The sequence below is a fragment of the Streptomyces sp. NPDC046215 genome (assembly GCF_040646215.1).
GTDB lineage: Bacteria > Actinomycetota > Actinomycetes > Streptomycetales > Streptomycetaceae > Streptomyces > Streptomyces stramineus.
In genome coordinates this window covers 1-52,829 of the sequence record NZ_JBEYZW010000049.1, presented here as the reverse complement: position 1 = coordinate 52,829, position 52,829 = coordinate 1, and the positions used below count along the sequence as shown (strand labels likewise).

Sequence of the window (52,829 nt, the reverse complement as noted above, 5' to 3'; positions counted from 1 at the left end):
CCCGAGTACGCCCAGTACGCGGGAGATGCTCCGCCTTGCGAGCTACCGCACCGGACGCCGCGGCCTGATCCGGGCTGATCCGTAAGACACGCCCCGGACATCCACGGCCGGGCCCCCGCGCCCGCCGTCACCCGGAACCGTCCCGATCTGTTCGAGGAGTACCGCACGTGTCCTCTGCATTCTTCATCCCGGACCCGGAGGGTCTGATCCCGAGCCCCGAGGGCTACTTCGGCGCCTTCGGCGGCAAGTTCATCCCCGAGGCCCTCGTCGCCGCCGTCGACGAGGTGGCCGCGGAGTACGAGAAGGCTAAGGCGGACCCCGCCTTCGCCGCCGAGCTCAACGACCTCATGGTCAACTACACCGGCCGCCCCAGCGCCCTGACCGAGGTGCCCCGCTTCGCCGAACACGCGGGCGGCGCCCGCGTGTTCCTCAAGCGCGAGGACCTCAACCACACCGGCTCGCACAAGATCAACAACGTGCTGGGTCAGGCGCTCCTCACCAAGCGCATGGGCAAGACCCGCGTCATCGCCGAGACCGGCGCCGGCCAGCACGGCGTCGCCACCTCCACCGCCTGCGCCCTCTTCGGCCTGGAGTGCACCATCTACATGGGCGAGGTCGACACCGAGCGCCAGGCGCTCAACGTCGCCCGCATGCGGATGCTCGGCGCCGAGGTCATCGCCGTGAAGTCCGGCAGCCGCACCCTGAAGGACGCCATCAACGAGGCGTTCCGCGACTGGGTCGCCAACGTCGACCGCACCCACTACCTCTTCGGCACGGTCGCCGGCCCCCACCCCTTCCCGGCCCTGGTCCGCGACTTCCACCGCGTCATCGGCGTCGAGGCCCGCCGGCAGATCCTGGAGCGCGCGGGCCGCCTCCCGGACGCCGCCGTGGCCTGCGTCGGCGGCGGCTCCAACGCCATCGGCCTCTTCCACGCCTTCCTCCCGGACGAGGGCGTCCGGCTGATCGGCTGCGAGCCGGGCGGCCACGGCGTCGCCACCGGCGAACACGCCGCCACCCTCACCGCGGGCACCCCCGGCATCCTGCACGGCTCCCGCAGCTACGTCCTCCAGGACGAGGACGGCCAGATCACCGAGCCCTACTCGATCTCCGCCGGCCTCGACTACCCGGGCATCGGCCCCGAGCACTCCTACCTCAAGGACGCCGGCCGCGCCGAGTACCGGGCCGTCACCGACGACGACGCCATGCAGGCCCTGCTGCTCCTCTCCCGCACCGAAGGCATCATCCCGGCCATCGAGAGCGCCCACGCGCTCGCGGGCGCGCTCGAGCTCGGCAGGGAACTCGGCCCGGAGGGCCTGATCCTGGTCAATCTCTCCGGCCGCGGCGACAAGGACATGGACACCGCCGCCCGCTACTTCGGGCTCTACGACGGTGACAAGAATGAGGGGGCGAAGTGATGGCAGGCAACGTCGAACTGCTCGGCACCGTACTGGCGGCGGCCAGGACGGAGAACCGCGCCGCCCTCGTCGGCTACCTCCCCGCCGGCTTCCCGACCGTCGACGGCGGCGTCCGCGCCGCCACCGCGATGCTCGAAGGCGGCTGCGACATCGTCGAGATCGGGCTGCCGCACAGCGACCCGGTCCTGGACGGCCCCGTCATCCAGACCGCCGACGACATCGCCCTGCGCGGCGGCGTCAAGATCGTCGACGTGATCCGCACGGTCCGCGAGACCCACGCCGCCACCGGCGCCCCGGTGCTGTGCATGACGTACTGGAACCCCGTCGACGCCTACGGCGTCGAGCGGTTCGCCGCCGACCTCGCCGAGGCCGGCGGAGCGGGCTGCATCCTCCCCGACCTGCCGGTCGAGGAGTCCGAGGTGTGGCGCAAGGCCGCCGAACTGCACGGCCTGGCCACGGTGTTCGTGGTCGCACCCAGCAGCCGCGACGAACGCCTCGCCAAGATCACGGCAGCGGGCAGCGGCTTCGTGTACGCCGCGTCCCTGATGGGCGTCACCGGCACCCGGGAATCCGTGGGCAACGAGGCACAGGAACTGGTGCGCCGCACCCGGGCCGTCACCGACCTGCCGGTCTGCGTCGGGCTCGGCGTCTCCGACGCCCGCCAGGCCGAGGAGGTCGCCCAGTTCGCTGACGGCGTCATCGTCGGCTCGGCCTTCGTCAAGCGGCTCCTGGACGCCCCCGACGAGGAGGCCGGCCTGACCGCGCTGCGCACCCTCGCGGGTGAACTCGCCGAGGGCGTACGCAAGCGCGCGTAACTCTTTTGAAGGAACCGACGGCCGGGGACGCGCAGGGCGCGCCCCCGGTTCGTTGTACCGGGACGTGAGCCAGAAGAACTCTGATGGAAAGCGCAGCGCCCGCGAGCGGCTGCAGGAACAGCGGCTGAGGGAAGAGTCCCGGACCAGACGCAAGCGCACCCTGATCGCGGCGGCCGTCGTCGTGGCGGTCCTCGGGGTCGGAGCCGGGATCGGAGCTCTGGTCGCCCACTCCGGCAAGGACGAGAAAAAGGAGGCGGGCCCGCCGGTCGACCCGCAGGGCGCCACCGGCAAGGACAGCGCCACCATCCCGGTGGGCAAGCCCGCCGCCAAGGCCACCCTGACGGTCTACGAGGACTTCCGCTGCCCCGGCTGCGCCCAGTTCGAGAACGCCTTCCGCGACACCGTCCACGACCTGGAGGCCAAGGGCCTCCTCAAGACCGAGTACCACCTGGTCACGCTCATCGACAACAACCTCGGCGGCACCGGCTCGCTCAACGCGGCCAACGCGGCGGCCTGCGCCCAGGACGCCGGGAAGTTCGCCGCCTACCACGACGTGCTCTACAAGAACCAGCCGCCGGAGCCGGACGACGCCTTCGGCAAGAAGCCGCGCCTGATCGAGCTGGCAGGCCAGGTCAAGGGCCTGGACACCCCGGCGTTCCGGAAGTGCGTGAACGACGGCACGCACGACAGCTGGGTGAAGAAGTCCCACGAGGCGTTCGGCAAGTCCTCCTTCCGCGCCACCCCGACCGTCCTCCTCGACGGCAAGAACGTCTACGGGGACCAGAGCAACCCGCTCACCCCGCAGAAGCTGCGGAAGATGGTCACGGACGCGCAGAAGTAGCGGCGGGGGAGCCGGGGCGTTACGCAGCCGTTGCGCCGGGCGGGTTGCCCCCGCCGGGCTCCGGCAGGGTAGCGTCAGTGGTGCCATGGACATCGCTTACATTCCCAGCCCGTCGACCGGTGTGATCCATCTCGGACCGGTTCCGCTGCGCGGCTATGCCTTCTGCATCATCATCGGCGTGTTCGTCGCCGTCTGGCTCGGCAACCGACGCTGGATCGCGCGGGGCGGGCGGGCGGGGACGGTCGCGGACATCGCCGTGTGGGCCGTGCCCTTCGGCCTCGTCGGCGGGCGCCTCTACCACGTGATCACCGATTACCAGATGTACTTCGGCGAGGGGCGCGACTGGGTCGACTCCTTCAAGATCTGGGAGGGCGGGCTCGGCATCTGGGGCGCGGTCGCGCTCGGTGCCGTCGGCGCGTGGATCGGCTGCCGGCGGCGCGGGATCCCGCTCCCGGCCTGGGCGGACGCCCTCGCGCCCGGCCTCGCCGTGGCGCAGGCCATCGGCCGCTGGGGCAACTGGTTCAACCAGGAGCTGTACGGCAAGGCCACGGACCTGCCCTGGGCGCTGAAGATCGACGGCGACCCGGCGATCGGGCGGGTCGCCGGCACGTACCACCCGACGTTCCTGTACGAGTCCCTGTGGTGCCTGGCCATCGCGGCCCTGGTCATCTGGGCGGACCGCCGCTTCACCCTCGGCCACGGCCGGGTCTTCGCCCTCTACGTGGCCGCCTACACCGTGGGCCGCTTCTGGTTCGAGTACCTGCGCGTCGACGACGCCCACCACGTCCTCGGCCTGCGGCTCAACGGCTGGACGTCGATCGTCGTGTTCATCGGCGCGGTCGTCTACATGGTCGTCTCGGCCAAGCGGGCCCCCGGGCGGGAGACCGTGGTGGAACCCGCGGCGGTCGCCGAAGCGGGGGAGGGCGATGCCGGGGCCGACCGGAGCGGCGGGGAGCCCCGGCCGGACGGCAAGGCCGGCAAGCCGGTCAAGCAACTGACCAAGAAAGCGGCGGAGAAGCCGGCGGAGAAGCCGGCCGAGGAGTCCGCCGGGAAGCCGGCGAAGAAGATCTGACGCAGCAGGCCGTTTCCAGGGCCGCCGGACGCTCCCGTCCGGCGGCCCTGGTGCGTCCGACCCCATTTTTCCCAGCCGTTTTACAAAGCCCCAGGTCAGAGAGGTAAGTTCGGCCTTCCTTGCTAGCGGATCACTGCGATTCGTGCGTACCTTCGACTTGTTGGGGGTGGGCGCCAGGCCCGTCCCCGTGGGCAAGGGAGCACCCGGAGCAATGTCTGTCCTCGATGCGGTGGAGGCGCCGCATGTGGCGCACCGTGACAATCACACGCACCGCGATGTCAACGGCGGCTGGCTGCGGCCCGCGGTCTTCGGTGCCATGGACGGACTGGTCTCCAACGTCGCGCTGATGACGGGCGTGGCGGGCGGCTCCGCCTCCTCGCAGACCATCGTGATCACCGGGCTGGCCGGGCTTGCGGCCGGCGCCTTCTCCATGGCCGCCGGCGAGTACACCTCCGTCGCCTCCCAGCGCGAGCTGGTGCTCGCCGAGCTGGACGTGGAGCGCCGCGAGCTGCGCAAGCACCCGGCCGACGAACTGGCGGAGCTGGCCGCGCTCTACGAGTCGCGGGGCGTCGAGCCCGAGCTCGCCCTCGAAGTGGCCATGCAGCTCTCCCGCGACCCCGAGCAGGCACTGGAGATCCACGCCCGCGAAGAGCTCGGCATAGACCCCTCCGACCTGCCGTCGCCGGCGGTCGCCGCCGTGTCCTCCTTCGGCTCCTTCGCGCTGGGCGCGCTGCTGCCCGTCCTGCCGTACCTGCTGGGCGCCACCCAGCTGTGGCCCGCGGTGCTGCTGGCGCTGCTCGGCCTCTTCGGATGCGGGGCCGTCGTGGCGCGCGTGACGGCCCGGACGTGGTGGTTCAGCGGACTGCGGCAGCTGCTCCTCGGCGGTGCCGCCGCGGGTGTGACATACGCCCTCGGTATTGCCTTCGGCGCCACCCTGGGGTGATGCTTTATGCGGGCCACCGCATAACGCATTCGTTTCCTCGCGGTTTCAGGCCCTCGACGATCGGGCACAATCCGGAAGCGCAGCGGGCAACGCCGCCCGCCTTGCGCTGTGTCCGGCGCGGCCGGGCCGGGTGATCCCACGGCTTCCGGAGCTCGCCACCTCGTCTGCAGCGTCCCACATGCTGGACCAAAGCATCCGCTTTCCGAGAAGCGGGCCATCATGTAACCTGCACAAAATTTTCTTTCGCAGAGGGCCAACGTCGTCCCTCGGCACATGCATACGCCATGACTGCCATGACGACGACGGGAGAGCCGATGCGTCCTCTGTTTGCCGCATCCCACCCCGCCCAGCAGGGGATGTACGACCCGCGGAACGAGCACGACGCCTGTGGCGTGGGCTTTGTCGCGACCCTGACCGGCGAGGCGAGCCACGCGCTCGTGGAGCAGGCCCTCACCGTCCTGCGGAACCTGGAACACCGCGGCGCCACCGGTTCCGAGCCCGACTCGGGGGACGGCGCCGGCATCCTCCTCCAGGTCCCCGACGCCTTCCTCCGCGAGAGCGTCACCTTCGACCTCCCCGCCCCCGGCGGCTACGCCGTCGGCATCGCCTTCCTCCCCGCCGAGGACGCCGCCGCGGACATCGCCGTCTCACAGATCGAGACGATCGCCGCCGAGGAGAACCTCACCGTCCTCGGCTGGCGCGAGGTCCCCGTCGCCCCCGAGCTGCTCGGCAACGGCGCCCGCACCACGATGCCCGCCTTCCGGCAGCTGTTCGTTTCGGACCAGCACAGCGTTTCGGACCAGCACAGCGTGGCCGGCGGGGGCAGCGAGGGCCTCGCCCTCGACCGCAAGGCGTTCCTGCTGCGCAAGCGTGCCGAGCGCGAGGCCGGCGTCTACTTCCCCTCGCTGTCCGCGCGGACCATCGTCTACAAGGGCATGCTCACCACCGGCCAGCTGGAGCCGTTCTTCCCGGACCTCTCCGACCGGCGCTGCGCCACCGCCATCGCCCTCGTCCACTCCCGCTTCTCCACCAACACCTTCCCCAGCTGGCCGCTCGCCCACCCCTACCGGTTCGTCGCCCACAACGGAGAGATCAACACCGTCAAGGGCAACCGCAACTGGATGCGGGCCCGCGAATCCCAGCTGGCCAGCGAGCTGTTCGGCGACACGGAGCTGGAGCGGATCTTCCCCGTCTGCACCCCCGACGCCTCCGACTCAGCCTCCTTCGACGAGGTCCTGGAGCTCCTCCACCTCGGCGGGCGCTCCCTCCCGCACAGCGTGCTGATGATGATCCCCGAGGCGTGGGAGAACCACGCCTCCATGGACCCGGCCCGCCGCGCGTTCTACCAGTACCACTCCACCCTCATGGAGCCCTGGGACGGCCCCGCCTGCGTCACCTTCACCGACGGCACCCTCGTCGGCGCCGTCCTCGACCGCAACGGCCTGCGCCCCGGCCGCTACTGGGTCACCGACGACGGCCTCGTCGTCCTCTCCTCCGAGGTCGGCGTCCTCGACATCGACCCCGCGAAGGTCGTCCGCAAGGGCCGCCTCCAGCCCGGCCGGATGTTCCTGGTCGACACCGCCCAGCACCGCATCATCGAGGACGACGAGGTCAAGGCCCAGCTCGCCGCCGAGCAGCCCTACGGCGACTGGCTGGACTCCGGCCTGATCGACCTCGCCGACCTCCCCGAGCGCGAGCACATCGTGCACACCCACGCCTCGGTCACCCGCCGCCAGCAGACCTTCGGCTACACCGAGGAGGAGCTGCGCGTCATCCTCGCGCCGATGGCCAAGGCCGGTGCCGAGCCCATCGGTTCCATGGGCACCGACTCGCCCATCGCCGCCCTCTCCGAGCGCCCCCGGCTGCTCTTCGACTACTTCACCCAGCTCTTCGCGCAGGTGACCAACCCGCCGCTGGACGCCATCCGCGAAGAACTCGTCACCTCGCTGATCTCCTCCCTCGGTCCCCAGGGCAACCTCCTGGACCCCACCGCCGCCTCCTGTCGCAGCGTCACCCTGACGTTCCCCGTCATCGACAACGACGAGCTCGCCAAGCTCATACACATCAACGCCGACGGGGACCTCCCGGGCCTGAAGGCCGCCACCCTCTCCGGCCTCTACCGCGTCGGCGGCGGGGGAGAGGCCCTCGCCGCCCGCCTGGCGGAGATCCGCTCCGAGGTCGACGCCGCCATCGCGGACGGCGCCCGGCTGATCGTCCTCTCCGACCGCCACTCGGACGCCGAACACGCCCCGATCCCCTCCCTCCTGCTGACCTCGGCCGTCCACCACCACCTCATCCGCACCAAGCAGCGCACCCAGGTGGGCCTGCTGGTCGAGGCCGGCGACGTCCGCGAGGTCCACCACGTCGCGTTGCTCATCGGCTACGGGGCCGCCGCCGTCAACCCCTACCTGGCGATGGAGTCCGTGGAGGACCTCGTCCGCGCCGGGACGTTCCTGACGGACATCACCGCCGAGGACGCCATCCGCAACCTCATCAAGGCCCTCGGCAAGGGCGTGCTGAAGGTGATGTCGAAGATGGGCATCTCCACCGTCGCCTCCTACCGCGGGGCCCAGGTCTTCGAGGCCGTCGGCCTGGACGAGACGTTCGTCGAGACCTACTTCCAGGGCACCGCCACCAAGATCGGCGGCGCCGGCCTGGACGTCGTTGCCCGCGAGGTCGCGGCCCGGCACGCCAAGGCGTACCCGGCCACCGGCATCGCCGCCACCCACCGCCGCCTGGACATCGGCGGCGAGTACCAGTGGCGCCGCGAGGGCGAGCCGCACCTCTTCGACCCCGACACCGTCTTCCGCCTCCAGCACTCCACCCGCGCCCGCCGCTACGACATCTTCAAGCAGTACACCGAGCGCGTGAACGAGCAGTCCGAGCGGCTGATGACCCTGCGCGGCCTCTTCGGCCTCAAGAGCGACCGCCCCGCGGTCCCCCTCGACGAGGTCGAGCCGGTCAGCGAGATCGTCAAGCGGTTCTCCACCGGCGCCATGTCCTACGGGTCGATCTCCCGCGAGGCCCACGAGACCCTCGCCATCGCCATGAACCAGCTGGGCGCCAAGTCCAACACCGGGGAGGGCGGCGAGGACCCCGACCGCCTCTACGACCCCGCGCGCCGCTCCAGCATCAAGCAGGTCGCCTCCGGCCGCTTCGGCGTCACCAGCGAATACCTGGTCAACTCCGACGACATCCAGATCAAGATGGCCCAGGGCGCCAAGCCCGGCGAGGGCGGTCAGCTGCCCGGCCACAAGGTTTACCCCTGGGTCGCCAAGACCCGGCACTCCACCCCCGGCGTCGGCCTCATCTCCCCGCCCCCGCACCACGACATCTACTCCATCGAGGACCTCGCCCAGCTCATCCACGACCTGAAGAACGCCAACCCCGCGGCCCGCATCCACGTGAAGCTGGTCTCCGAGGTCGGCGTCGGCACGGTCGCCGCGGGCGTCTCCAAGGCCCACGCCGACGTCGTCCTGATCTCCGGCCACGACGGCGGCACCGGCGCCTCGCCGCTCACCAGCCTCAAGCACGCGGGCGGCCCCTGGGAGCTCGGCCTCGCCGAGACCCAGCAGACCCTGCTCCTCAACGGCCTGCGCGACCGCATCGTCGTGCAGACCGACGGCCAGCTCAAGACCGGCCGCGACGTGATCATCGCCGCCCTCCTGGGCGCCGAGGAGTTCGGCTTCGCGACCGCGCCCCTGGTCGTCTCCGGCTGCGTCATGATGCGCGTCTGCCACCTGGACACCTGCCCCGTCGGCATCGCCACCCAGAACCCGGTGCTGCGCGAGCGGTTCTCCGGCAAGGCCGAATTCGTCGTCAACTTCTTCGAGTTCATCGCCGAAGAAGTCCGCGAGCTCCTCGCCGAGCTGGGCTTCCGCACCCTGGAAGAGGCCGTCGGCCACGCCGAGCTCCTCGACACCAGCCAGGCCGTCACCCACTGGAAGGCCCAGGGCCTCGACCTCGCCCCCCTGCTGCACGTGCCGGACCTGCCCGCCGGGGCCGTCCGCCACCGCGTCACCGAGCAGGACCACGGCCTGGCCAAGGCGCTCGACAACGAGCTGATCAAGCTCGCCGCCGACGCCCTCGCCGCGCCCACCGCCGAGGACGCGCAGCCCGTGCGGGCCCAGGTCGCCATCCGCAACATCAACCGCACCGTCGGCACCATGCTCGGCCACGAGGTGACGAAGAAGTTCGGCGGCGCCGGCCTGCCCGACAACACCATCGACATCACCTTCACCGGCTCTGCGGGCCAGTCCTTCGGCGCGTTCCTCCCGCGCGGCATCACCCTGCGCCTGGAGGGCGACGCCAACGACTACGTCGGCAAGGGCCTCTCCGGCGGCCGGATCGTCGTCCGCCCCGACCGCGGCGCCGACCACCTCGCCGAGTACTCCGTCATCGCCGGCAACACCCTCGCCTACGGCGCGACCGGCGGCGAGATGTACCTCCGCGGCCGCGTCGGCGAACGGTTCTGCGTCCGCAACTCCGGCGCCACCGTCGTCTCCGAGGGCGTGGGCGACCACGGCTGCGAGTACATGACCGGCGGCCGGGCCGTCGTCCTCGGCGAGACCGGGCGGAACTTCGCGGCCGGCATGTCCGGCGGCGTCGCCTACGTTGTCGACCTCGACCCCGACAACGTCAACAAGGAGCTGGCCGCCGCCGTCGACACCCTCGACGCCGACGACCGGCAGTGGCTGCACGACGCCGTGCGCCGCCACCACGAGGAGACCGCCTCCACCGTCGCGGCCACCCTCCTCGCGAACTGGGACACGGCCGTGACCCGCTTCAGCAAGGTCGTCCCGGCCACGTACAAGGCAGTGCTCGCCGCCAAGGACGCCGCCGAGCGAGCGGGGCTCTCCGAGACCGAGACCCACGAGAAGATGATGGAGGCGGCGACTCATGGCTGACCCCAAGGGCTTCCTGACCACCGGCCGCGAGGTCGCCCGCACCCGCCCCGTCGGCGAGCGCGTCAAGGACTGGAACGAGGTCTACGTCCCCGGCTCCCTGCTGCCGATCATCAGCAAGCAGGCCGGCCGCTGCATGGACTGCGGCATCCCCTTCTGCCACAACGGCTGTCCGCTCGGCAACCTCATCCCCGAGTGGAACGACTACGCCTACCGCGAGGACTGGCAGGCCGCCAGCGAGCGCCTCCACGCCACCAACAACTTCCCGGAGTTCACCGGGCGGCTGTGCCCGGCGCCCTGCGAGTCCGCGTGCGTCCTGGGCATCAACCAGCCCGCCGTCACCATCAAGAACGTCGAAGTCACCATCGTCGACAAGGCATGGGACAGCGGCGACGTCACCCCCCAGCCCCCCGAGCGGCTCTCCGGCAAGACCGTCGCCGTCATCGGCTCCGGCCCCGCCGGGCTCGCCGCCGCCCAGCAGCTGACCCGGGCCGGCCACACCGTCGCCGTCTACGAGCGCGCCGACCGCATCGGCGGCCTGCTGCGCTACGGCATCCCCGAGTTCAAGATGGAGAAGCGGCACATCAACCGCCGCATCGAGCAGATGCGCGCGGAGGGCACCAAGTTCCGCACCGAGGTGGAGATCGGCCGCGACGTCGACGCCGCGAAGCTGCGGGGGCGCTACGACGCCGTCGTGATCGCCGCCGGTGCCACCACCTCCCGCGACCTGCCCGTCCCCGGCCGCGACCTGGCGGGCATCCACTTCGCCATGGAGTACCTGCCGCTGGCCAACAAGGTGCAGGAGGGCGACCTCACGGTCTCCCCGATCACCGCCGAGGGCAAGCACGTCGTCGTCATCGGCGGCGGCGACACCGGCGCCGACTGCGTCGGCACCGCCCACCGTCAGGGCGCGGCCTCCGTCACCCAGCTGGAGATCATGCCCAGGCCGGGGGAGGAGCGGAACCCGGGCCAGCCCTGGCCCACCTTCCCCATGCTCTACAAGGTCACCTCCGCGCACGAGGAGGGCGGCGAGCGGGTCTACTCCGTCTCCACCACCCACTTCGAGGGCGACGAGGACGGCAACGTCCAGTGGCTGCACCTGGTGGAGGTCGAGTTCAGCGGCGGCAAACTGGAGCAGAAGCCCGGCACCGAGCGGCGCATCCCCGCCCAGCTCGTCACCCTCGCCATGGGCTTCACCGGCACCGACCGCGAGAACGGCCTCGTGGAGCAGTTCGGCCTGGAACTGGACGAACGCGGTAACATCGCCCGCGACGGCGAGTACGCCACGAACGTCCCCGGCGTGTTCGTCGCCGGTGACGCCGGCCGCGGCCAGTCGCTCATCGTCTGGGCCATCGCCGAGGGCCGCTCCGCCGCCCGCGGTGTGGACCGGTACCTCGCCGGGACCAGCACCCTGCCCGCCCCGGTCCGTCCCACGGACCGCGCGCTGACCGTCTGATCGCCCGACGGTCACCACCCGTTCCGTACAGCGCGGTGCGGAACCAGGCGGCGCCTGCCCCTCCCCGACCGCGGAGGCAGGCGCCGCCGCCCACTCCCTCAGTCGTCCAGGGCACGCACCGACAGATCGCGGAACTCCACCCGCGCGTCCTCCGTGTACACCCCCACGCTGCCCTTCGTGTAGGGCCGCTCCTTGTCCTCGTACGCCACCAGGCCCCGGCCCCCCACACTCACCTCCATCCGCGCACCGCGCTGGGCGACCCGCACGTCCGACCACTCACCGACCGGGTACGCGCCCGCCCCGGTGGCCAGGAACCGCTGGCCGCCGCCGTAGGCGGGGTCGCGCTTGCCCAGCTCCCACCCGTTGGGCTTGAGGGTGAGGTAGTAGAAATGCTCCGGATCGGTGTACGCCCACACCAGCCACGGCACCTCCCACGGATTGGGCTCCGGCGTCCGCAGCTGGGCGACCGTCCGCATCCGGGACCGGAAGCTCATCGCCCCGTACTCCGCCGTGGAGACGATCAGCCCCGCGTGCGTCTCGTCGGGCACCTTGGCCGGCTGGGGCGAGAGCTCCAGGCCGTCGTGGAGGCCGATGTTCCGCCCGTGGCCGTCGAACACCGACCGCCACGGGCCGTGCACCGACCCCTCGGCCCAGGGCCGGTCGGGTTTGCCGTCACCGCCCCCCCACATCGTGCTCACCGCGAAGGTGGCGCCCGCCACCACGGCGGCGGCGAGCAGAGCGAGGCCGAGCAGCCGGTGAACTCTTCTCATGCCGTCGAGTATGACCCCGGCCCCTCGGGCCTGGAGGCGACCAGCGGGACAACGCCCCGATCGGGGCCGGCGTCCGCGCCGAAGTCCTCGGCGAGTTGGGCCACGATGCGGTCGGAGGCGTGGCCGTCCCCGAAGGGATTGCCGGCCGTCGCCATCCGCTCGTACGCCACGGGGTCGTCCAGCAGGTGGACGGCGGCTTCGAGGATGGACTGCGGATCGGTGCCCACCAGTCTGGCCGCGCCCGCCTCCACGGCCTCGGGCCGCTCGGTGGTCGTCCGCAGGACGAGGGCGGGCTTGCCGAGGGTGGGCGCCTCCTCCTGGATGCCGCCGGAGTCGGTGAGCACCAGGTCGCAGGAGGCCAGTGTCGCGGAGAAGTCGAGATAGCCCAGCGGCTCCACGACCCGGATGCGCGGATGGCCCGTCAGCTCGGGGAGCAGCGCCTCGCGGACGGCGGGGCTCTTGTGCAGCGGCACCACCATCTCCACGTCGCCCCGGTCGGCGAGCCGCCGCAGGCACTCGCCCATCGCCCGCATGGTGTCGCCCTGGTTCTCCCGGCGGTGCAAGGTCACCAGGACGCGCCGCAGACCGGTCTCGAAGAGGCCGCGGCCGGTGCCCTCGGCGAGGACCCACAGCAGGTTGTCGATGACGGTGTTGCCGGTGGTGAACACCTCGGCGTCCGGGACGCCTTCGGCCGCCAGGTGTCCGGCGGCGCGCGGGGTGGGTGCGAAGTGCCAGCGGGCGAGGCGGCCTATCAGGCGCCGGTTGACCTCCTCCGGGAAGGGGTTGTCCAGGACGCCGGTGCGCAGGCCGGCCTCGACGTGGGCGATGGGGACGCGCTCGTAGAACGCGGCCAGGGCGCCGGTCAGCGCCGTGGTGGTGTCGCCCTGGACGATGACGAGGTCGGGGCGCTCGGCGCGGAACACCTCGCCCAGGCCGTCCACCAGCCGGGCCGTCAGCGTCGACAGCTGCTGCCGCTCGCGCATCACGTCGAGCGCGGTGTGGACGTCGACCCGGAGGAGCTCCAGCATCTGGTGGAGCATCTCGCGGTGCTGGCCGGTGGTGACGACGATCGGTTCGAAGAGCGGGGAGGCGGCCATGGCACGGGCCACGGGCGCCAGTTTGATGGCCTCGGGGCGGGTGCCCAGGACGAGCATGGCGCGCACGGGCGCCGTGATGATGTTCGGAGACATGCTTCTCCCTCGAGAAGGGGGTTCAGAGGTGCTCAGAGGGGGGTGCGGGCTTCGCGGGCGGGCGCCCGCTCAGGTGCGCGCGGTCTTCAGCCAGGTCTGTTTGCCGGTGAGCATCCGCCACAGGCCCCACCATCCGGCGGCGAACCAGATGTAGCCGTAAAAGATGAAGACGTGGGAGAGCAGGACCGAGCGCACCAGCCCGAGGCCGCGTTCGCGCCGGGAGTAGATGAAGCCGTACGCGTACGCCGCGGTGAAGGACAGGACGTAGGGGCCGATCACCCACATCGGGGAGATCAGCGGGCGTCCCGCCTGGACGGAGCCGACGACCGTGCCGCCGACGGCGACGAGGAAGGACAGCGGCAGCAGTGAGGTGAGCAGGATCAGGACCGGGCTGGAGAGGTGGTACAGCAGGTCGACGGCGGCCCGGGCGGGGATGTCGCGCAGGATCAGCGGCACCAGGCCCGCCGACTGCAAGTGCCCCTGGAACCAGCGGGACCGCTGGCGGACCAGGCGCCGTACGTCGAGGACGGCCTGCTGGGAGACGGCGGCAGCCGTGCAGTGCTGGTTGGTCCAGCCGGCCGCGATCAGCCGGACGCCCAGGTCGAGGTCTTCGGTCAGGGAGTCGCTCCAGGGGCCCGCGGTGCCGTCGGGGCCGGCCAGGGAGTTCAGCGCGGCGAGGCGCATGAACTGCCCGTTGCCGCCCATGCCGACGCTGCCGATGGAGCGGCGGGCGCACTGGAAGATGTCGCCGTAGATGACGAACTCCATGTCCTGGAGCCGGGCCAGGAGGCCCTTGTCACGGTTGTACATGCGCACGCAGATCTGGGTGCCGCCGGTGCGCGGGTTGTCGAAGAACGGGTCGACGGACTGGACGACGTGCTGGTCGAGCCGGCCGTCGGCGTCGACGACGCAGACGATGACGTCGGCGGGGTCGTAACCGTCGAGCAGGCCGGACGAACGCAGGTGCGCGATCCCGGCGTTGAGCGCGGCGCCCTTGCCGCGCCGGGCGTCGGGCAGGTGGCGCTGGAGGAGCTGGACCCGGCCCGGCGCGGCCGCTTCTGCGGCGGCGCGGGCGACGGCGGCGGTGCCGTCGTCGGAGGCGTCGTCGATGACCAGGGCCATGAAACGGCCGGGCGCGGGCAGGGCGGTGATGCGCGCCAGGCTCTCGGCGAGGACCTTCTCCTCGTTGAGGCAGGCGAGCAGGAAGACGTAGAGGCGTTCCTGTCTGGGGCCCCGGCGGCGGCGGATCCGCCGCCGGGACAGGGCGAAGAGCGCGGTGTTGTAGCAGCCGGCCATCACGATGATGGCGATGGCGGCCCATATGAGCAGCTCGCTGATCAAGACTCGTCACCGGAGCGCTGCATATGGAACCAGAGCTTGATCGAAAGGAGGGCTATCGCTGTCGCGCAGTACAGCAGAAAGCCCGCCCCCGCCGCTTGCTGAAGACCCCGGGCAAAAGGAATGCCCGGCAGGACTTCCGGGGCCGTGGTCAGCCCGGCCAAAGGCAGGACTGTCCCCAGAGCCGGTTTTCCGTACATGAGTTCTCCCCCGAGTTCCGCCTCGCTTGAGGCGTGCGCAGGGAAAGGTACCAGAGCCAACGGGTACTACTGTCGCACTTGTTGAGAGATGTTTGATCGGAATCTCAAATTCGGAAAACAGGCCATTAGGTATGCCTGGTCACCCGGGTTTTGTGGCGCAAGTGACATTTGGTCTGCACCAACTTTCCTGTACGGAAATGCCCACTCTGGATCGCTGCCGACTATTGACACCGGTCGTTCGGCGCCAGAAGAATCATCAAAATGTCGGGGCCCGAACTGTGGGGCGGCGGCACGCGAGCATTACCCAGGGGGAGCTGCATGAAGGATCAGAAGAAGGAAATGCGGAAGAGACCACGGATTTCCCGGGTCTCCTCCGTCGTCATGCTTATCGCCGCCCTGACGGGCGGCGTCGTCCTTTCCTCGGGCGCCGAGGCCGCCAGAGTCCCGATATCCGGACCGCGGAGCACCGACGCCGTCAATCCCGTCTCGCTCTCCGCGCGGAGCACCAAGGACCTCGCCGCCTGGGCCGGCTCCCGTCTGACCCTCGACCGGCAGCGCCGCGCCGGGTCCCTCACGATCCGCCCCGCCGTCCAGCCCGCGGCCCCGGCGGAAACCGCCGCCACGACCGTCCCGCTCGGCAGCAAGGGCACGGCGGCCCCCGCCGCCCCCGCCGCGAAGGCGGCCGCCGCGGCCGGCACCTCCGCCCTCGTCCTCTACGACACGGCCGGCCCCTACGGGCGGCTGGGCGAGCTCTACGCGATGGCCACGGCGAACCTCGCGGGCCACTTCGGCACCGTCACCGCCAAGCCCGTCTCCGCCTACACGCCCGGCCTCGTCGAGCAGTACACGGCCACCGTGTACCTGGGCTCGACCTACTACGGGGGCTCGATCCCCGACGCCGTGCCCGCCGCCTTCTACCGGGACGCCCTGGCCACCAGCCGGCCCGTCACCTGGATCGGCGACAACATCTGGAACATGGCCAACGCGGTCGGGGTCACGCAGTTCGGGCAGAAGTACGGCTGGGACCCCACCAACTCGTTCTACGGGACGAGCGGCGGCGTCGGCCACATCACCAGGGTCGACTACAAGGGCCAGCAGCTGACCCGGAAGATCCCCGCCGGCCACGACGGCGGAGTCCTGCACCCGGCGCTGCTCAGCGGCCCCGGCCACCCGGCCGTCACCCAGCTCGCCCAGGCCCGGGACGCCGACTCCGGGGCCGTCAGCCCCTGGGCGATCCGCTCCGGCAACCTCACCTACCTGGGGGAAATCCCCTTCTCCTACGTCTCCGAGAGCGACCGCGTCATCGTCTTCGAGGACCTCCTCTTCGACGCGCTCGCTCCCGCGACCGCCGAGCGGCACCGGGCGTTCGTCCGCCTGGAGGACATCAGCCCCGAGGCCGAGCCGGCCAAGCTGCGGGCGATGGCCGACTACCTGTACTCCCAGAAGGTCCCGTACGGGATCAACGTCATCCCCGTCTACACCGACCCCAAGGGCGTCCTGAACAACGGCGTGCCCAAGACGGTCACCCTGTCCCAGGCCCCCCAGGTCGTGGACGCGATCAAATACATGCTGGCCCGGGGCGCCGTCCTGATGAACCACGGGTTCACCCACCAGTACGGCAACGTCAGCAACCCCTACAACGGCGTCAGCGGCGACGACTTCGAGTTCTTCCGGGCGCACGTCGACGCCGCCGACAACGTCATCTACGACGGGCCGGTCGCCGAGGACTCCGCGGCCTGGGCGCAGTCCCGGGTCACCTCGGGCCTCGCCGCCTTCGCCGCCGCCGGGCTGCCCAAGCCGACCCTGTGGACGACTCCGCACTACGCGGCGTCCGCCACGGACTACCGTGTCCTGGGCAAGAATTTCTCCGCCCGTCTGGAGAGGTCGTTGTACTTCACCGGCACGCTCAGCGGGACCACCGCGGATCCCAGCCGCTACATCGGACAGTTCTTCCCGTACGCCGTGAAGGACGTCTACGGCACCACGGTGCTGCCCGAGAACCTCGGCAACTACGAGCCCGAGCCGTTCAACAACCACCCGGCCAGGCACCCCGCCGATCTGATCGCCTCCGCCAAGGCCAACCTGGCGGTGCGCGACGGCGTGGCGAGCTTCTTCTACCACCCGTACTTCGAGGTGGAGCCGCTCAAGCAGACGGTCGAAGGCATCCGCGCCCTCGGCTACACGTTCGTCGCCCCCGCGGAACTCACCAAGTGAACGCGATGAGGAGGGCGGCCGCCGTCGCGGTGGCGGCCGCCCTCTTCCTCGCCGGGTGCTCCTCGGGGGATTCCGCGCCCGGCGGCGGGGGGAGCGCCCGACCCGAGAGATCCGAGAGATCCGAGAGATCCGAGAGGCCCGAGAGGAAGGCCGACGGTCTGAAAGGCATCACGCTCCCCGCCTGGGGCGCAGACGACTACAGCCGGCCCGAGGCCGCCACCTACCTCCGGCAGATCGCGGCCACCGGCGCCCGCTGGGTGACCTTCACGCCCACCTGGTACCAGGACCGGGCCACGGACTCCGCGATCCGCACCACGGACGAGACGGCCTCCGACGAGAGCCTGCGCCACATCATCGGCCTCGCCCACGCCGCCGGCCTCAAGACCATGGTCAAGCCACATGTCGACCTGGTGAAGGGCGGCGACCGCTCCACGATCCGCCCCGGCGACCCGGGCGCCTGGTTCGCCGCGTACGAGCGCTTCATCACCCACTACGCGCGCCTGGCCGCCGACACGGGGGCCGAGCAGCTGGCCGTCGGCACGGAACTGACGGGCACCTCCCGGGACGGCGGGCGCTGGGGCAAGGTCGTCGACGCGGTCCGCGAGCGCTACCGCGGCCCGCTGACGTACGCCGCCAACTACGACGAGTACCGGCAGATCCCGTTCTGGGACCGCCTCGACGTCATCGGCATCGACGCCTACTGGCCCCTCGCGGACCGGGCGACGACCGACACCGACCGGCTGCGCGAGGCGTGGCGGCCCATCGTCGAGGAGCTCGCGGCGTTCTCCGCCCGGCACCACCGGAAGATCCTCTTCACCGAGGCCGGCTATGTCAGCCAGCGCGGCACGACCACGGCCCCGTACTCCTGGACCGTCAGCAAACGCAGCGGCGAGGACGAACAGGCCGCCGCGTACGACGCGTTGCTGACCGCGATGGACGGCAAGCCGTGGTGGGCGGGGGTCAGCTGGTGGATGTGGGACGACTGGCCGGACAGCGGCGAGACGGCCGCACGCCTGGCCTACACCCCGCACGGCAAACGGGCGGAACGGGTTTTGCGGGAGTGGTGGCGCTGACGGCTGCCCGCCGTTCGCTGCCGCTCGGGGCGTCGTCGCGACTGCGGGCCGACACCGGGCCTCAGCCACTGCGGGCAGCCCGGCACCGCCGGGAGGGCCGGTGGGGGAGCCCGCCGTCGCGGCGGGGCGGGGTCCCCTTCTCCGCCGCGACGGCGGGCCGCCCCGCCACCCGGTCCGGTGGTGCCGGATTCGCCGTCGCGGCGGGTGGGGGCCGGTGCCGGCCCCCTGCCTCCGCCGCGGCGGCGAGACGTTTCGACGACCGTTTCGGCGGTGCCGGATCCGCGTTCGCGGGGAGAGGGTCGGCGCCCGGGTCTGCCGCGACCGCGGGCCGTCGCCGGGCCCCGGCCGCTGCCGGTAGTGCGGCACCGCCGGGAGGGCCGGCGGGGGAGCCTGCCGTCGCGGCGGGTGGGGGCCGGTGTCAGCCCCTTACCTCCGCCGCGGCGGCGAGACGTTTCGACGACCGTTTCGGCGGTGCCGAACCGTCCCCGCCCCCGGGGAAGCCGCCCCCCCCCGCAACCCGGCGGCCCAGCGGCCAGCGACCCGGCGGCCCAGCGACTACGTATCGCACTCCAGCACCGTCCCGCACAACCCGCACCGCGCGCGCACGCGCCCCCGTACCGGGACGCGGATGCGCTGCAGGCACGTCGGGCACGGGAAGCTCACCCGCACGGGATCCCCGCTCTCGAACGCGTACCCCGCCGTCGGTGACGGCGACGCCGTGCGCCGGTCGCGCGCGTAGCGGTGGCGGCCCAGCCGCCCCGCCCCGGCCAGCGGCGGCCGGCGCGCCTCCCGGCGGGCCAGCTCGCGACCCCGCACGTAGGCGTCGTACGCCTGCGGGCTGGTGAACCAGGGGGCGGGGTCCTCCCCGAACGCCAGCGCCCGTTTGGCCAGGACGTAGCCGAACTCCTCCGGCGTGAGGTACCCGAGCTTCTGCGTGGTGACCGACGACTCCCGGTAGGCGTCCAGCAGCAGCCACCCCGAACCGAGGTACGCCGCCGCCGTGTCCGTGAGGATCTCGTTGTCCCGGGTGCCGGGGAAGGCCAGGTCGAGCCGGTGCAGGTAGACGTGCATCACCTCATGCGCGAGGGCCGCGCCGATGTCCCTGCGGTGCTTCTTGAAGCGGGAGTTGAGCTCGATGAAGTACTCCGGCCCGGCGGCGAGCTCCACGCTCCCGGCGTGTGCCATCTCCCGGAAGCTGACGATCATCCGCGCGTCGGGCAGCCGCAGGTGCCGCACCATCGCTCCGGCGACCCGCTGCACCCCCAGGTAGGGGTTCTCGTCGTCGGAGAAGGCGGCGTCGGCCGGCGGCACACTGCTGCCGAAGGAGTGCACGGTGTCGTGGGAGAGCCGTTTGTACAGCGCGGTGATCGCGGCGCGCACGGTCTCCACGTGCGGGAACCCGTGCGCGATCTCCACGGTCGAGCCCACGTGACCACCCCCTCGGTCCGTTCCGGCCTGCCTTCCCACTCTACGGGCGGGCCCGGCGCGGGCGGGCGGAGCGCGGGGAAGCGGCCGGAGGCCGCGGCGGCTGGCCGAAACACCGGCCTTGTCGTGCGGTCACTCAATCCTCATAATCACACCGCGCAGCGCAGGCTGATGTTCGCATATCGGATTGACATGCGCCTGACAAAACGCGCGCAACCTCCCACGAAAGGAAGTACCTTGCGCAACTTCCTCACCGTGCTCAAAAGAACCCTCGCCGTCGGAGCGGTCGCCCTCGCCGCGGTCAGCCTCCAGCCCGGCACCGCCCTCGCCTCGGACCCCGGACCCCACCCCGGCCCGTCCGTCGTCGGCGGCACCACCGCCCAGCAAGGCGAATTCCCCTGGATGGTGCGGCTGTCCATGGGATGCGGCGGCTCCCTCTACACCCAGCAGATCGTCCTGACCGCCGCCCACTGCGTGAACGGCACCGGAGCGAACACCTCGATCACCGCCACCGCCGGCGCCGTCGACCTCAACTCCTCCCAGGCCGTCAAGGTCAAGTCCACCTACGTCCTGCAAGCCCCCGGCTACAACGGCACCGGCAAGGACTGGGCACTGATCAAACTCGCCAAGCCCATCAACCTCCCCACCCTCAACATCGCCGACACCACCGCGTACAACAACGGCACCTTCACCATCGCCGGGTGGGGCGCCGACCGCGAAGGCGGCAGCCAGCAGCGGCAGCTGCGCAAGGCCACCGTCCCCTACGTCGACGACACCGCCTGCCAGCGCGCCTACGGCGGCAGCCTCACCCCCGGCGAAGAGATATGCGCCGGCTACCTCCAGACCGGCGGCGTGGACACCTGCCAGGGCGACTCCGGCGGCCCGATGTTCCGCAAGGACAACGCCGGAGCCTGGATCCAGGTCGGCGTCGTCAGCTGGGGCCAGGGCTGCGCACGGCCCGGCTACCCCGGCGTCTACACCGAGGTGAGCACCTTCGCCGCGAGCATCAAGAGCGCGGCCGCCGGCCTCGGCCGCCGCTGACCCCGGCCGGCCCCGCCGCGGAGGCACCCGCGTGCCCCCGCCCCGCCGGCCACTGGGCCGTCCGGAGGTCACCCCGGACCCGGACGGCCCAGCACGAGCCCCCCTTCCCCGGCCCGCCCGCACGACTCCGGTATGACGCGGACGGGCCCCCGTCATCCTTTCGGCCGAGACGAGAATGGTCGGACAGCCGACGTGTGAACCCCTTCGGCATCCGTAACGTGAACAGGGTGGTGCGACGGCCCCCGGAGAACCCCGGCGATCCGGAACCGGCGGCCCGCAGTCCGACCCGCCCGTACGGAAAGGGACCTCCGTGTCCGCCAAGACCCGCATCGCCGCCGCCACCGTCCTCACCGCCGCCGTCGGCGCGGTGCTCTGGCCGACGGCCGCCGCGGTCGCCGCAGACACCAAGGACACCGCCCGGCAGGACAACCGCCCCACCGCCGTGCAGCAGATCCGGCTGCCCGACGGCAGCCGGGCCCGCCTGACCTCCGGCACCGACGCCCCCACCGTCACCGTCACCACCCGCGGCACCGGCGAGCACACCCTCGACAGCGCCCACCCCGCCGCCGACCTCAACCGCCTCCACCTGCGGATCCTCGGCGCCGGCACCGACCGGCCCACCCTGCGCGCCACCCTCGACGGCACCGGACCGGCCCACTACTACGACTTCACCTCCGGCACCGCACACCGCACCACGGCCACCACCGTCGTCACCCCGGCCACCACCAACAGCGCCGGCGCCGGCGGCACGGGCACGGCCCACCTCGCCTCCGGCAACCCCGTCCAGCGCGCCGTCGAAGCCGGCGAGACCCTCCGGGACCGCCACGACATGAGCACCCCCGCCCTCGCCGGCGCCGCCCTCCTCACCGCCGCCGGCGGCGCCTGCGCCGTCCGCGTCGCGCTGCGCCGCCAGAGCCGCACCGGCGCCTGAGCCACTGCGGTTGCGACCCCCGGTCACCCCCGCTGACATGGAACGACAGGCACCCCTCGAACGACAGCACCAGGAACAGGGCGAGGAAACAGCATGGCGATCACCGTGGTCATCGCGGACGACCAGGAGATGGTCCGCACCGGCTTCCGGATGATCCTGGAGAGCCAGCCCGACATCGAGGTCGTCGCCGACGTCGTCGACGGCGAAGCCGCCCTCGCCGCCGTCGAGGAACACCTGCCCGACGTGCTCCTCCTCGACATCCGCATGCCCAAACTCGACGGCCTCGAAGTCACCCGCCGCCTCTCCGCCCTCGCCGCCACCCACCCCGAACGCGCCCGCCGCCCCCGCATCGTCATCGTCACCACCTTCGACCTCGACGAATACGTGCACACCGCACTGCGCAACGGCGCCTCCGGCTTCCTCCTCAAGGACGCCAGCCCCGCCATGCTCGTCGAAGCCGTGCACGCCGCCGCCGTCGGCGACTCCCTCATCTCACCCGCCATCACCGTCCGCCTGCTCCGCGACATGGCCCCCGCCAAGGCCGCCGGCTCTGTCAAAGCCCCCTCCGAACCGCTCACCGACCGGGAAGCCGACGTCGTGCGCTGCCTGGCCCGCGGAGCCACCAACGCCGAGATCGCCGCCGAACTCTTCGTCTCCCTCTCCACGGTCAAAACCCACCTGGCCAACGTGCAGATGAAGCTCGACGCCCGCAACCGCGTCGAAATCGCCGCCTGGGCCTGGGAAAGCGGACTGGCCACGGGCGGCCCGTGAACAGACTCGCCGGGTGGGCCGCCCGGCACCCCCGGCGGGCCACCGCCGCGAAAGCCGCCTTCGCCGTCGCCCTGCTCTGCCTGGTCGGCTTCGAAGGCATCTCCCTCGCCCGCCGGCCCAGCCAGCCCCACGCCGTGGTCCTGGCCTCCGGCGTCGCCGTCTGCCTGTGCGCCGTCCCCTACAGCTGGATCCCCCTGACCGTACGGGCCACCGCCGCCGTCGCCGTCTCCTGGACCACCTCCGTCGTCCTCATGGCCGGCCCGCACCCTTCCGTCGTCTGGGGCATGGGCGAGGACATCGCCCTCCTCGTCCTCCTCACCGCCGTCATCCAGCGGTCCCCCACCCGCGTCGCCGCCGTCCTCGGCCCACTGCTCGCCGTCGCCTGCCTCGCCGCCCCCGTCCGCGACCTCCACCCCGGCCGCTTCACCGCCGTCTTCGGCACCCTCACCGCCGTCGTCACCGCCTACTCGCTGCTCCTGCGCACCCAGGCCGGACAGCGGGTCCGCGACATGGCCGCCGTACGGACGGCCGAGCGCCTCGAACTCGCCCGGGAACTCCACGACCTCGTCGCCCACCACGTCACCGGCATCGTCGTCCAGGCACAGGCCGCCCGGTTCACCGCACTCGACGGGGAAGCCGCCGCCGCGGCCTTCGCCCGCATCGAGACCTCGGCCGGCGAGTCCCTCCAGGCCATGCGGCGCCTCGTCGGCATCCTCCGGGAGGGTGACGCCGAGACCGAGCCCGTGGCCGGCCTCCCCGAGGTCCGCGCCCTGGCCGACTCCTTCGCCCGCACCGGACCCCCCGTCGTCCTCTACATCGAACAGGGCATGGAGAACTGGATCCCCGGCGAAGTCGCCGCCGGCGTCCACCGCGTCGTCCGCGAAGCCCTCACCAACATCCGCAAACACGCCGCCGACGCCACCGCCGTACGCATCGGCGTCCGCGGCGTGCCCGCCGGAGTCGAACTGCGCATCGCCGACGACGGCAAGAACGCCGCCACCCTCTCCGACCGGGCCCGCGGCGGCGGCTTCGGCCTCGTCGGCCTCAGCGAACGGGCCAAGGCCATGGGCGGCCTCCTCCGCGCCGGCCCCGCACCCGAAGGCGGCTGGGAGGTCACCGCCCTCTTCCCCGTCGACCGCCCGCGCACGGCCTGAACACACCCGCCCCCGGGCGCAACACGCCCTCGGCGCACGCCCCGGCCCCACCCCGGAAGATCACTAGGGTGAGGCCCATGCATGTGTTCCACATCACTCCTGCCGTCTGGATGTTGTGCTTCCACGTCGGGCAGGCGTACATTGCGCGCCTGCCCGACGGCTGGGCACTCATCGACACCGGCCCGCCCGGCTACGCGCCGAAGATCCTCGACGCCCTGCGCGACCTGGGAGCGGCCCCCGGCGACCTCCGCGAGATCGTCCTCACCCACTCCCACGTGGACCACACCGGCTCCGCCGCCCCCCTCGCGGCGGCCACCGGAGCCCGCGTCCTGGCCGGCACCGCCGACGCCGACGTGATCCGCGGACACCGCCCCGAGACGCCGCCCGTCCTCCTCGACTGGGAGATCCCGCTCCACGCCTCCCTCCCCCCGGACATCCACACCGCCGTGGCACCGCCCTGCCCCGTCGACCGCGAACTCCACGACGGCGACACCCTCGACTGGGGCGAGGACGTCCGCGTCCTCCACGTACCCGGCCACACCGCCGGAGGCATCGCCCTGCACCTCCCCACCTCAGGGGTCCTCTTCACCGGCGACACCATCGCCAACGACCCGCGGCCCATACTCGGCGTCTTCAACGTCGACCGGCGGCAGGCCATCGACTCCTTCCACCGCCAGGCGGCCCTCGACACCGACACCGCCTGCTTCGGCCACGGCGCACCCCTCACCGGGGGAGCGGGCGCCGCCTTGCGAGCAGCGGGAGCCGGCCTGAACTGACGGACCCGGCCGGCCCGTCAGCTCTGCCCGTAACACAGGCAGAAAGGATGCCCCGCGGGATCCTCGAAGACCCGGAAGCCCCGCACCTCACCCCCGCTGTCGTGCAGGAACACCGCCCCCAGCGCGAGCACCTCCCGCTGCGCCGCTTCCACATCCGCGCGCGTGTCCACCACGAAGTCCAGATGCAGCTGTTGCGGATGCTCCTGGGACGGCCACCGCGGCGGACGGTAGTCCGCCACCCGCTGGAACGAGATCCGCTGGCCGGGGGCGTACAGCTCCGTCCACTCCGGGTCGCTGTCATCCAGACGTCCGCCGAGGATCCCGGCGTAGAAACGGCCCAGGGCCACCGGATCCGGGCAGTCGACGACGGTACTCAGAAATTTCGCGATCATCTGACCGATCCTGCCCGTTCCCGGCCGTCAGTCCAACCTCCTCGGCATCCGCCTCGCCCGCGCCGAGGAACTCCACGCCGCCCCCGAACCGCCCGTCGCCGCCATCGCCCGCCGCGTCGGCTACGACGACCTTGCCTACGACGACCCCCTACGTCAGCCGCCTCTTCATCCCGCCGCGTCGGCGCCGCCTCCGTCCGCTTCCGGCTCCGCGCACGCCGGGCACGCCGCACCCGGCCCCGAGCACCCACCGGTCACCGAAGCCCGCCCGTCCGCTTAGAGTCGGTGGCCATGAGCAACAGTGCCAACGAAGAAACCGTGACCGCCGAGCTGGGCCGGCTGCGCGACAGCATCGACAACATCGACGCCGCGGTGATCCACATGCTCGCCGAGCGCTTCAAATGCACCCAGCAGGTCGGCCACCTCAAGGCCGCCCACAAACTGCCCCCCGCCGACCCCGCACGCGAATCCCGCCAGATCGCCCGCCTCCGCGAACTGGCCGAAAACGCCAAACTCGACCCCGCCTTCGCGGAGAAGTTCCTCAACTTCATCATCGCGGAGGTCATCCGCCACCACGAGACGATCGCCCGAGCCTGATCGCCTGCGGCGGGCTTCGGGGGCACGGGCCTTTCGCGGGACGAACGCGGATGGCGGGTTGCGGGCTGTGGGCCGTTGGCCTGGCGGCCGGTGCGTGTCCGGCCGGGCCGGGCCGGTGCCGCGCGGTTGCGCCGGTGGGGGAGTGTCGCCTGCGGCGGGCTTGCGGGTACGGGTTAGCGGGGCGGATTCTCGGTGGCGGACCGTGGGCCTGGCTGCCGCTGTCTGTCCGGCCGGGCGGACGGCGCCGCGCGGCTGTGCCGGCGGGGGAGCGGGTCGCCTGCGGCGGACCCCAGGGGTGCGTGGGCGCCTAGGCGAGTCGGCGCCGCCTGTGAGCTTCGACTGCGGAGGGCGGCCTGCCGGGGCGCGTATCGGCCTGCTGGTCGGACCGCCGCCCCGGTGCCGCCCGGACGCGCCGGCTGGGGGAGCGGTCGCCTGCAGCCGACTCGGGGGTACGAGCCTGCCCGCCCCGATCTGGCTACGGCTTCGCTGCGGAGGGCGGGTCACCGGGATGTCCACCGGGCGCACGTGTCCGGGCGCCGCTCCGGGCCTCTGCGCCCCCCGGCGGTCACGTCGGCAAGAGCCCGGATCGTCCGGCGCGGCCCTCAAGGGCGCGAGCTCCACCGAACCGGTGACGGGGCTCGCTGCGGAGGGTGGGCTGCCGATGCGCGTACCGAGTTCGGGGGAGTGGTCGCGGCAGCCCTGATGGTGACACGCGGCTCAGACTGGCCAAGCCCAACCGGCGGGGGACTTGCTGCGGAACCGGGCCGCCGAGGCCGAGGCCGCGCGGACGCGCCCGTCTCGGTAGCGGCCCCGCCGCGGCTCCCGCACCTGACGCGGTCGGGCCGACCGCTGGCGTCAGCTGTGCGGCCTCCGCCGCGATACCGGTGCTGTCGGCTGTGGCGGTGACGGCCCGTCGACGGCCGGTGGTCCGGCATCACGTGGAGCGCCCGCGCATCCACCCCAGCGGTCCCCGCCCGGGCCTGCCGGGCATCGGGCACGGTGCCGAGCTCAACCGCTCCCGTCGCCACGGCTGGTGTCGGCAACCGGCGGCCCATGGCGCGCGCAAACACGACCCTGTGGCTGCCGTCGGCTTGTCGGACAGCAGGGCGACCGTCGACAAGTCGGCGCGTCCCGCGGCACCGGCCCACCCGCCCAAGCGAGCCCCTGCCGGGCGGCCGGCCCGATGCCGGGCTCAACTCCGCTCACAGCCACAAGTGGGCCGACCGGCTACAGAGACGATCGCCTGCCGCCCCGGCCTCGTCCCAGACCGGCCGCAAGCCCCGTGGCCGGGCTCAGCCCACCGCCACGGTCGGTCCCGCCCGCAGCCCGGTCACGCGCACGACCCTCAGCCCGAGCCCGGGGCTGGCCGTAGGCCCATCGCCGGGCTCAACATTCCCACCCCCATGGTCGGGCCTGCCCGCAGACCAACCACCCGCCCGCACCCGCTCCCCGGCCGCCCCCCGCACCCACCCCCGAAGCCGGCCGCAGGCCCCCCGGCAACGCACAGTAATAACCCCCTGGCCCAGCGCCAGCGATGCGGCAGCATGACCCCATGCCCGTACTCACACGCGACGAAGCGCAGACCCGCGCCCGCCACCTCGACGTCCACCACTACACGATCGACCTCGACCTCACCCGCGGCGACGAACTCTTCGGCTCCACCACCACCATCCGCTTCACCGCACACCACACAGCCGACACCTTCGTCGAACTCCGCCCCGCCACCCTCCACCGCGCCACCCTCGACGGCCGGCCACTGGACCCCGCCACCCTCGACGACAACCGCCTCCCCCTCCCCGCCCTCACCGCGGGCCCCCACGAACTGCGCATAGAAGCCGACATGCGCTACTCCCGCACCGGCGAAGGCATGCACCGCTTCACCGACCCCGCCGACGGCCTCACCTACCTCTACACCCAGGCGTTCCTCGACGACGTCCAGCGCGTCTTCGCCGCCTTCGACCAGCCCGATCTCAAAGCCGTCTTCGACGCCACCGTCACCGCACCCCCCGAATGGACCGTCCTCGGCAACGCCATCGCCCAGCGCACCGGCGACCCCGCCGACGGCCGCTGGCAACTCGCCACCACCCCGCCCTTGAGCACCTACCTCATCGCCTTCGCCGCCGGCCCCTGGCACTCCGTACACACCCGCCACGCCGGCCTGCCCTTCGCCCTCCACTGCCGCCGCTCACTCGCCCCCCACCTCGACGCCGACGCCGAAGAACTCCTCGACATCACCCGCCGCTGCTTCGACCGGTTCCACGAAATCTTCGACGAGCCCTACCCCTTCGACTCCTACGACCAGGCATTCGTCCCCGAATTCAACCCCGGCGCCATGGAGAACCCCGGCCTCGTCACCTTCCGCGACGAATACGTCTTCCGCTCGGCCGTCACCGACACCGAACGCGAAGGCCGCGCCGTCACCCTCGCCCACGAAATGGCCCACATGTGGTTCGGCGACCTCGTCACCCTCCAATGGTGGGACGACATCTGGCTCAACGAGTCCTTCGCCGAATACATGGGCTACCAGGTCCTCACCGAAGCCACCCGCTTCGACGGCGCCTGGACCGAATTCGCCGTCACCCGCAAGGGCTGGGGCTACGACGCCGACCAGCGCCCCTCCACCCACCCCGTCGCCCCCGACCCCGACGCCGTCCACGACACCGCCGCCGCCCTCCTCAACTTCGACGGCATCTCCTACGCCAAGGGCGCCGGCGCCCTGCGCCAACTCGTCGCCTGGCTCGGCGAAAAAGACTTCCTCGCCGGCATCAACGACCACTTCACCCGCCACCGCTTCGGCAACGCCACCCTCGCCGACTTCATCGACTCCCTCGCCCGCGCCACCGACCGCGACGTCCACGCCTGGGCCGGCCAATGGCTGCGCACCAGCGGCGTCGACACCCTCACCCCCACCCTCACCACCCAAGAGACCCCCGCCGCGGCCCCCCAACACACCACCCACCCCGCCGCCACCACCGAACCCACCGGCCACTGGCAGCTCGATCTCCACCACGACGGCACCCGCCCTCACCACCTCACCATCGGCCTCTACGACCGCACCCCCGACAACCCTCACACCCTCACCCCCCGCCCCAGCGCCCACACCGACCTCCCCGCAGGCGGCGGCACCCACACCCTCACCTTCACCGGCCACCGCCCCGACCTGCTCCTCCTCAACGACACCGACCTCACCTACGCCAAGGTCCGCCTCGACCCCCACTCCTGGGACACCGCCCTCCACGCCCTCTCCGGCCTCCCCGACCCCCTCAGCCGCGCCGTCCTGTGGAACGCCGCCCGCGACATGGTCCGCGACGGCGAACTCGCCCCCGCCGCCTACCTCGACGCCGCCCGCGCCCACCTCCCCCACGAAACCGACACCGCCCTCACCCGAGGCGTCCTCACCTTCGCCCGCCACCAGATCACCGACCGCTACACCACCCCCACCGCCCGCCCCGTCGCCCTCTCCACCCTCACCGACCTCTGCCGCGACCTCCTCCACCGCACCCAAACCGACAACAACCCCACCCACCACGGCATCCGCCTCACCGCCGTGCGCACCTACATCGACAGCACCACCGACCCCGACACCCTCCAGGACTGGCTCGACCAGGGAACCGTCCCCGGCGGCCCCACCCTCGACCCCGACCTCCGCTGGCGCGCCCTCGCCCGCCTCGCCGTCCTCGGCGCCACCACCCCCGCCACCATCGACACCGAACTCGCCCGCGACCCCAGCGCCACCGGCCGGGAAGGCGCCGCCCGCTGCCACGCCGCCCTCCCCGACCCCACCGCCAAGGAAACCGCCTGGCAGGCCATGTACACCCACGACCCCTCGGCCCAGCTCTCCACCTACCTCTTCACCGCCACCGCCCAAGGCTTCTGGCAACCCGAACAGCTCGACCTCCTGACCCCCTACCGCGACCGCTACCACCCCGCAGCCGTCGCCCTCGCCGCCCGCCGCGGCCCCGCCCTCGCCGCGGCCGCCGGCACCCACGGCTTCCCCCACCCCTTCATCGACCAGCACACCCTCGACCTCGGCGAGACCTGCCTGCGCACCGCCGACCCCACCCCCGCCCTGCGCCGCAAGCTCACCGACCAGCTCGACGACCTCCGCCGCGCCCTGAAGATCAGATCCGCGACGACGGCCTGACCCCGCCCCACCCACCACACGCAAAAAGGGAGACCCCCGTGACCCGAAAGGGTCACGGGGGTCTCCCCGCGCACAAACCGGCGCTCAGCGCCGCACGCGTCAGTCGCGCTTGTCGGCCACCGCGTCCGACGGCTTCGCCGTACGAAGCTCCTCCAGGAAGCGGTCCACGACACCGGACTCCCGCGCGAAGTCCGTCACCGACTCGCCCGCGATACGCCCCGCGAGCTCCGTCGCCAGCACACCGACCTGCTCGCGCAGCTCCGCCTCCGCGACCGCCCGCTCCGCGTCGATCACCGCGTGACCGGCAGCGATGATCTCCTCACGCTGCCGCTGACCCTCGGCCCGCAGCTCGGCGATGATCGCCGTACCCTGCTCCACCGACTCCTGCCGCAGCCGCGCGGCCTCGTGCCGCGCCTCCGCCAGCAGCTCCTGGTACTCGGCGTGGACCCGCGCCGCCTCGGCACGCGTCACCTCCGCCTCGTCGAAACGTCCGTCGGTCGCCTCTTCGCGCTCGACGAGGACCTTGTTGATCCGGGGCAGCAGCACCTTCGCCATCACGGCGAAAAGGATGAAGAACAGGACGAGCCCAAGGACGAGCGGCATCAGCTCGGGCTTGAGCGGCCCGATGTCGAGAGCGAGAGAGTTCATGGCCATGGGTGCAGATTAGTCGACGGAACGCTCCCAGTCGCCCCGCACCCCCATTAGCAGACCCCGACCCCCCGCGCCGCAGGGCAGTCCCCCCATCGAGCGAACCCCACCCCGACCCCCGTCACCGAGCGTGCGACCCCAGTAACTTGTTGCAATTGACGCCCGAAACCCGCCCCCGACCCCCACGAGACCCCCCTCGAAACCCCTCCCTGACCCTTCACCTGTCCGCCCCCGGCCCCGGAGCCCCGACCCCACGGACCCCCACCGACCCACACCAAAGGGGCAAGACCCGTGCCAGCGCCCACCCCCGCACCAAGCACCCCCGCCCCCCTCGCGGGCGGCACCCAAGGGCCCCACGCGCTCCGCCCCCTCCTCGACACCACCCTCCACGCCCTCACCCAAGGCGCCACCACCCGCAACGGCCCCCTCCCCGCCGGCGGCCCCCACGCCGTCACCGCCCGCATACGAGCCACCGCCCACCCCGCCCTCCCCGAAACCGGCACCGGCGCCCACGAAAGCCTCCACACCCTCGTCCGCGCCCTCGCCGAAGACTCGGCCGACCCCGCCCACCCCCACTGCGCCGCCCACCTCCACAGCCCGCCCCTCGCCCTCGCCACCGCGGCCGACCTCGCCGCGAGCGCCCTCAACCCCTCCCTCGACTCCTGGGACCAGGCCCCCGCCGCCTCCGCCCTCGAAGCCCTCACCACCCAGGCCCTCGCCGCCCTCGCCTACCCCACCCGCCCCGCACCCGACGCCCTCGTCACCACCGGAGCCACCGAGTCCAACCAGCTCGCCCTGCTCCTCGCCCGGGAAAACGCCCGCACCACCACACCCCACACACCACTTCAGATCATCTGCGGCGCCAACGCCCACCACAGCATCCACCGCGCCGCCTGGCTCCTCGGCCTCCCCACCCCCCACACCCTCCCCACCCCCACCGGCGTCATCGACCCCACCCACCTCCACGACGCCCTCACCGCCCTACGCGACACCCCCACCCTCACCATCGCCACCGCCGGCACCACCGACACCGGCCGCATCGACCCCCTGCCCCACCTCGCCGACCTCTGCGACACCCACCACACCCCCCTCCACATCGACGCCGCCTACGGCGGAGCACTCCTCTTCAGCACCACCCTCCGCCCCGCCCTCACCGGCCTCGACCGCGCCCACACCATCGCCCTCGACCTCCACAAACTCGGCTGGCAACCCATCGCCGCCGGCCTCCTCGCCGTCCCCGACACCACCGCCCTCCACCCCCTCGCCCACCAGGCCGACTACCTCAACGCCCCCGACGACACCGAAGCCGGCCTCCCCGACCTCCTCGGCCGCTCCCTCCGCACCACCCGCCGCCCCGACATCCTCAAGATCGCCGTCACCCTCCGCGCCCTCGGCCGCCAAGGCATCGGCCACCTCGTCGAACGCGTCTGCGCCACCGCCCACCTCCTCGCCGACCTCATCGACAAGCACCCCCGCTTCGACCTCTACGCCCGCCCCACCCTGAGCACCGTCCTCTTCCGCCCCACCCACACCAACGACCGGACCACCGCCCACATCCGACGCCAACTCCTCCACACCGGCCACGCCACCCTCGGCCGCACCACCACCCCCGACGGCCTCTGGCTCAAAGCCACCCTCCTCAACCCCCACACCTCACCCCAAAACCTCACCGACCTCCTCACCCACGTGGAAAGGCACACCCCCACATGAACTCAGCACCCCCCAACCCCACCCCCGGACCCCGCACCACCCCCGACGACCCCCTCGACCTCGCCGGCATCGGCATCGGCCCCTTCAACCTCTCCCTCGCCGCCCTCGCCCACGGCATCCCCGGCCTCCGCACCGCCTACTACGACCAAACCCCCACCTTCCGCTGGCACCCCGGCCTCCTCATCGACGGCACCGCCCTGCAAGTCCCCTTCCTCGCCGACCTCGTCACCCTCGCCGACCCCACCAGCCCCTGGACCTTCCTCAACTACCTCAAAACCAAAGAACGCCTCTACCCCTTCTACTTCGCCGAGCGATTCCACATCCAACGCGCCGAATACGACGCCTACTGCCGCTGGGTCAGCCAATCCCTCCCCGGCCTCCACTTCGGCCACCAGATCGACGCCCTCCGCTGGAACCCCGAACGCAACCTCTTCGAAATCGACTACACCCAACTCGACACCGACGGCGAAGCCGACGCCCTCGGCCGCGCCTACGCCCGCAACCTCGTCCTCGGCGTCGGCACCACCCCCCACATCCCCGAACCCCTACGCCCCCTCGCCGAAGCCCCCAACGTCCCCGTCATCCACTCCGCCGACTACCTCGACCACCGCGAACGCCTCCTCGCCGCCGACCACATCACCGTCATCGGCTCCGGACAATCAGGCGCCGAAGTCTTCCTCGACCTCCTCCGCAACCGCCCCGCCGGCCGCGAAAAACTCCACTGGCTCGCCCGCACCCCCGCCTTCGCCCCCATGGAATACAGCAAACTCGGCCTCGAACAATTCACCCCCGACTACACCCGCTACTTCCACGCCCTCCCCGAACCCGTACGCAACCAACTCCTGCCCCAGCAATGGCAACTCCACAAAGGCATCGAAGCCGGCACCCTCGCCGCCATCCACGACGAGCTCTACCGCCGCAGCCTCCACGGCGGCTGGCCCGACACCGTGCTCACCCCAGGAGTCTTCGTCCGCACCGCCGGACGCGTCGGCACCACCCGCGTCGAACTCCACCTCGAACACGCCCAACAAGGCACCCGCTCCCGCATCACCACCGACGCCGTCGTCCTCGCCACCGGCTACCGCGAACGACGCACCGAAACCCTCCTCGCCGCCCTCGACCCCTACATCCGCCGCGACCACAGCGACCGCCCCCGCATCGACGAAAACCACCGCCTCGTCCTCGACCCCCTGGTCACCGGCGCCATCCACGTCCAAAACGCCGAACGCCACACCCACGGCGTCGGCGCCCCCGACCTCGGCCTCGCCGCCTGGCGCAGCGCCACCATCCTCAACGCCATCACACAAAAGACGGCCTACCCCCTCCCGGAGCGGACCGCCTTCACCACCTTCGGCCTGGAGCCGCGGCCACAGCCACGGCCCCACACCCACACCTCAGAAGACCGGCGCACCATCCCGCGTCAACTTCCAGTCCACTGACGCGAACGCACCCACATCGATCGACCCCCGGGCCTTCACCCAGGAAATGATCGTGTTCCGAATCTCCTCCGAATTCGCCCACACCTGCTTCGCCCCCGCCACATGCGGGAAATTACCGCCCCCACTCGCCCGGTAATTATTCACCGCCAGCACAAACTGCGCCGCGTCGTCCAGCGGCTTCCCGCCGAACGAAAGCTTCCCGATCCGCGCCCCCGGCGCCTTCGCGATGTCAATCTCGTACGAGAGGCCGCTGACCGCGTCATAGTTATAATCCGGAATCCCCTCCGCATTCGTCAGCTTCGCCGGATCCACCGCCCCACCCGCAGCCGTCCGCACGTAGTACCGCGCCGAAAACTCCAAATACTCCCGCAACTGCGCACCCGTCAACACCCGGGCTTCCAGCGTATTCTCGAACGGATACAGCCCCGCCACCTCGCGGATCGTCACCTTCCCCGCCGGCACCGCCGCCGTCCGCGAAAAACACGACGCCTGCGACAACACCGGCAACGACGCATACGCCGTACCCGCCAACGCCGCCTTCACCGTCTCCGCCTGCACATGATTGATGAAATCAATGATCGGCGTATCCCGGTACGGCGCCTCCACCGCACTCATCGCCGCCGACGACGTACCAATCACCTGATTCACATACGCGACCACCTTCGCATGCTCATCCCGCAACAGATGAACAATCTTCTGGTCCTCGGCCACCGTATTCGAATTCAACACCTTCGCCGAAACCGACTCCACCTTCCAGCAACCACGCTCCCACACCAGACCGAAGTCGAACAACGTCAAACGCTGCCCCCACTTCAACGGCTCCGACAACACCACCTCCTTACCCGTCTTCTTATTCGCCACCCGATACTCGGGAATCTCCGTATGCGCATGCCCGACCAAAATCGCATCGATCCCCGGCACCTGCTCCGCCACCAACGCCGCCGCATTCTCCACATACGGCAACTGATCACCGTACGACGACGTCCCACTGCTCCCCGAATGCGCAGAGACGATCACCACATCCGCCCCCATCGACCGCAGCCGCGGCACCCACTTCGCCGCCTGCTCCTCCAACCCCGGGAACACCATCTTCCCCTGCACATTCGCCTTGTCCCAGATCGCGATACCAGGATTCGTCAAACCCAGCACCGCCACCTTCACATCCCGCCCGAACGGCGTACACACCCGCTTCATCACATACGGCGCGAACGCCGGCCGCAACGTCTTCGCATCCAGCGCATTCGCACCCAGCAGCGGAAAATCACACTGCTCCTCGAACTTCCGCAGTACCGGAATACCATAATTGAACTCATGGTTACCCAACGCCGCCGCGTCATACCCGATCGCATTCATCGCCTGCGCCATCGGATGCACCGGCCCCCGCGCCTTGGTGATCGGATCCACCTTGGCGTAGTAATACGAAAGCTGCGTCCCCTGAATCGTGTCACCCGCATCGATGAGCAGCGTATTCCGCCGCCCCTTCTCCCTGCGCACCTCATTCACCAGCGTCGAGATCTTCGCCAGACCCACATCATTGTGCGCCTTGTCATCGAACTCGGCATCGGTGAAATAGTCCCAGTTGAACACGTTCCCGTGCAGATCGGTCGTCCCCATCACCGTCAAGGCGTACCGCTTCTTACGGTCACCCCGGTCGGAGCCCGCCCCGGCCGCCTCGGCCGAACCCGCACCCACCGCCCCCACAAGAGCCACCCCCGCACCCGTCGCAGCGGTACGCCCCAGAAAATTCCGCCGGTCAAGCGTCACTTCATCTCCCCACTCGTAACAGACAACGCGCGTAGATTCTGACCGGACCGCCCCCGTCCAGAACACCCCCGACAAGGTTGCGATCTGATGACTCCCCAGTAACCCCGATCACACCCCCACCTGCGACCCTGGGCCCATGACCACACCCACCGCCCCGCCCTACGGCACCCCCGAAACCCCCCGCATCTCCGTCCGAGGCGAAGCCCACCTCGACGTCGACCCCGACATCGCCCACATCGGCATCACCATCACCACCCGCAACACCGACCGCACCACCGCACTGCAAGACCTCACCCGCCGCAACAACCAAGCCCTCGAACTCCTCCGCTCCTACGGCAACACCATCGAAAAACTCGAAACCGGCACCTTCACCGTCATCCCCCAATTCGCCGACAAAGGCCGCAGCGACCGCGTCCGCTCCTACCACGGCAGCATCCACCTCACTGCCACCCTCAGCGACTTCACCACCCTCGGCGAACTCGCCACCCGCCTCGCCGACCTCGAAAACACCCGCATCGACGGACCCTGGTGGGCCCTCCGCCCCGACTCGCCCGCCCACCGCACCGCCCGCACACAAGCCGTCCAGGAAGCCGTCCAACGCGCCCGCGAATACGCCGAAGCCCTCGGCGCCCACCTCGTCGCCCTCACCGAACTCGCCGACGACACCACCGACCACTACCCGTCGGCGGGCGCCGCCGCCGGCATGACCCGCACCGCCGGCTACGGAGGCCCCGACCCCACCCCCGCCCTCGACCTCGAACCACAGCGCCAGACCGTCTCCGCACAGGTCAACGCCCGCTTTACGATGACCCGCCCCCAGCTCTGAAGACACCCGCGCAACGAAACACCCCCACGCTCATCAGAGCGCCCCCGCGCACGTTTCACAAGTCGTCAACAGCCTTTCGCCCAACGGACGTTGGGGGCCCACCGGAGGTGAATTGTCTACCCGCCAGTAGGTCATAAGGTCGTGCCATGCGCCGAGCGAAAATCGTCTGCACCCTGGGGCCCGCCACCGACTCGTACGAGCAGATCAAGGCCCTCGTCGAAGCCGGAATGGACATCGCCCGCTTCAACCTCAGCCATGGCACCTACGCCGACCATGAAGCCCGGTACGAACGCGTCCGCAAAGCCGCCGAAGAGACCGGCCGCAGCGTCGGCATCCTCGCCGACCTCCAAGGCCCGAAGATCCGCCTCGGCCGATTCCACGAAGGCCCCGTACTCCTTGAACGCGGCGACGAATTCACCATCACCGTAGAAGAAGGCATCCAAGGCGACCGCCACCTCTGCGGCACCACCTACGACGGCCTCGCCGCCGACGTCACCAAGGGCGAACGCATCCTCGTCGACGACGGCCGCGTCACCCTCGAAGTCGCCCAGGTCGAAGGCCCCCGCGTCCGGACCACCGTCATCGAAGGCGGCCTCATCTCCGACCACAAGGGCCTCAACCTCCCCGGAGTCGCCGTCTCCGTCCCCGCCCTCTCCACCAAAGACGTTGAAGACCTCCGCTGGGCCCTGCGCACCGGCGCCGACATCATCGCCCTCTCCTTCGTCCGCAGCGCCGACGACATCCGGGACGTCCACCGGATCATGGACCAGGAGGGCGGCCGCCTCCCCGTCATCGCGAAGATCGAGAAGCCGCAGGCCGTGGCGAACCTCGACGGCATTGTCGACGCCTTCGACGGCATCATGGTCGCGCGAGGCGACCTGGGGGTCGAAATGCCGCTCGAAACGGTCCCGATCGTGCAGAAGCGAGCAATCAAGCTGGCGAAGCGCAACGCGAAGCCGGTCATTGTCGCCACCCAGATGCTCGACTCCATGATCGACGCCTCCCGCCCCACCCGCGCCGAAGCGTCCGATGTGGCCAACGCGGTCATCGACGGCACGGACGCGGTGATGCTCAGCGGCGAGACCAGCGTGGGCAAGTACCCCGTGGAGACCGTCAAGACGATGGGCCGCATCGTGACGGCGGCGGAGGAGGACGTCCTGGCGAAGGGTCTCCCGCCGCTCAGCGAACGCAACAAGCCGCGGACGCAGGGCGGCTCGGTGGCCCGCGCGGCGGCGGAGATGGGCGACTTCCTCGGGGCGAAGTACCTGGTCGCGTTCACTCAATCCGGTGACACGGTCCGGCGCCTGTCGCGCTACCGCTCGCCGATCCCGCTGCTGGCCTTCACGCCGGAGCCGGCGACGCGGTCGCAGCTGAACCTGACGTGGGGGGTGGAGACGTTCCTCGGCCCGATGGTCCAGACGACGGACGAGATGGTCGACCAGGTGGACGAGCACCTGCTGAGGATCGGCCGCTGCCGGAAGGGCGACATGGTCATCATCACGGCGGGGTCCCCGCCGGGGGTGGCGGGGACGACGAACCTGGTGCGGGTGCACCACATCGGGGAGGACCGGTAAGTCAGTATTTGGGGCCGATGTGGGCGTCCATGAGGGCGACGGAGTCTTTGCGGGCTACGGAGATGTTCTGTGCCCTTCGGCTCTGGCGAGCAGGTTTCCACTGGACGCCGACCTTGTCGAGAGTGTCAGTGAAGAGTTGGATGATGTCTTCGGACGTGTTGGTGAAGAAATATCGCGGGTACTCGTAGCGCCTGCGCTCGCCCTTGACGAGGCGGGTGGCCCAGTTCGTGATGCGGCAGCCGTCGGAGTGGACGAGACCTCGGATGAACTCCCATGGATGGGCGTCCACGAGCTGCTGCTGCCAGGGCCTGAGAGTGATGCGGCGATCATGCTTTTTGCCGGGGCCGTGCTGTGGAAAGAAGCACGGCAGGTGCTTCGAGTAGACCTTCACGTAAGTGCAGCCCACGCTCTGCACCCGGCACACCTTGTTATCCGGAAACACGGTCTCGATGGTCTGTGCCGCAACGTCGATCAAGCCTGGCCAGCTGCCATCGCATGCGATGGAGAGACTCGGTACCCGGTGTGTGCGGTAGTGGACGATGTGGCCGTCCCCCAGGTAGAGGCCTAGCAGGTAGGCGTAGGCGGCTGGCTTCTCGGGGAGGCGCGGTGTGGCGCAACAGCGCGGGCACTCCGATGTGCGTGCGAGCGGTTCGACCCTGACCTGCCAGCTACGTATCGCGTGCCGGGAGATTCCGGTCTGCTTGCTCACGGAGTTGAGGCTGTGACCCTGGCTGACGAGTGAGAGTGCTCGCTGGCGCGTATCGCGGTCGTACATGTCTGCGAGCTTGGCTGGAGCTCTGGTCCGCGCGGGCCAAATCGAAGCAATGTTCACCGCAGGGAGTGAAGATCGCCAACGGTTGGAAAGTTTAGCGAACCTTCGAATCGAAGGTGAAGTGCCCCGGGTCGGACTCGAACCGACACTGTATGGGTTTTGAATCCATTGCCTCATGCCAATTGGGCTACCGGGGCCTTGTAAAGCAAGGTTAGCGCATGGCCTTCGTTACTCAAACATACCGCAGCTAGGTAGGCTCATGGGGCACCACCTGCCCTGAGCGAGGAGTCCCGTGACCGCCGCCGAGCCCACGCCGCCCGTCGACGACGAGCAGCCGCACACCCCTCCCCACACCACCCGTGTCGTCATCGCCGAGGACGAGGCCCTCATCCGCCTCGATCTCAAAGAGATGCTCGAAGAAGAGGGGTACTCCGTCGTAGGTGAGGCCGGCGACGGAGAGACCGCCGTCGCGCTGGCGCGCGAGCACAAGCCCGACCTCGTCATCCTCGACGTGAAGATGCCCGTCCTCGACGGGATCTCCGCCGCCGAGCGCATCGCCGCCGACTCCATCGCGCCCGTCCTGATGCTCACCGCCTTCTCGCAGCGCGAGCTCGTGGAGCGGGCCCGGGACGCCGGGGCCATGGCGTACCTGGTCAAGCCGTTCAGCAAGAGCGACGTCGTGCCCGCGATCGAGATGGCGGTCTCGCGGTTCACCGAGCTGAAGGCCCTGGAGCAGGAGGTCGCGGACCTCTCGCAGCGGCTGGAGACCCGCAAGCTGGTCGACCGGGCGAAGAGCGTCCTGCAGACGCAGTACGGGCTGACCGAGCCGGCCGCGTTCCGGTGGATCCAGAAGACGTCGATGGACCGCAGGCTGTCGATGCAGCAGGTGGCCGAGGCGGTCATCGAGGACGCCGAGGAGAAGAAGTCGGCGAAGGGGCAGTAGCCCTCAACCGTCGCAGCGGGCCCGCATCGATCTTGTTCGGTGCGGGCCTCTTCGTATGCGCTCAGTCCTCGCCGAGGTATGCCTTGCGGACGGATTCGTCGTGGAGGAGGTCCGCGCCGGTGCCGGAGAGGACGATCTTGCCGGTTTCCATGACGTGGCCGTGGTCGGCGAGGGAGAGCGCGGCCTGGGCGTTCTGTTCGACGAGGAGGATCGTCGTGCCGGCGGCCCGCAGTTCGGTGATGGTGTCGGTGATCTTCTGCATCATGATCGGGGAGAGGCCCATGGAGGGCTCGTCCAGCATGAGCAGCTTGGGGCGGGACATCAGGGCGCGGCCCATGGCGAGCATCTGTTGTTCGCCACCGGAGAGGGTGCCGGCGGATTGTCCGGCGCGTTGGCCGAGGATGGGGAAGAGCTCGTAGGCGCGCTGGATGTCGTGGGTGATTCCGTCGGTGTCCTTGCGGAGGAAGGCTCCGAGCTGGAGGTTCTCGGCGATGGTGAGCCGGGGGAAGATGCGGCGGCCTTCGGGGGAGTGGGCGAGGCCGAGGGCGACGATGCGGTGGGCGGGGACTCCGGCGAGAGGGGTGCCGTTGAAGCGGATGGTGCCGGCGAGGGGTTTGAGGAGTCCGGAGAGGGTGCGCAGGGTGGTGGTCTTGCCGGCGCCGTTGGTGCCGATGAGGGTGACGACCTGGCCGGCTTCGACGGTGAAGCTGATGCCTTTGACGGCTTCGATCTTTCCGTAGGCGACGCGCAGGTTCTCGACTTCCAGGAGGGGGGTCATCGGTTGTCCTCTGTGCGGGCGTCCGCTTCGGCGGCTTCGACTTCGGCGATTTCGTCCTGGCCGGGTGCGCCTTCGAAGGGGGTGCCGAGGTAGGCGGCGATGACGCGTTCGTCGGCCTGGACGGTTTCGGCGGTGCCTTCGGTGAGTTTTTCGCCTTGGACGAGGACGGCGACGCGGTCGCAGAGGTTGAAGATGAAGCGCATGTCGTGCTCGATGACGAGGACGGCGATGCCTTGGTCGCGGATGGCGCGGACGAGGGTTTGGGTGGCGCGGGTTTCCTGGGGGTTCATGCCGGCGGTGGGTTCGTCGAGGAGGAGGAGTCCGGGTTCGCTGGCGAGGGCGCGGGCGATTTCGAGCTTGCGCTGTTCGCCGTAGGGGAGGTTGCGGGCGAGGTGGTCGGCTTTGGGGGTGAGGCCGGTGAAGTGGAGGAGTTCCATGGCGCGTTGGGTGGAGGCTTTTTCGGCGCGGTGGAATTTGGGGCCGCGGAGGAGGGCGGAGAAGAGTCCTTCCTCGGTGCGGGTGTGGCGGCCGACGAGGACGTTTTCCAGGACGGTCATATTGGCGAAGAGCCGGATGTTCTGGAAGGTGCGGGCGATGCCTGCTTCGGTGACGAGGTGGGGTTTGGGTGGGAGGACGGTGCCTTTGTAAGTGACGGTGCCTTCGGTGGGGATGTAGAGGCCGGTCAGGCAGTTGAAGAAGGTGGTTTTGCCGGCTCCGTTAGGGCCGATGAGTCCGACGATCTCGTGGTGGGCGACGGTGAGGTCGACGGCGTGTACGGCGGTGAGTCCGCCGAAGCGCATGGTGACGCCGGTGGCGTGGAGCACGGGGCTGTCGGTGCGTGGTGCGGGGTTTTTGTCGGGTGTGGTGGTCATGGGGGTCATGCCTCCGCCTTGGTGATGCCGACTGTGCTGTCGGGGAGGCGTGCCTCGGGTACGTCGAGTTGGCCGGTTTCGTGGAATTCGAGTTGTTTTCGGCGGTCGGCGACCATGCCTTCGGGGCGGAAGCGCATGAGGAGGACGAGTGCGAGGCCGAAGAGGAGGAGTTGGTAGTCGGCCATGAAGTCCATCTTGTTCGGGATGAGGTAGAGGAGGGCGGCGCCGATGACGGGTCCGCTGATGGTGCCCATGCCGCCGAGGATGACGGCGGCGAGGAGGAAGGCGGAGTTGGGTGGGACGGTGCCGGCGAATTGGTAGCTGTCGGGTGTGGTGGTGGTGATGACGTGGGCTTGGACGGTGCCGGCGAGTCCGGCGAGGGCGGCGCCGAGGGCGAAGGCGAGGAGTTTGAGGCGGAAGGCGTTGATGCCCATGGCGGTGGCGGCGGTTTCGTCTTCGCGGATGGCGACCCAGGCGCGGCCGATGCGGGATTCGGCTGCGCGGCGGAAGACGAGGACGACGAGGAGGGTGGCGAGGAGCATGAGGAGGTAGTAGTTGCCGAAGCGTCCGATGGGGGCGCCGAGGATGGTGTGGGTTTCGCCGAAGTTGAAGCCGAGGATTTCGAGTTCGGGGATGTTGGGGATTCCCATGGAGCCGTTGGTGATGTCGGGTCCGGTTTTGCCGTTGAGGTTGAGCATGGTGATGCGGAAGATCTCGCCGAAGCCGAGGGTGACGATGGCGAGGTAGTCGCCGCGTAGGCGCAGGGTGGGGGCGCCGATGAGGACGCCGAAGACGAGGGAGGCGCCGATGCCGGTGAGGACGGCTGCCCAGAAGGGGAAGTGGACGCCGATGGCGGATTCGGGGGAGCCGGAGACGAGGGCGGCGGCGTAGGCGCCGACGCCGAGGAAGGCGACGTAGCCGAGGTCGAGGAGGCCGGCGAGGCCGACGACGACGTTGAGGCCGAGGGCGACGGTGGCGAAGATCAGGATGCTGGTGGCGAGGTTGGCGTGGGCGTCGTTGGTCTGGATGAGGGGGAAGCAGGCGGCGGCGGTGAAGGCGGCGGCGAGGGTGATGTTGCGGTGTTTGGTGGTGAGGGCGCTGAGTTGTGCGGTGAGGCCGGCGCGGGTGAGTGCGGTGAGGGTGAAGGTGGTGAGGAGGAGGTAGCCGACGAAGAGTTCGCCGTAGTCGGTGTCGATGCCGTAGGCGAAGACGTAGAGGCCGGTGCCGTAGGCGGCGGCGATGATGAGGATTTCGGCCCAGGTGGGGAGGGTGCGGGGGCGGGGTGCGTGGCCGGTGGTGAGGGAGTGGCGGAGGCGGCGCCAGGGGGAGGGTGGTGTGGTGCCGTTGTTGTTGAGGTAGGGCTGGTCGGAGGGGAGGGCGAGGGCGCCGGTGAGGGTGATGAGGGTGGCGATGGCGGCGGTGTAGCCGCCTGGTTCGAGGTGGATGAGGCCGCCGAGGTCGGTGGTGATGGCGGCGAGGGTGTACCAGGTGGTGGCGAAGGTGCCGAGGGCGAGGAGGAGGGTGGGGGCGGTGGAGCCTGCGGGGGTGAGGGCGCGGAGGCCGGGGGTGTGGTGGCCGGCGAGGGTGTAGAGGAGGGTCAGGATGGCGCCGGTGAGGGTGATGTTCTGGAGGCCGCCGGGGTAGCCGTTGACGGTGAGGTTGCCGGGGAAGGCGGTGGTCCAGGTCCAGGCGAGGAAGGTGGAGAGGATGGTGAGGGCGGCGCCGGTGAGGGTGATGAGGCGGGCGGCGGTGGGGGGTAGGGGGATGAGTGAAGTGGTGTGTGGTGAGCGGGTTTTGACGGTTCGGCCGGGGTCGGCGGTCCGGGCGGTCTGAGCGTTGCCGGTGTGTTGGGTGTTCTCGGTGGGTTCGGTGTTTTCGGCCATGGGGATCACGCCCGATCCGCGACGCGTTCGCCGAGCAGCCCTTGTGGGCGGAGCAGCAGGACGAGGATGAGGAGGACGAAGGCCCAGACGTCTTTCCAGGAGCCGCCGCCGAATTGGGTCATGCCGGGTATTTCTTCGATGTAGCCGGTGGCGAGGGCTTCGGCGACGCCGAGGACGACGCCGCCGAGCATGGCGCCGTAGATGTTGCCGATGCCGCCGAGGACGGCGGCGGTGAAGGCTTTGAGGCCGGTGATGAAGCCCATGCGGAAGTCGACTTGGCCGTATTTGAGGCCGTGGGCGACGGCGGCGATGGCGGCGAAGGCGGCGCCGATGGCGAAGGCGATGACGATGATGCGGTCGGTGTTGATGCCCATGAGTTTGGCGGTGTCGGGGTCCTGGGCCGTGGCTTGCATGCCGCGGCCGGTGCGGGTTTTGGCGACGAAGAGGCCGAGGGCGAGCATGCAGAGGGGGGCGGCGGCGAGGAGGAAGATTTCGCCGCGTTGGACGGTGACGCCGAGTATGTCGAGGGATTCGCCTTTGAATTGGGGGAAGACGCGGGCTTTCTTGGCGTCGGGGTACCACTTCCAGACGGCTTGCTGGAGGGCGATGGACAGGCCGATGGCGGTGATGAGGGGGGCGAGGCGGGGGGCTTCGCGCAGGGGGCGGTAGGCGAAGCGTTCGGCGGCGACGGCGATGGCGACGGAGGCGAGGACGCCGCCGAGGATCATGAGGGGGAGGGCGAGGAGCAGGCCGGTGCCGTCGGGGAGGGCGAGGTGGGCGGTCAGTGCGCCGAAGCCGCCGACCATGAAGATCTCGCCGTGGGCGAAGTTGATGAGCTGGACGATGCCGTAGACCATCGTGTAGCCGATCGCGATGAGTCCGTACATCGCGCCGAGGATGAGTCCGTTGGCCAGTTGTTGCGGCAGTTCGTGCACCGCCGGGCCTCCGTGGGGTGGGATGGGGTGCTGGTCGGTGCCGGCGGGGCCGTGCGGGGTGGCTGGTGGTGCGGGTCCCGTGCGGCGTGGCCGTGGTGGTGCGGTGGTCAGCCTTTGTATTCGGCGCTGTGTCGGGAGGCCCATTTGCCGGCGTCGACCTGGTAGGCGGTGATCATGGTGTTGGTGGTGTCGCCGTACTGGTCGAAGGAGACGGGGCCGGTGACGCCGTCGAATTTCACTTTGTTGAGGGCTTCGACGATTTTGGTGCGGGCGTCGGTGGGGAGTTTTCCGTTGTTGGCGGTGACGGTGGTTTTGACGGCTTGGATGATGGCCCAGGCGGCGTCGTAGGTGGACCCGCCGTATGCCTCGTAGGCTTCTTTGTATCCGGCGGCTTTGTAGTCGGCGACGAATTTTTTGGCGGAGTCGAGTTGTTCGACGGGTTTGCCGACTGAGGTGGCGTAGTCGCCTGCGGATTTTTTGTTGAGGGTGATGTAGTCGCCGCTGTACATGCCGTCGCCGCCCATGAGGGGGGCTTTGAGGCCGCCGTCCTTGAGTTGTTGGCTCAGGGGGGCGGCTGCGGGGTATTCGCCGCCGTAGAAGACGAGGTCCGGGTTGGCGCTTTTGGCTTTGGAGACGATGGCTTTGAAGTCGCGGTCGTCGGGGTTGACGTGTTCGGTGCCGACGACTTTGCCGCCGAGGGCGGTGAATTTGGCGGTGAAGGCGGCGGCGAGGCCGACGCCGTAGGTTTTCTGGTCGTCGATGACGTAGACGGTTTTTGCTTTGATTTTTTCGGCTGCGTATTTGCCGCCGAAGGCGCCTTGGACTTCGTCGGTGGTGGAGGTGCGGAAGTAGGTGGTGAATTGTCGTTTGCGTTTGTCCTGCTTCCAGTCCTTGCCTTGGGTGAGGTCGGGGGTGGTGTTGGCGGGGGAGATGAGGGGGACGTTGTTGCTCTGGGCGACTTGTTGCATGGACTGGGCGACGCTGGAGTTCAGGGGGCCGATGATGCCGATGACTTTTTTGTCGCCGGCGAGTTTGGTGGCGTTCTGCTGGCCGGAGGTGGGCTGGGCCTGGTCGTCGAGGGCTTTGAGTTCGAAGGTGACGCCGGGTACTTCCTTGGCTTTGTTGGCGTTGGTGACGGCGAGGTGGGCGGAGTTTTTGATGCCTTGGCCGAGTGCGGAGAGGTCGCCGGTGAGGGGGGCGTCCAGGCCGATCACCACGGTGGTCGACGGGCCTCCGCCGGTGTTGCCGCTGCCCTTTTCGTCGCGTGATCCGCACGCGCTGAGGGTGAGGGCTCCTGTGGTGATCGCGGTGGTGAGGATGAGCAAGGAGCGGTGTCGCACGGTGATTCCCTTCCCTGGCGAGGCCCCTGGTGGAGGTGCCGTTTCGCTCGCCGGGCGGCGAGGAGCGAGGTGGTGTCGGCGTGCGCAGTGCCCGGCGGGGTCGTGACTGGCCGTGACTCTAGGGGTGTGCGGCGATGGGGGGCAGAGGTGCTGGCCATGATGTGACTGTCTTGTTATGACGTAGGTCACGTAAAGGGCATCCGTGTAGGAGGAATGTACAGACAATTCCCGCCTATTGCCTGCTTTCGGGCATCCCATTAGTGAGAAGGTGCAGTTCCGCTAAGACGTCGAGGGGTGTTCCGTGACGATCGGCGGGCAGCGCTCGACGGTCTTCTGCGCGCCCCGGCGGGAGGCCGGGAGCTGAGGGGTGGCGTAACGGCGGGAAATTGTCACTCACTGTTACGCGCGGGGTGGGCGTGATCGGCGGGGCATGCGAACGGGCCGGCCGCTCCGCGGTGGAGTCGGCCGGCCCGTTTCGGGTGCGGGGGTGCGTCAGGCGCCGGTGGAGCCCTCGGTGCCGGTTTCCCGGATCATGCAGGTGAGGCGGGCGGTGCAGACCCGCTTGCCGTCCTCGTCGCTGACGGCGATCTCGTAGGTGGCGGTGGAGCGGCCGCGGTGGACGGGGGTGGCCACGCCCGTCACCAGGCCGGATCGTGCGCCGCGGTGGTGGGTGCAGTTGAGGTCGACACCCACCGCGATCTTGCTGGGGCCGCCGTGGAGCATGGCCCCGACGGAGCCGAGGGTCTCGGCGAGGACCGCGGAGGCGCCGCCGTGCAGGAGCCCGTACGGCTGGGTGTTGCCCTCGACGGGCATGGTGCCGACGACGCGCTCGGGCGACGCTTCCACCACCCGTACGCTCATCCGTTCGCCGAGGTGCCCGGCGGAGAAGAGGGACCGCAGGTCGAGGCCGCTGCCCGCCCACTGGTCGAGGACCTCCTGCGGAAACGTGGTCTGGCTCTGCTCGCCCATGGGTGCGGCTCCGATCGTCCTTGGCCGTCGCGCGGTGAACGGCTTATCCGGTGAACCGTCCTATCAGGTGGTCGCCGCCTGTGATCAGGCCGGGTCCGGTAGCTGCCGTTCCACCCTGATGACCAGGGATTTGCTGGCGGGGGTGTTGCTGGTGTCGGCGGTGTGGTCGAGGGGGACGAGGACGTTGGTCTCGGGGTAGTAGGCGGCCGCACAGCCGCGGGCGGTGGGGTAGTGCACGACGCGGAAGCCGGGTGCGCGGCGTTCGCTGCCGTCGGTCCATTCGCTGACGAGGTCGGCGTAGGAGCCGTCGGCGAGGTCGAGTTCGGCCGCGTCGTCGGGGTTGACGAGGACGACGCGGCGGCCGTTCTTGATGCCTCGGTAGCGGTCGTCGAGGCCGTAGATGGTGGTGTTGTACTGGTCGTGCGAGCGGAGGGTCTGGAGCAGCAGGCGGCCTTCGGGGACGCGGGGGTACTCGATGCCGGCGGCGGTGAAGTTGGCCTTGCCGGTGGCGGTGGGGAAGCGGCGTTCGTCGCGGGGGCCGTGGGGCAGGGTGAAGCCGCCGGGGCGGGCGACGCGGGTGTTGAAGTCCTCGAAGCCGGGGATGACGCGGGCGATGCGGTCGCGGATCGTCGCGTAGTCCTTCTCGAACGCCTCCCAGGGGGTGGTGCCGGCCGGGCCGAGGACGCGGCGGGCGAGGCGGCAGATGATGGCGGGTTCGGACAGCAGCTGGGGGCTCGCGGGTGCGAGGCGGCCGCGGGAGGCGTGGACCATGCCCATGGAGTCCTCGACGGTGACGAACTGGTCGCCGCTGTGCTGCCGGTCGCGCTCGGTGCGGCCGAGGGTGGGCAGGATCAGGGCGCGGGCGCCGGTGATGACGTGGGACCGGTTGAGCTTGGTGGAGACGTGGACGGTCAGCCGGGCGCGGCGCATGGCGGCCTCGGTGACGTCGGTGTCGGGGGTGGCGGCGACGAAGTTGCCGCCCATGGCGAGGAAGACCTTGGCCTGTCCGTCGCGCAGGGCGCGGATGGCGCGGACGACGTCGAGGCCGTGTTCGCGGGGCGGGGTGAAGCCGAATTCTTTTTGCAGGGCGTCGAGGAAGGCGGGGGCGGGGCGTTCGAAGATGCCCATGGTGCGGTCGCCCTGGACGTTGCTGTGGCCGCGGACGGGGCAGACGCCGGCGCCGGGGCGGCCGATGTTGCCGCGCAGGAGCAGGAAGTTGACGATTTCCCGGATGGTGGGCACGGCGTGTTTGTGCTGGGTGAGGCCCATGGCCCAGCAGACGATGGTGCGCCGGGAGTCCAGGACCATGCGCAGGGCCGCTTCGATCTCTTCGCGGCGCAGGCCGGTGGCGCGCAGGGTTTCGTCCCAGTCGGCGGTGCGGGCGGCGTCGGCGAACGCTTCGAAGCCGTGGGTGTGCTCGCGGACGAAGTCGGTGTCGACGGCGCCTTCGGTTTCGAGGATGAGGCGGCCGAGGGTGCGGAAGAGGGCCTGGTCGCCGCCGAGGCGGATCTGGAGGAAGAGGTCGGTGAGGGGGGTGCCGGTGCCGGCGAGGCCGCGGGCGTTCTGCGGGTTCTTGAACCGTTCGAGGCCCGCTTCGGGGAGCGGGTTGACTGTGATGATCTTCGTTCCGCCGGCTTTGGCCTTTTCGAGGGCGCTGAGCATGCGGGGGTGGTTGGTGCCGGGGTTCTGTCCGGCGACGATGATCAGGTCGGCTTTGTAGAGGTCTTCCAGCAGGACGCTGCCCTTGCCGACGCCGATGGTCTCGGTGAGGGCGGAGCCGGAGGACTCGTGGCACATGTTGGAGCAGTCGGGCAGGTTGTTGGTGCCGAATTCGCGGGCGAAGAGCTGGTAGAGGAAGGCTGCTTCGTTGCTGGTGCGGCCTGAGGTGTAGAAGACGGCTTCGTCGGGGGAGGCGAGGGCGGTCAGTTCCTCGCCGATGATGTCGAAGGCGCGTTCCCAGGTGACGGGTTCGTAGTGGTCGGCGCCTTCGGCGAGGTACATGGGGTGGGTGAGGCGGCCCTGCTGGCCGAGCCAGTAGCCGCTGCGGTCCGCGAGGTCGGCGACGGAGTGTTCGGCGAAGAAGGCGGGGGTGACGCGGCGCAGGGTGGCTTCCTCGGCGACGGCCTTGGCGCCGTTCTCGCAGAATTCGGCGGCGTGGCGCTTGTCGGGCTCGGGCCAGGCGCAGCCGGGGCAGTCGAAGCCGTCCTTCTGGTTGACCTTGAGGAGGGTGAGCGCGGTGCGCCGGACGCCCATCTGCTGCTGGGCGGCGCGCAGGGAGTGCGCGATGGCCGGCAGTCCGGCGGCGGCGTGCTGCGGTGCGGTGACGTCCGGTGCGTCCTGGACCGGGTCGCCTGTGGGCGGCTTGCCTGCCATCTCGCTCCCCCTTGAGCGGTCGGTGCGGTCACGGCCCGGGTGTGGGTGTGGTCCGCGGGGTCTGCCGTAGGTGCTGATCCTGTCACGGGGTGGTGACAGGGGCCGGGTCCGGTGCGGGGTGGGGTGTGCGGCCGGTGCGTGTGGCCGGGATTGTCAGTGGGCCGTGGCAGGATCGGGGGCGTGGCAGCAAAGGCAACGAAGATGAGCGCAGAGACCGGCACCGAGGCAGTGGGGGGAGGCCGGCCCCGCCTGCTCCTGATGGACGGGCACTCCATGGCGTACCGGGCGTTCTTCGCGCTGCCCGCGGAGAATTTCACGACGGTCGCGGGTCAGCCGACGAACGCGGTGTACGGCTTCGCGTCGATGCTGGCGAATACGTTGCGTGATGAGAAGCCCACGCACTTCGCGGTGGCGTTCGACGTGTCGCGCAAGACGTGGCGCTCGGAGGAGTTCCCGGAGTACAAGGCGACGCGGTCGAAGACTCCTGATGAGTTCAAGGGGCAGGTCGAGCTGATCGGTGAGCTGCTCGACGCGATGCGGGTGCCGCGGTTCGCGGTGGACGGCTTCGAGGCCGACGATGTGATCGCCACGCTGACCACGCGGGCCGAGGCGCAGGGTTTCCACGTCTCGATCGTCACGGGTGACCGTGATTCCTTCCAGCTGGTCTCCGACGACGTCACGGTGCTGTACCCCACCAAGGGGGTCTCGGAGCTGACGCGCTTCACCCCGGAGAAGGTGCAGGAGAAGTACGGGCTGACGCCGTCGCAGTATCCGGACTTCGCTGCGCTGCGCGGTGACCCGTCGGACAACCTGCCGGGCATTCCGGGGGTGGGGGAGAAGACCGCCGCGAAGTGGATCAACCAGTTCGGTTCGTTCGCGGAGCTGGTGGCGCGGGTCGACGAGGTCAAGGGCAAGGTCGGGCAGAACCTCCGTGATCATCTGGCGGCCGTGCAGCTCAACCGCCGGCTGACGGAGATGGTGCGGGACGTCGAGCTGCCGGTGGGCCCGGAGGGCCTGGTCCGGGAGGCGTACGACCGTACGGCGCTGACGGCGTTCCTGGAGGGTCTGGAGATCCGGAACCAGGGTCTGCGGGACCGGCTGCTGGCGGCGGACCCGGGTGGGGCCGCCGCGGCCGAGGAGGCGCCGCCGGCCGCCGGTGCCGAGGTGGACGGTGCGGTGCTGGGCGCGGGGGAGCTGGCGCCGTGGCTGGCCGAGCACGGCTCGGGTCCGCTGGGCGTGGCCGTGGTCGACTCCTGGTCGCAGGGCAGCGGGCGGGTCGCGGAGATCGCGCTGGCGACGGGCGAGGGCCCGGCCGTGTGGTGCGACCCCGCGGAGCTGGACGAGGCCGATGAGCGGGCGTTCGCGGCGTGGATCGCGGACGCGGGCCGGGCGAAGGTGATGCACGACGCCAAGTCGGTCATGCGGGTCTTCGCGGAGCACGGCTGGACGGTCGAGGGCGTCACGATGGACACCGCGCTGGCCGCCTATCTGGTCAAGCCGGGCCGCCGGTCCTTCGAGCTGGAGGCCCTGTCGGTGGAGTACCTGGGCCGCGAGCTGGCCACGGCCGCCGCCGGTGACGGTCAGCTGGCCTTCGGCGCGGATGAGCAGGCGGAGGCGGACGCCCTGATGGGCCGGGCCCGTACGGTGCTCGACCTGGGCGAGGCGTTCACGGGCCGGCTCGCGGAGGTGGGCGCGGCGGGGCTGCTCACGGATGTGGAGCTGCCGACGAGCGCGCTGCTGGCCCGGCTGGAGCGGGCGGGCATCGCCGCGGACCGGGGCTGGCTGGAGCGCATGGAGCAGCAGTTCGCGGCGGCCGTGCAGCAGGCCGTCACGGAGGCGCACGCCGCGGCGGGCCGCAAGTTCAACCTGGGCTCGCCCAAGCAGTTGCAGGAGCTGCTCTTCGGTGAGCTGGGCCTGCCGAAGACGAAGAAGACCAAGACCGGGTACACCACGGACGCCGACGCTTTGGCCTGGCTCGCCGCCCAGACGGAGAACGAACTCCCGGTGATCATGCTGCGTCACCGTGAGCAGGCCAGGCTGCGGTCCACGGTCGAGGGGCTGATCAAGGCGATCGCCCCCGACGGCCGGATCCACACGACGTTCAACCAGACGGTGGCGGCCACCGGCCGGCTGTCGTCCACGGACCCGAACCTGCAGAACATCCCGGTGCGGACGGACGAGGGGCGGGCCATCCGCCGGGGCTTCGTCGTCGGGTCGGGTTTCGAGTCCCTGATGACGGCGGACTACAGCCAGATCGAGCTGCGGGTGATGGCCCATCTCTCCGAGGACGAGGGTCTGATCGAGGCGTTCACCTCCGGTGAGGATCTGCACACCACGGTGGCCTCCCAGGTCTTCGGCGTCGCCAAGAGCGAGGTCGACCCGGAGATGCGCCGGAAGATCAAGGCCATGTCGTACGGGCTGGCGTACGGTCTGTCGGCGTTCGGTCTCTCGCAGCAGCTCAACGTCGCGCCGGCCGAGGCGGGCAAGCTGATGGACACCTTCTTCGAGCGGTTCGGCGGGGTGCGGGATTACCTGCAGCGGGTGGTGGTGGAGGCCCGGGCCACGGGTTACACCGAGACGATGCTGGGCCGTCGCCGCTACCTCCCGGATCTCAACAGCGACAACCGCCAGCGCCGGGAGATGGCCGAGCGGATGGCGCTGAACGCCCCGATCCAGGGCACGGCCGCCGACATCGTGAAGGTCGCGATGCTGCGGGTCGGCCAGGCGCTGGAGGCCGGGAAGCTGTCCTCGCGGATGCTGCTCCAGGTGCACGACGAAATCGTGCTGGAGATCGCGCCGGGTGAGCGCGAGCGGGTGGAGGAGCTGGTGCGCCGGGAGATGGCGGGCGCTGTGTCGCTGCGTGCGCCGCTGGACGTGTCGGTCGGTGTCGGCGGGGACTGGGAGTCCGCGGCGCACTGACGCGGGCCCGGGTGTGCGTGCCGCCTCTTCGCCGTGTCCGCGGCGCGGGGGCGGTACCGCGTTCTCCGTGCGTGTTTCCTTCTGTGCCCGGTGTTGCTACCGTGCCCCGCCCTGACACCCCATCAGGTACCGGGAGGCCGAGCATGCGCGCACTGGCCGCCGCGGCCATCGGACTGGCCGCGGCCTTCGCCCTCGTCCTGGCCGTCACGGCGATCGGGCCGCCGGACGGCACGACCTCGCCCGAGCCCCTGCTCACCTCCGCGCCCGCCCACCCCTAGCGCCGGGCCCCGCCGTGCGCCGCAAAGCGAGCTTGATCCTGCTCGCCCTCGCCGTCTTCTGCGCCGCCCTGTCCCCCTTGCTGCGCTGGTACGCCTACCCCCGTCTGGCCAAGGTTCCGGCGGGCCGCTACGAGGCGGTCGTGCTGGAGGCGAAGGACGCGACCCTCCTCGACTACGCCACGCTCGAACCGAGGAAGGTCTCCAAGGTCACCCTCGTCCAGACCCTCAAGGGCAATGTGGAGCAGGCCCGGAAGGTCGGACGCGAGACGGGCCGCGACGTGGTCGTCTGGGACACCCTCACCCATATGTCCGGGCCGGACGGCGCGCTGGTCTCCCGCATCCCCGAGCGGTACGTCTTCGACGCCCACACTCAGCAGCCCGTGCACGCGGGCGGTGAGCACGTGGACGGCACGCCGGTGCGCCGGGACGGCATCGCGTACAAGTGGCCGTTCGGAGTCCAGAAGCGCGACTACCGCTACTTCGACATGCAGATCCGCGCGTCGGCGCCCATCCACTACCGGGGGACGCGCACGTTCCGCGGGCTGGACGTCTACTACTTCGAGCAGACGATCCCCTGGACCCGCGCCCCCCTGCCCAAGGCACTGCCGCTCGGTGTCACCCCCGACGCCGTGCGGCAGCTCGGCCTGGAGCGCTGGTACGCCACGAAACGGATGTTCTGGGTCGACCCCATCACCGGGGCCCCCGTCAACGGGGAGGAGCTGCACCGCGAGGAGATGCGCTGGACGGGGCAGCCGGGGAAGAAGCCGCTCACCGCCTTCGCCGGGCACGTGCAGATGCGCCCGGACTACGTGGACTCCACCGTCGCCCTCGTCTCCTCCCAGCGACGGCTGGTACTGCTGCTCACCACGTACCTCCCGTGGGGTTTCGCGGGGCTGGGAGCAGCCCTGCTGGGCTTGGCGCTCGTCCTGGAGGCCCGCTCGCGCCGCCCCCGGCCGGCCGGGGGAGATCCGCCGCGAGATCGGCGTGCAATTGCAGGGGATATGTCCCAGGATGGAGGGACATTCGAACTGCCGCCCCCGGGCAGGGGCCGCTGAGCTGAGGAGGCCCACCGTGAAGGAGAGCCCCGACGACACATCCACCGCGTCCCGGCCGCGCCGGCTGTACACCGGCGGCGAGCGGCCGTTCGACCCCGAAGACCTGGTCATGGCATCCGGCCGGGACGTGACACCCGAGCGGGTCGAGGCGGCCAAGCGCCTCATCGAGGAGAAGGGGCCGGCCGCGGTCGAGCGGTACCTTCCCTGACGGGGGCGTCGCCCCGAGCCGCCGCCGAACTCACCGCGCACGTCTCACCGGGCAAGCGCATCGCCGACGAGGCCGGCGCCTTGC

The 52,829-nt window shown here is 70.5% G+C and carries 41 protein-coding genes, 1 tRNA gene and 1 pseudogene; 26 read left to right on the top strand and 17 right to left on the bottom strand.

The genetic code is table 11. The features are described from left to right. Nucleotides 1-167 precede the first annotated feature (167 nt). The 7 genes from trpB (at nucleotide 168) to ABZ951_RS21375 (ending at nucleotide 11,446) form a co-directional block, all read left to right on the top strand. A complete protein-coding gene (gene trpB, locus ABZ951_RS21405) occupies nucleotides 168-1,415 on the top strand; it encodes a tryptophan synthase subunit beta (RefSeq protein ID WP_344089302.1) in 1,248 nt (415 codons plus the stop codon). After that, the gene (trpA, locus tag ABZ951_RS21400) at nucleotides 1,415-2,230 is read left to right on the top strand and encodes a tryptophan synthase subunit alpha (RefSeq protein ID WP_344089301.1); all 816 of its coding nucleotides are present in this window, start codon (nucleotides 1,415-1,417) and stop codon (nucleotides 2,228-2,230) included. Before trpB ends, trpA begins: the two co-directional genes overlap by 1 nt. Nucleotides 2,231-2,294: 64 nt before the next feature. Further along, nucleotides 2,295-3,071, top strand: a complete 777-nt coding sequence (locus tag ABZ951_RS21395) for a thioredoxin domain-containing protein (protein WP_344089300.1) — start codon at nucleotides 2,295-2,297, stop codon at nucleotides 3,069-3,071. Between the two features lie 85 nt (nucleotides 3,072-3,156). Further along, entirely contained in the window at nucleotides 3,157-4,143 is a 987-nt protein-coding gene (lgt, locus tag ABZ951_RS21390) for a prolipoprotein diacylglyceryl transferase (RefSeq protein ID WP_344089299.1), read from the top strand. Nucleotides 4,144-4,354: 211 nt separating this feature from the next. Continuing rightward, nucleotides 4,355-5,086 carry a VIT1/CCC1 transporter family protein gene (locus tag ABZ951_RS21385; RefSeq protein ID WP_344089298.1) on the top strand — a complete coding sequence of 244 codons (732 nt, stop codon included), beginning with the start codon at nucleotides 4,355-4,357 and terminating at the stop codon, nucleotides 5,084-5,086. Nucleotides 5,087-5,400: 314 nt separating this feature from the next. Beyond that, a complete protein-coding gene (gene gltB / locus ABZ951_RS21380; RefSeq protein WP_344089297.1) occupies nucleotides 5,401-9,993 on the top strand; it encodes a glutamate synthase large subunit in 4,593 nt (1,530 codons plus the stop codon). Beyond that, on the top strand, nucleotides 9,986-11,446 hold the full coding sequence (locus ABZ951_RS21375; protein ID WP_344089296.1) for a glutamate synthase subunit beta: 1,461 nt from the start codon (nucleotides 9,986-9,988) through the stop codon (nucleotides 11,444-11,446). Before gltB ends, ABZ951_RS21375 begins: the two co-directional genes overlap by 8 nt. Nucleotides 11,447-11,544: 98 nt before the next feature. Here ABZ951_RS21375 and ABZ951_RS21370 read toward each other — a convergent pair whose 3' ends face one another. The 4 genes from ABZ951_RS21370 to ABZ951_RS21355 all read right to left on the bottom strand — a co-directional run bounded on the left by ABZ951_RS21370 (nucleotide 11,545) and on the right by ABZ951_RS21355 (nucleotide 14,944). Beyond that, a complete protein-coding gene (locus ABZ951_RS21370; RefSeq protein WP_344089295.1) occupies nucleotides 11,545-12,216 on the bottom strand; it encodes a family 16 glycoside hydrolase in 672 nt (223 codons plus the stop codon). Then, a complete protein-coding gene (gene wecB, locus ABZ951_RS21365; protein WP_344089294.1) occupies nucleotides 12,213-13,406 on the bottom strand; it encodes a UDP-N-acetylglucosamine 2-epimerase (non-hydrolyzing) in 1,194 nt (397 codons plus the stop codon). Before wecB ends, ABZ951_RS21370 begins: the two co-directional genes overlap by 4 nt. A gap of 69 nt (nucleotides 13,407-13,475) precedes the next feature. Further along, nucleotides 13,476-14,747, bottom strand: a complete 1,272-nt coding sequence (locus tag ABZ951_RS21360) for a glycosyltransferase family 2 protein (RefSeq protein WP_344089293.1) — start codon at nucleotides 14,745-14,747, stop codon at nucleotides 13,476-13,478. Next, a complete protein-coding gene (locus ABZ951_RS21355) occupies nucleotides 14,744-14,944 on the bottom strand; it encodes a hypothetical protein (RefSeq protein WP_344089292.1) in 201 nt (66 codons plus the stop codon). Before ABZ951_RS21355 ends, ABZ951_RS21360 begins: the two co-directional genes overlap by 4 nt. Nucleotides 14,945-15,283: 339 nt before the next feature. Between ABZ951_RS21355 and ABZ951_RS21350 the strand changes: the two genes are divergently transcribed. After that, nucleotides 15,284-17,158, top strand: a complete 1,875-nt coding sequence (locus tag ABZ951_RS21350; RefSeq protein ID WP_344089291.1) for a polysaccharide deacetylase family protein — start codon at nucleotides 15,284-15,286, stop codon at nucleotides 17,156-17,158. A gap of 5 nt (nucleotides 17,159-17,163) precedes the next feature. After that, on the top strand, nucleotides 17,164-18,231 hold the full coding sequence (locus ABZ951_RS21345) for a hypothetical protein (protein ID WP_344089307.1): 1,068 nt from the start codon (nucleotides 17,164-17,166) through the stop codon (nucleotides 18,229-18,231). A gap of 555 nt (nucleotides 18,232-18,786) precedes the next feature. Here the strand turns inward: ABZ951_RS21345 and ABZ951_RS21340 are convergent. Further along, complete coding sequence (locus tag ABZ951_RS21340; protein ID WP_344089290.1) at nucleotides 18,787-19,659, bottom strand: hypothetical protein; 873 nt, start codon at nucleotides 19,657-19,659, stop codon at nucleotides 18,787-18,789. A gap of 234 nt (nucleotides 19,660-19,893) precedes the next feature. On the opposite strand from ABZ951_RS21340, the gene ABZ951_RS21335 reads away from it, so the two are divergent. The 5 genes from ABZ951_RS21335 (at nucleotide 19,894) to ABZ951_RS21315 (ending at nucleotide 24,329) form a co-directional block, all read left to right on the top strand. Continuing rightward, entirely contained in the window at nucleotides 19,894-20,697 is an 804-nt protein-coding gene (locus tag ABZ951_RS21335) for a serine protease (RefSeq protein ID WP_344089289.1), read from the top strand. Between the two features lie 310 nt (nucleotides 20,698-21,007). After that, the gene (locus ABZ951_RS21330) at nucleotides 21,008-21,628 is read left to right on the top strand and encodes a hypothetical protein (protein ID WP_344089288.1); all 621 of its coding nucleotides are present in this window, start codon (nucleotides 21,008-21,010) and stop codon (nucleotides 21,626-21,628) included. A gap of 93 nt (nucleotides 21,629-21,721) precedes the next feature. Beyond that, on the top strand, nucleotides 21,722-22,399 hold the full coding sequence (locus ABZ951_RS21325) for a response regulator transcription factor (RefSeq protein ID WP_344089287.1): 678 nt from the start codon (nucleotides 21,722-21,724) through the stop codon (nucleotides 22,397-22,399). Next, a complete protein-coding gene (locus ABZ951_RS21320; protein ID WP_344089286.1) occupies nucleotides 22,396-23,553 on the top strand; it encodes a histidine kinase in 1,158 nt (385 codons plus the stop codon). Before ABZ951_RS21325 ends, ABZ951_RS21320 begins: the two co-directional genes overlap by 4 nt. 77 nt (nucleotides 23,554-23,630) lie before the next feature. Beyond that, nucleotides 23,631-24,329: an MBL fold metallo-hydrolase gene (locus tag ABZ951_RS21315; protein WP_344089285.1), complete on the top strand. Its 699-nt coding sequence runs from the start codon at nucleotides 23,631-23,633 to the stop codon at nucleotides 24,327-24,329. Between the two features lie 17 nt (nucleotides 24,330-24,346). Here ABZ951_RS21315 and ABZ951_RS21310 read toward each other — a convergent pair whose 3' ends face one another. Further along, on the bottom strand, nucleotides 24,347-24,721 hold the full coding sequence (locus tag ABZ951_RS21310) for a VOC family protein (RefSeq protein WP_344089284.1): 375 nt from the start codon (nucleotides 24,719-24,721) through the stop codon (nucleotides 24,347-24,349). Nucleotides 24,722-24,758: 37 nt separating this feature from the next. On the opposite strand from ABZ951_RS21310, the pseudogene ABZ951_RS21305 reads away from it, so the two are divergent. The 3 genes and pseudogenes from ABZ951_RS21305 to pepN form a co-directional block, all read left to right on the top strand. Continuing rightward, a pseudogene (locus ABZ951_RS21305) lies at nucleotides 24,759-24,860 on the top strand (AraC family transcriptional regulator); the annotation flags it as partial. A gap of 149 nt (nucleotides 24,861-25,009) precedes the next feature. Next, complete coding sequence (locus ABZ951_RS21300) at nucleotides 25,010-25,315, top strand: chorismate mutase (RefSeq protein ID WP_344089283.1); 306 nt, start codon at nucleotides 25,010-25,012, stop codon at nucleotides 25,313-25,315. 1,552 nt (nucleotides 25,316-26,867) lie between these two features. After that, nucleotides 26,868-29,459 (top strand): aminopeptidase N, encoded by a 2,592-nt coding sequence (pepN, locus tag ABZ951_RS21295; protein ID WP_344089282.1) that lies wholly within the window; start codon nucleotides 26,868-26,870, stop codon nucleotides 29,457-29,459. Between the two features lie 99 nt (nucleotides 29,460-29,558). Here the strand turns inward: pepN and atpF are convergent, their stop codons facing one another. After that, nucleotides 29,559-30,107: a F0F1 ATP synthase subunit B gene (atpF, locus tag ABZ951_RS21290; RefSeq protein ID WP_344089306.1), complete on the bottom strand. Its 549-nt coding sequence runs from the start codon at nucleotides 30,105-30,107 to the stop codon at nucleotides 29,559-29,561. A gap of 291 nt (nucleotides 30,108-30,398) precedes the next feature. Here atpF and ABZ951_RS21285 point away from each other — a divergent pair, with 291 nt between their 5' ends. Together ABZ951_RS21285 and ABZ951_RS21280 are read left to right on the top strand one after the other, a co-directional pair. After that, entirely contained in the window at nucleotides 30,399-31,817 is a 1,419-nt protein-coding gene (locus ABZ951_RS21285; protein ID WP_361280458.1) for a pyridoxal-dependent decarboxylase, read from the top strand. Continuing rightward, a complete protein-coding gene (locus ABZ951_RS21280) occupies nucleotides 31,814-33,256 on the top strand; it encodes a SidA/IucD/PvdA family monooxygenase (protein ID WP_344089280.1) in 1,443 nt (480 codons plus the stop codon). Before ABZ951_RS21285 ends, ABZ951_RS21280 begins: the two co-directional genes overlap by 4 nt. Here the strand turns inward: ABZ951_RS21280 and ABZ951_RS21275 are convergent. Then, entirely contained in the window at nucleotides 33,212-35,020 is a 1,809-nt protein-coding gene (locus tag ABZ951_RS21275; protein WP_344089279.1) for a 5'-nucleotidase C-terminal domain-containing protein, read from the bottom strand. The genes ABZ951_RS21280 and ABZ951_RS21275 overlap by 45 nt on opposite strands. Before the next feature lie 136 nt (nucleotides 35,021-35,156). Between ABZ951_RS21275 and ABZ951_RS21270 the strand changes: the two genes are divergently transcribed. Together ABZ951_RS21270 and pyk are read left to right on the top strand one after the other, a co-directional pair. After that, entirely contained in the window at nucleotides 35,157-35,846 is a 690-nt protein-coding gene (locus tag ABZ951_RS21270) for an SIMPL domain-containing protein (RefSeq protein ID WP_344089278.1), read from the top strand. Nucleotides 35,847-35,992: 146 nt separating this feature from the next. Beyond that, on the top strand, nucleotides 35,993-37,420 hold the full coding sequence (gene pyk / locus ABZ951_RS21265; protein WP_344089277.1) for a pyruvate kinase: 1,428 nt from the start codon (nucleotides 35,993-35,995) through the stop codon (nucleotides 37,418-37,420). A 1-nt stretch (nucleotide 37,421) separates the two neighbouring features. Here the strand turns inward: pyk and ABZ951_RS21260 are convergent, their stop codons facing one another. Then, nucleotides 37,422-38,195, bottom strand: a complete 774-nt coding sequence (locus tag ABZ951_RS21260) for a transcriptional regulator (protein ID WP_344089276.1) — start codon at nucleotides 38,193-38,195, stop codon at nucleotides 37,422-37,424. Between the two features lie 119 nt (nucleotides 38,196-38,314). Further along, a tRNA-Leu gene (locus tag ABZ951_RS21255) sits at nucleotides 38,315-38,389 on the bottom strand. A 95-nt stretch (nucleotides 38,390-38,484) separates the two neighbouring features. Here ABZ951_RS21255 and ABZ951_RS21250 point away from each other — a divergent pair. Continuing rightward, complete coding sequence (locus tag ABZ951_RS21250; RefSeq protein WP_344089275.1) at nucleotides 38,485-39,135, top strand: response regulator; 651 nt, start codon at nucleotides 38,485-38,487, stop codon at nucleotides 39,133-39,135. Nucleotides 39,136-39,196: 61 nt separating this feature from the next. On the opposite strand, the gene ABZ951_RS21245 is transcribed toward ABZ951_RS21250, so the two are convergent. The 7 genes from ABZ951_RS21245 to ABZ951_RS21215 all read right to left on the bottom strand — a co-directional run bounded on the left by ABZ951_RS21245 (nucleotide 39,197) and on the right by ABZ951_RS21215 (nucleotide 48,285). Next, nucleotides 39,197-39,913 carry an ABC transporter ATP-binding protein gene (locus ABZ951_RS21245; RefSeq protein ID WP_344089274.1) on the bottom strand — a complete coding sequence of 239 codons (717 nt, stop codon included), beginning with the start codon at nucleotides 39,911-39,913 and terminating at the stop codon, nucleotides 39,197-39,199. Then, nucleotides 39,910-40,794, bottom strand: a complete 885-nt coding sequence (locus ABZ951_RS21240; protein ID WP_344089273.1) for an ABC transporter ATP-binding protein — start codon at nucleotides 40,792-40,794, stop codon at nucleotides 39,910-39,912. The genes ABZ951_RS21245 and ABZ951_RS21240 overlap by 4 nt, the downstream gene beginning before the upstream one ends. Beyond that, nucleotides 40,791-42,668 (bottom strand): branched-chain amino acid ABC transporter permease, encoded by a 1,878-nt coding sequence (locus ABZ951_RS21235; RefSeq protein WP_344089272.1) that lies wholly within the window; start codon nucleotides 42,666-42,668, stop codon nucleotides 40,791-40,793. The genes ABZ951_RS21240 and ABZ951_RS21235 overlap by 4 nt, the downstream gene beginning before the upstream one ends. 5 nt (nucleotides 42,669-42,673) lie before the next feature. Beyond that, nucleotides 42,674-43,603, bottom strand: a complete 930-nt coding sequence (locus ABZ951_RS21230; RefSeq protein WP_344089271.1) for a branched-chain amino acid ABC transporter permease — start codon at nucleotides 43,601-43,603, stop codon at nucleotides 42,674-42,676. A 107-nt stretch (nucleotides 43,604-43,710) separates the two neighbouring features. Next, entirely contained in the window at nucleotides 43,711-44,928 is a 1,218-nt protein-coding gene (locus tag ABZ951_RS21225) for a branched-chain amino acid ABC transporter substrate-binding protein (RefSeq protein WP_344089270.1), read from the bottom strand. Between the two features lie 507 nt (nucleotides 44,929-45,435). Continuing rightward, entirely contained in the window at nucleotides 45,436-45,912 is a 477-nt protein-coding gene (locus tag ABZ951_RS21220) for a PaaI family thioesterase (RefSeq protein WP_344089269.1), read from the bottom strand. Between the two features lie 84 nt (nucleotides 45,913-45,996). After that, nucleotides 45,997-48,285, bottom strand: coding sequence for an FdhF/YdeP family oxidoreductase (locus tag ABZ951_RS21215; protein ID WP_344089268.1), 2,289 nt, complete (start codon nucleotides 48,283-48,285; stop codon nucleotides 45,997-45,999). Between the two features lie 201 nt (nucleotides 48,286-48,486). Between ABZ951_RS21215 and polA the strand changes: the two genes are divergently transcribed. From polA to ABZ951_RS21195, 4 genes are all read left to right on the top strand, one after another. Then, nucleotides 48,487-51,204 (top strand): DNA polymerase I, encoded by a 2,718-nt coding sequence (gene polA, locus ABZ951_RS21210; protein WP_344089267.1) that lies wholly within the window; start codon nucleotides 48,487-48,489, stop codon nucleotides 51,202-51,204. Nucleotides 51,205-51,347: 143 nt separating this feature from the next. After that, nucleotides 51,348-51,482 carry an SPW_0924 family protein gene (locus ABZ951_RS21205; RefSeq protein ID WP_344089266.1) on the top strand — a complete coding sequence of 45 codons (135 nt, stop codon included), beginning with the start codon at nucleotides 51,348-51,350 and terminating at the stop codon, nucleotides 51,480-51,482. Nucleotides 51,483-51,496: 14 nt separating this feature from the next. Continuing rightward, complete coding sequence (locus tag ABZ951_RS21200; RefSeq protein ID WP_344089265.1) at nucleotides 51,497-52,537, top strand: DUF3068 domain-containing protein; 1,041 nt, start codon at nucleotides 51,497-51,499, stop codon at nucleotides 52,535-52,537. A 16-nt stretch (nucleotides 52,538-52,553) separates the two neighbouring features. Then, complete coding sequence (locus ABZ951_RS21195; RefSeq protein ID WP_344089264.1) at nucleotides 52,554-52,745, top strand: hypothetical protein; 192 nt, start codon at nucleotides 52,554-52,556, stop codon at nucleotides 52,743-52,745. Nucleotides 52,746-52,829 lie beyond the last annotated feature (84 nt).

Bases quoted from the DNA above. Each gene is read 5' to 3' on its own strand.
- trpA (WP_344089301.1), top strand. From the start codon at position 1,415: ATGGCAGGCAACGTCGAACTGCTCGGCACCGTACTGGCGGCGGCCAGG.
- lgt (WP_344089299.1), top strand. From the start codon at position 3,157: ATGGACATCGCTTACATTCCCAGCCCGTCGACCGGTGTGATCCATCTC.
- ABZ951_RS21385 (WP_344089298.1), top strand. From the start codon at position 4,355: ATGTCTGTCCTCGATGCGGTGGAGGCGCCGCATGTGGCGCACCGTGAC.
- gltB (WP_344089297.1), top strand. From the start codon at position 5,401: ATGCGTCCTCTGTTTGCCGCATCCCACCCCGCCCAGCAGGGGATGTAC.
- ABZ951_RS21375 (WP_344089296.1), top strand. From the start codon at position 9,986: ATGGCTGACCCCAAGGGCTTCCTGACCACCGGCCGCGAGGTCGCCCGC.
- ABZ951_RS21370 (WP_344089295.1), bottom strand. From the start codon at position 12,216: ATGAGAAGAGTTCACCGGCTGCTCGGCCTCGCTCTGCTCGCCGCCGCC.
- wecB (WP_344089294.1), bottom strand. From the start codon at position 13,406: ATGTCTCCGAACATCATCACGGCGCCCGTGCGCGCCATGCTCGTCCTG.
- ABZ951_RS21355 (WP_344089292.1), bottom strand. From the start codon at position 14,944: ATGTACGGAAAACCGGCTCTGGGGACAGTCCTGCCTTTGGCCGGGCTG.
- ABZ951_RS21350 (WP_344089291.1), top strand. From the start codon at position 15,284: ATGCGGAAGAGACCACGGATTTCCCGGGTCTCCTCCGTCGTCATGCTT.
- ABZ951_RS21345 (WP_344089307.1), top strand. From the start codon at position 17,164: ATGAGGAGGGCGGCCGCCGTCGCGGTGGCGGCCGCCCTCTTCCTCGCC.
- ABZ951_RS21325 (WP_344089287.1), top strand. From the start codon at position 21,722: ATGGCGATCACCGTGGTCATCGCGGACGACCAGGAGATGGTCCGCACC.
- ABZ951_RS21315 (WP_344089285.1), top strand. From the start codon at position 23,631: ATGCATGTGTTCCACATCACTCCTGCCGTCTGGATGTTGTGCTTCCAC.
- ABZ951_RS21310 (WP_344089284.1), bottom strand. From the start codon at position 24,721: ATGATCGCGAAATTTCTGAGTACCGTCGTCGACTGCCCGGATCCGGTG.
- ABZ951_RS21300 (WP_344089283.1), top strand. From the start codon at position 25,010: ATGAGCAACAGTGCCAACGAAGAAACCGTGACCGCCGAGCTGGGCCGG.
- pepN (WP_344089282.1), top strand. From the start codon at position 26,868: ATGCCCGTACTCACACGCGACGAAGCGCAGACCCGCGCCCGCCACCTC.
- atpF (WP_344089306.1), bottom strand. From the start codon at position 30,107: ATGAACTCTCTCGCTCTCGACATCGGGCCGCTCAAGCCCGAGCTGATG.
- ABZ951_RS21280 (WP_344089280.1), top strand. From the start codon at position 31,814: ATGAACTCAGCACCCCCCAACCCCACCCCCGGACCCCGCACCACCCCC.
- ABZ951_RS21270 (WP_344089278.1), top strand. From the start codon at position 35,157: ATGACCACACCCACCGCCCCGCCCTACGGCACCCCCGAAACCCCCCGC.
- pyk (WP_344089277.1), top strand. From the start codon at position 35,993: ATGCGCCGAGCGAAAATCGTCTGCACCCTGGGGCCCGCCACCGACTCG.
- ABZ951_RS21260 (WP_344089276.1), bottom strand. From the start codon at position 38,195: ATGTACGACCGCGATACGCGCCAGCGAGCACTCTCACTCGTCAGCCAG.
- ABZ951_RS21245 (WP_344089274.1), bottom strand. From the start codon at position 39,913: ATGACCCCCCTCCTGGAAGTCGAGAACCTGCGCGTCGCCTACGGAAAG.
- ABZ951_RS21240 (WP_344089273.1), bottom strand. From the start codon at position 40,794: ATGACCCCCATGACCACCACACCCGACAAAAACCCCGCACCACGCACC.
- ABZ951_RS21235 (WP_344089272.1), bottom strand. From the start codon at position 42,668: ATGGCCGAAAACACCGAACCCACCGAGAACACCCAACACACCGGCAAC.
- ABZ951_RS21220 (WP_344089269.1), bottom strand. From the start codon at position 45,912: ATGGGCGAGCAGAGCCAGACCACGTTTCCGCAGGAGGTCCTCGACCAG.
- ABZ951_RS21215 (WP_344089268.1), bottom strand. From the start codon at position 48,285: ATGGCAGGCAAGCCGCCCACAGGCGACCCGGTCCAGGACGCACCGGAC.
- polA (WP_344089267.1), top strand. From the start codon at position 48,487: ATGAGCGCAGAGACCGGCACCGAGGCAGTGGGGGGAGGCCGGCCCCGC.
- ABZ951_RS21205 (WP_344089266.1), top strand. From the start codon at position 51,348: ATGCGCGCACTGGCCGCCGCGGCCATCGGACTGGCCGCGGCCTTCGCC.